This is a genomic window from Caballeronia sp. INML2, assembly GCF_023631365.1.
Classification (GTDB): domain Bacteria; phylum Pseudomonadota; class Gammaproteobacteria; order Burkholderiales; family Burkholderiaceae; genus Caballeronia; species Caballeronia turbans.
Map to the genome: position 1 here is coordinate 56,878 of NZ_JALQDH010000060.1, position 43,061 is coordinate 99,938.

Annotated in this window: 31 protein-coding genes and 3 pseudogenes (1 of these 34 running past the window's edge); 17 read left to right on the plus strand and 17 right to left on the minus strand. The window is 63.1% G+C overall.

Annotated features, from left to right (window positions below; all coding sequences use genetic code 11):
• Together NCT32_RS21630 and NCT32_RS21635 are read left to right on the plus strand one after the other, a co-directional pair.
• Positions 1–729 carry the 3' portion of a LysR substrate-binding domain-containing protein gene (locus NCT32_RS21630; RefSeq protein ID WP_061117060.1) on the plus strand. It extends 198 nt beyond the left edge of the window, so only the last 729 of its 927 coding nucleotides appear in the window; its start codon lies off the left edge, out of view; its stop codon occupies positions 727–729.
• A 116-nt stretch (positions 730–845) separates the two neighbouring features.
• Positions 846–2,102, plus strand: coding sequence for an SRPBCC family protein (locus NCT32_RS21635; RefSeq protein WP_061117059.1), 1,257 nt, complete (start codon positions 846–848; stop codon positions 2,100–2,102).
• A 13-nt stretch (positions 2,103–2,115) separates the two neighbouring features.
• Here the strand turns inward: NCT32_RS21635 and NCT32_RS21640 are convergent, their stop codons facing one another.
• The gene (locus NCT32_RS21640) at positions 2,116–2,817 is read right to left on the minus strand and encodes a GntR family transcriptional regulator (RefSeq protein ID WP_061117058.1); all 702 of its coding nucleotides are present in this window, start codon (positions 2,815–2,817) and stop codon (positions 2,116–2,118) included.
• 166 nt (positions 2,818–2,983) lie between these two features.
• Between NCT32_RS21640 and NCT32_RS21645 the strand changes: the two genes are divergently transcribed.
• The 3 genes and pseudogenes from NCT32_RS21645 to NCT32_RS21655 all read left to right on the plus strand — a co-directional run.
• On the plus strand, positions 2,984–4,258 hold the full coding sequence (locus tag NCT32_RS21645; RefSeq protein WP_250477673.1) for a glucarate dehydratase family protein: 1,275 nt from the start codon (positions 2,984–2,986) through the stop codon (positions 4,256–4,258).
• 40 nt (positions 4,259–4,298) lie between these two features.
• Positions 4,299–5,615, plus strand: coding sequence for an MFS transporter (locus tag NCT32_RS21650; protein ID WP_250490518.1), 1,317 nt, complete (start codon positions 4,299–4,301; stop codon positions 5,613–5,615).
• Between the two features lie 28 nt (positions 5,616–5,643).
• Positions 5,644–6,120 (plus strand): annotated as a pseudogene (locus tag NCT32_RS21655) (phosphatidylserine decarboxylase); the annotation flags it as partial.
• Positions 6,121–6,161: 41 nt separating this feature from the next.
• On the opposite strand, the gene NCT32_RS21660 reads toward NCT32_RS21655, so the two are convergent.
• Genes NCT32_RS21660 through NCT32_RS21685 form a run of 6 tightly spaced genes read right to left on the minus strand, consistent with a single transcriptional unit; the run spans position 6,162 to position 12,186 of the window.
• The gene (locus NCT32_RS21660) at positions 6,162–7,454 is read right to left on the minus strand and encodes a cytochrome c (protein WP_086960849.1); all 1,293 of its coding nucleotides are present in this window, start codon (positions 7,452–7,454) and stop codon (positions 6,162–6,164) included.
• The gene (locus NCT32_RS21665; RefSeq protein ID WP_061117056.1) at positions 7,451–8,365 is read right to left on the minus strand and encodes a cytochrome c oxidase assembly protein; all 915 of its coding nucleotides are present in this window, start codon (positions 8,363–8,365) and stop codon (positions 7,451–7,453) included. Before NCT32_RS21665 ends, NCT32_RS21660 begins: the two co-directional genes overlap by 4 nt.
• Positions 8,344–8,679, minus strand: a complete 336-nt coding sequence (locus tag NCT32_RS21670) for a hypothetical protein (RefSeq protein ID WP_061117055.1) — start codon at positions 8,677–8,679, stop codon at positions 8,344–8,346. Before NCT32_RS21670 ends, NCT32_RS21665 begins: the two co-directional genes overlap by 22 nt.
• On the minus strand, positions 8,676–9,302 hold the full coding sequence (locus NCT32_RS21675; RefSeq protein ID WP_061117054.1) for a cytochrome c oxidase subunit 3: 627 nt from the start codon (positions 9,300–9,302) through the stop codon (positions 8,676–8,678). Before NCT32_RS21675 ends, NCT32_RS21670 begins: the two co-directional genes overlap by 4 nt.
• Positions 9,299–11,233, minus strand: coding sequence for a cytochrome c oxidase subunit I (gene ctaD, locus NCT32_RS21680; protein ID WP_250490519.1), 1,935 nt, complete (start codon positions 11,231–11,233; stop codon positions 9,299–9,301). The genes NCT32_RS21675 and ctaD overlap by 4 nt, the downstream gene beginning before the upstream one ends.
• Positions 11,230–12,186: a cytochrome c oxidase subunit II gene (locus NCT32_RS21685; protein WP_061117052.1), complete on the minus strand. Its 957-nt coding sequence runs from the start codon at positions 12,184–12,186 to the stop codon at positions 11,230–11,232. The genes ctaD and NCT32_RS21685 overlap by 4 nt, the downstream gene beginning before the upstream one ends.
• Before the next feature lie 137 nt (positions 12,187–12,323).
• On the opposite strand from NCT32_RS21685, the gene NCT32_RS21690 reads away from it, so the two are divergent.
• A complete protein-coding gene (locus tag NCT32_RS21690) occupies positions 12,324–14,645 on the plus strand; it encodes an FdhF/YdeP family oxidoreductase (RefSeq protein WP_250490520.1) in 2,322 nt (773 codons plus the stop codon).
• A gap of 1 nt (position 14,646) precedes the next feature.
• On the opposite strand, the gene NCT32_RS21695 is transcribed toward NCT32_RS21690, so the two are convergent.
• Positions 14,647–15,231, minus strand: a complete 585-nt coding sequence (locus NCT32_RS21695) for a hemerythrin domain-containing protein (RefSeq protein ID WP_250490521.1) — start codon at positions 15,229–15,231, stop codon at positions 14,647–14,649.
• 196 nt (positions 15,232–15,427) lie between these two features.
• On the opposite strand from NCT32_RS21695, the gene NCT32_RS21700 reads away from it, so the two are divergent.
• Positions 15,428–15,862 (plus strand): DUF3597 domain-containing protein, encoded by a 435-nt coding sequence (locus tag NCT32_RS21700; RefSeq protein ID WP_061117049.1) that lies wholly within the window; start codon positions 15,428–15,430, stop codon positions 15,860–15,862.
• 70 nt (positions 15,863–15,932) lie between these two features.
• Here the strand turns inward: NCT32_RS21700 and NCT32_RS21705 are convergent, their stop codons facing one another.
• Complete coding sequence (locus NCT32_RS21705; RefSeq protein WP_061117048.1) at positions 15,933–16,802, minus strand: manganese catalase family protein; 870 nt, start codon at positions 16,800–16,802, stop codon at positions 15,933–15,935.
• Between the two features lie 397 nt (positions 16,803–17,199).
• Here NCT32_RS21705 and NCT32_RS21710 point away from each other — a divergent pair, with 397 nt between their 5' ends.
• Positions 17,200–17,574, plus strand: coding sequence for a phage holin family protein (locus NCT32_RS21710; protein WP_061117047.1), 375 nt, complete (start codon positions 17,200–17,202; stop codon positions 17,572–17,574).
• Positions 17,571–17,870: a hypothetical protein gene (locus tag NCT32_RS21715; protein WP_250477672.1), complete on the plus strand. Its 300-nt coding sequence runs from the start codon at positions 17,571–17,573 to the stop codon at positions 17,868–17,870. Before NCT32_RS21710 ends, NCT32_RS21715 begins: the two co-directional genes overlap by 4 nt.
• A 58-nt stretch (positions 17,871–17,928) precedes the next feature.
• On the opposite strand, the gene NCT32_RS21720 is transcribed toward NCT32_RS21715, so the two are convergent.
• The 3 genes and pseudogenes from NCT32_RS21720 to NCT32_RS21730 all read right to left on the minus strand — a co-directional run bounded on the left by NCT32_RS21720 (position 17,929) and on the right by NCT32_RS21730 (position 19,344).
• Positions 17,929–18,471 carry a hemerythrin domain-containing protein gene (locus NCT32_RS21720; protein ID WP_061117264.1) on the minus strand — a complete coding sequence of 181 codons (543 nt, stop codon included), beginning with the start codon at positions 18,469–18,471 and terminating at the stop codon, positions 17,929–17,931.
• 181 nt (positions 18,472–18,652) lie between these two features.
• Positions 18,653–18,751, minus strand: a pseudogene (locus tag NCT32_RS21725) (manganese catalase family protein); the annotation flags it as partial.
• Complete coding sequence (locus NCT32_RS21730) at positions 18,751–19,344, minus strand: TetR/AcrR family transcriptional regulator (protein ID WP_061117045.1); 594 nt, start codon at positions 19,342–19,344, stop codon at positions 18,751–18,753. The gene NCT32_RS21730 and the pseudogene NCT32_RS21725, both read right to left, overlap by 1 nt.
• Before the next feature lie 344 nt (positions 19,345–19,688).
• On the opposite strand from NCT32_RS21730, the gene NCT32_RS21735 reads away from it, so the two are divergent.
• From NCT32_RS21735 to NCT32_RS21765, 7 genes are all read left to right on the plus strand, one after another.
• Positions 19,689–20,444 (plus strand): enoyl-CoA hydratase/isomerase family protein, encoded by a 756-nt coding sequence (locus tag NCT32_RS21735; RefSeq protein ID WP_061117044.1) that lies wholly within the window; start codon positions 19,689–19,691, stop codon positions 20,442–20,444.
• Positions 20,445–20,559: 115 nt separating this feature from the next.
• Positions 20,560–21,900 (plus strand): MFS transporter, encoded by a 1,341-nt coding sequence (locus NCT32_RS21740; RefSeq protein WP_061117043.1) that lies wholly within the window; start codon positions 20,560–20,562, stop codon positions 21,898–21,900.
• A gap of 45 nt (positions 21,901–21,945) precedes the next feature.
• Positions 21,946–23,550 (plus strand): acyl CoA:acetate/3-ketoacid CoA transferase, encoded by a 1,605-nt coding sequence (locus tag NCT32_RS21745; protein WP_061117042.1) that lies wholly within the window; start codon positions 21,946–21,948, stop codon positions 23,548–23,550.
• Positions 23,547–24,407 carry a shikimate dehydrogenase gene (locus NCT32_RS21750; RefSeq protein ID WP_061117041.1) on the plus strand — a complete coding sequence of 287 codons (861 nt, stop codon included), beginning with the start codon at positions 23,547–23,549 and terminating at the stop codon, positions 24,405–24,407. The genes NCT32_RS21745 and NCT32_RS21750 overlap by 4 nt, the downstream gene beginning before the upstream one ends.
• A 16-nt stretch (positions 24,408–24,423) precedes the next feature.
• Entirely contained in the window at positions 24,424–25,581 is a 1,158-nt protein-coding gene (locus NCT32_RS21755) for a dihydrodipicolinate synthase family protein (RefSeq protein ID WP_061117040.1), read from the plus strand.
• Between the two features lie 20 nt (positions 25,582–25,601).
• Positions 25,602–26,441, plus strand: coding sequence for a sugar phosphate isomerase/epimerase (locus NCT32_RS21760; protein WP_061117039.1), 840 nt, complete (start codon positions 25,602–25,604; stop codon positions 26,439–26,441).
• A 33-nt stretch (positions 26,442–26,474) separates the two neighbouring features.
• The gene (locus NCT32_RS21765; RefSeq protein ID WP_061117038.1) at positions 26,475–26,963 is read left to right on the plus strand and encodes a MaoC/PaaZ C-terminal domain-containing protein; all 489 of its coding nucleotides are present in this window, start codon (positions 26,475–26,477) and stop codon (positions 26,961–26,963) included.
• A 12-nt stretch (positions 26,964–26,975) separates the two neighbouring features.
• On the opposite strand, the gene NCT32_RS21770 is transcribed toward NCT32_RS21765, so the two are convergent.
• The 4 genes from NCT32_RS21770 to NCT32_RS21785 all read right to left on the minus strand — a co-directional run bounded on the left by NCT32_RS21770 (position 26,976) and on the right by NCT32_RS21785 (position 31,133).
• The gene (locus tag NCT32_RS21770; protein ID WP_061117037.1) at positions 26,976–28,208 is read right to left on the minus strand and encodes an FAD-binding oxidoreductase; all 1,233 of its coding nucleotides are present in this window, start codon (positions 28,206–28,208) and stop codon (positions 26,976–26,978) included.
• Positions 28,209–28,268: 60 nt separating this feature from the next.
• Positions 28,269–28,463 carry a hypothetical protein gene (locus NCT32_RS21775; protein WP_143756296.1) on the minus strand — a complete coding sequence of 65 codons (195 nt, stop codon included), beginning with the start codon at positions 28,461–28,463 and terminating at the stop codon, positions 28,269–28,271.
• 103 nt (positions 28,464–28,566) lie between these two features.
• Positions 28,567–30,258 carry a cyclic peptide export ABC transporter gene (locus tag NCT32_RS21780; protein ID WP_250490522.1) on the minus strand — a complete coding sequence of 564 codons (1,692 nt, stop codon included), beginning with the start codon at positions 30,256–30,258 and terminating at the stop codon, positions 28,567–28,569.
• The gene (locus tag NCT32_RS21785; RefSeq protein ID WP_250477714.1) at positions 30,258–31,133 is read right to left on the minus strand and encodes an alpha/beta fold hydrolase; all 876 of its coding nucleotides are present in this window, start codon (positions 31,131–31,133) and stop codon (positions 30,258–30,260) included. The genes NCT32_RS21780 and NCT32_RS21785 overlap by 1 nt, the downstream gene beginning before the upstream one ends.
• A gap of 154 nt (positions 31,134–31,287) precedes the next feature.
• Between NCT32_RS21785 and NCT32_RS21790 the strand changes: the two genes are divergently transcribed.
• Positions 31,288–31,947 carry a hypothetical protein gene (locus tag NCT32_RS21790; protein ID WP_061117035.1) on the plus strand — a complete coding sequence of 220 codons (660 nt, stop codon included), beginning with the start codon at positions 31,288–31,290 and terminating at the stop codon, positions 31,945–31,947.
• A gap of 102 nt (positions 31,948–32,049) precedes the next feature.
• Here the strand turns inward: NCT32_RS21790 and NCT32_RS21795 are convergent.
• Positions 32,050–43,053, minus strand: a pseudogene (locus NCT32_RS21795) (amino acid adenylation domain-containing protein); the annotation flags it as partial.
• Positions 43,054–43,061: the final 8 nt, after the last annotated feature.

Sequence of the window (43,061 nt, forward strand, 5' to 3'; positions counted from 1 at the left end):
CATCGCGCGATCGAACTGACCGGCGAAGGCGAGGCGCTGTATCGCGTCGTCGCCGAATCCATGCAGAAGATCGCGAGCGTGTTCGACCGCATCGCGCGCGGCCCCGTGCAGCAGGAGCTCGTGCTGGCCGCTACTTCCGCGTTCTCGCACTTCCGTCTCTTGCCGCGGCTCGCGTCGCTCAAGGCCGCGCAGCCCGATCTGCAACTGCGCCTGTCCACGCAAATGTTCACGGCGGATCTGCGGCACAAGGAGATCGATGTCGCGGTGCGCTTCGGCAACGGCGTCTGGCCGGACGGCACGGCGACGCTGCTCTTCGACGAGGAGGTATTTCCGGTCTGTTCGCCATCATGGCTCGAGGCGCAGGCAGAGCCGATGTCGCTGGAAGCGCTCGCGGGCACCGTGCTCGTCGAATCGGATTCGACTTCGGAAGGCTGGATGGGCTGGGAAGAATGGTTTCACGCGGTCGGCTTCAGGCCGATGCGCCTGAATTTCGCGCTGCGTTGCAGCCTCTACACGGACGCGATCCAGGCCGCGCGTTACGGCCAGGGCGTCGCGCTCGGATGGGGCCGGCTCGTTCACGATTTCCTCGAAAGCGGCGAACTGGTCAGGCTGCAAGTGGCGTCGTTCAAGCCGGACGATTGCTACTTCGCCGTGGTGCCGCACGGCCGCGCCATCACGCCCGCTATCGACGCTCTGATCAAGTGGCTGCGCGGCGATGCGCACGCATAACCCAAAGTCATCTGTCACGGAAAATAAAGCGTATTGACGCTATTTTTCAGCGATCCAATACTCGGGTTATCGCGGGACCACTCGAAGTCCCGATCCCTGAACGATGGAGAGCGACGATGTCCGAAGTGCAATGCAAGACTCTTGGCGAACTGATCCGCAGCCGCGAGCCCGGCCACGGATTGCCCGGCGAGCTGTTCGGGCGGCAGGACGTGTTCGAGAAGGATGTCGAGGTCTTTTTCCATAAGCACTGGATTCTGGTCGGCGTGACGGCGGACGTGCCGGAACCGGGTGATGTCTCCACGGTGGATATCGGCCGGGCTTCGATCATCATCGTTCGCGACGACGAGGAGAACATCCGCACTTATCGCAACGTCTGCCGTCATCGCGGCGCGCGCCTGAAGGAGGCCGGGAAATCGACGGTCGGCATGCTGGTGTGCCCGTATCACCAGTGGACCTACGATCTCGACGGCAGCCTGCGCCACGCCGCGCACATGGGCCGAGATTTCGATCCGAAGTGCCGCAGCCTGCTGCCGGTGCATACGCGCATCGTCGGCACGCATATCTTCGTGTGCCTTGCCGACGAACCGCCGACGGACATCGCGAAGCTCGAAGACACGATGGCGCCGCGGTTCGCGCCGTTCGACCTGCGCAACACGAAGATCGCGTTCGAATCTGAGATCATCGAGAACGGCAACTGGAAGCTCGTGATCGAGAACAACCGCGAGTGCTATCACTGCGCGGCGACGCATCCGGAACTGACCGCTTCGTTTCTGCCCGAGGATTTCGGCTTCAGCACGGAAAATCTCACGGAGGAAGCGCTCGGGGAAATCGAGGCCTACAAGGCCCGGAACGCGGCATGTCAGGCAAGCTGGGAGCGCGACGGCTTCACGAGCGCGACCGTCGAATGGCTGGACGAGGATGCCGTCACGCAGTTCAGAACGCAGCAACTCGTCATCGCGGGACACGGCGAATCGCAGACCATCAGCACGAAGGTCGCGAGTCAAAAGCTGCTCGGCAATCTGCAGCGGCGCGATCTGGGCGACACGCATCTCTGGACGCACAACGCATGGACGCACGTGATGAGCGACCACGCGGTCATCTCGTACATCATCCCGCTCGCGCCGGATAAAACGCTCGTGCGCTCGAAATGGCTCGTGCACGCGGATGCGGTCGAGGGCGTCGATTATCAGATTCAGGATCTGACGGAAGTGTGGGTCGCGACCAACGCGCAGGACAAGCATCTGGTCGAGATCACGCATGAAGGCACGCAGGATCCCGCCTATCGGCCCGCTGTGTTCTCGCCGTTCACGGAGAGCTATGTGGAGCAGTTTTCGCGCTGGTACTCGGCTCGCCTGCGCGCCCACGGCGTCTGAATGACGCCCCCGCTCAGTGATCGGTCACGAAAGTCGGGTGGCGTGTGCGAATCTCGTCCACCTGACTGAGCGTGCCGGATAAATGCCTGCGCAGCGCGGCATCGGCTGCGTCGGCATCGCCTTTTTCAATGGCATCGACGATTTCCGTGTGATCTCGCACCACGGCCATCGTCTTGCCCTCGACCGGCAAATGCAGACGGCGCAGGCGGTCGATATGGCCGCTCAGTCTGCGCACGAGGTCCCAGAGTTGCGGTACGCCCGCGGCCTCATACATTTGCCGATGGAAAGCCTGGTCGAGCGCTGAAAACTGCTCGACGTCCTTCGGATCGAGCCACTCCGTCTGTTCCGCGATCGTCGCGCGCAGCCGCGCGACCAGCGACGCCCTGTGGTCCCGCGCCAGCGTGCGCACGACTTCGAGTTCGATCGAGCGGCGCAGAAAATGCGCCTGCATCGCCGACGCCACGCTGATCTGGCTTACGACCGTCGCGTGTTGCGGAAAGATGTCGACGAGTCCTTCTTCGCCGAGCTTCATCAGCGCATCGCGCACAGGCGTCTGGCTGAGGCCGTAGCGCGTTGCGAGTTCTGTGCGCGACAGCACCGTACCGGGCTCCAGTTCGAGCGAAAGGATCATTTCGCGCAGCCGCTCGAAAACCTGCGGCGCGGCATGGCGGGAGCGGTCGAGGCGATGGACCGTGGCGGAAGCGGCGTTTTTCATGTCAGAGGGAAAGCGGTTCGCGACTGAAACATTAGTACTATAGCCGCGCTCGGCGGCATGTGGCGGGGCAACTTCGAAAAGGACGATGAGCGTATACCCGACTGACACACTAATGTATTAGTGCTTTACGATGCCGGAACTCCTGCAACTTTCGAAGATGCCCGACATGACCCGCGATATCGCCATCACCCAGGTTCGAATCACGCCGATCGCCTTTCGCGACGGCCCGTTGCTTAACGCCGCGGGCATCCATGAGCCTTGGGCGTTGCGCGCTATCGTCGAGCTGGAGACGAGCGACGGGCGTGTCGGCATCTCCGAAACGTATGGCGACGAGCCGATGCTGCGCGTGCTCGATCAGGCCAGAGAGCTTGTGATCGGCCTGTCGCCGTTCGACCTGAACCGGATGGAAGAGCGTGTGCGCGCGACGATCAAGGCGACGCCCGGCGCCGTCGAGTTCGAACTCGCCCCCGGCTCGCATGCCGCGAAAAATGCGCCGAAGGTCATCAGCACGTTCGAAGTGGCGATGCTCGATCTGCAAGGGCAGATCGTCGGTGCGCCGGTCGTCGATCTCCTCGGCGGCAAGGTCCGCGACGCCGTGCCGTACAGCGCATATCTGTTTTTCAAGTACGCGGAACATATCGGCGAGCCCTATGCACCCGACGCGTGGGGCGAGGGCATCAGCCCGGAGCAGATCGTCGCGCAGGCGCAGCGCATGATCGACCTGTACGGTTTCCAGAGCATCAAGCTAAAGGGCGGCGTGTTCGAGCCCGCGCATGAAATCGCCTGCATGCAGGCGCTCGCGAAGGCGTTTCCCGGCGTGCCGCTGCGCCTCGATCCGAACGCGAACTGGACACTCGAGACGAGCATCGCGGCCGCGCCCGAGCTCGACGAGATTCTCGAATACTACGAGGACCCATGCCCCGGCCTCGAAGGCATGGCCGAACTGCAAAAGCACACGAAGCTGCCGCTCGCGACCAACATGGTCATCACCACGATGGACGACTTCCGTCGCGGCTGCAACATGGGCTCGATCAAGGTGCTGCTCTCCGATCACCACTACTGGGGCGGGCTGCGCGCAACGCAGACCCTCGCGCGCATGGCCCGGCTGTGGGGCTTCGGCATGTCGATGCATTCGAACTCGCACCTCGGCATCAGCCTGATGGCGATGACGCATGTCGCGGCGAGCGTGCCGAACCTCACGTATGCGTGCGACACACATTACCCGTGGCAGGAGGAAGAAGTGATCAAGGGCGGCCGCGTCAAATTCGATAACGGCGCGGTGCGCGTGCCGACGACGCCGGGTCTCGGTGTCGAGCTCGATCGCGAGCAGCTCGCCGCATTGCACGAGCAATACCTGACGTGCGGCGTGCGCAATCGCGACGACCTCTCGCAGATGCGCAAGTATCAGCCGGACTTCACCGGCAAGAACCCGCGCTTCTGAGTCATAGAACAAGTACACGCGCATTCCAGGAGACAACTTCATGAGCAGTTCCAGCGCGCTGTCGAGCGCCGTCCGCAAGATCAAGTGGCATGTGCTGCCGCTTTTCGTCGTGATGTTCATCGTCAATTACATCGACCGCGTGAACATTGGTTTCGTGCGCCAGCATCTGAGCGCGGATCTCGGCATCGGCGCGGCGGCCTATGGACTCGGCGCGGGCTTGTTCTTCGTGAGCTACGCGGTGTTCGAGGTGCCGTCGAACATGCTGATGCAGCGCTTCGGCGCGAAGGCGTGGCTCACACGCATCATGATCACGTGGGGGCTCGCGGCCGTGGGCATGGCCTTCGTGAAGGGCGAGACCTCCTTCTATGCGATGCGGCTTCTGCTCGGCGCGGCCGAAGCGGGCTTCTTCCCGGGCGTCGTGCTCTATTTCACGCAATGGCTGCCGCGCGATGAACGCGGCAAGGCGATGGCCGTCTTTCTGAGCGGCTCGGCGCTGGCTTCGGTATTCTCCGGCCCGATCTCGGGCGGGCTGATGCTGATCGAGGGCGTGGGGCTGCGCGGCTGGCAGTGGATGTTCATCATCGAAGGCATGGCGTCGGTCGTGCTCGCCGGCTTCGTATGGTTCTGGCTCGATTCGAAGCCGCGCGACGCGAAATGGCTCACGCCCGCCGAGCAGGATGCGGTCGTCGCCGAAATCGAGGACGAGCAGCGCCGTCGCGATGCCGCGCACACGAAGAAGCCATCGTCGTGGAGTCTGCTGCGCGATCCGCAGATCCTGATCTTCTGCCTGATCTATTTCTCGGTCTCGCTGACGATCTACGGCGCGACGTTCTGGCTGCCGAGCATCATCCGCAAGATGGGGCATCTCAACGATTTCCAGGTCGGCCTCTTCAACTCGATTCCGTGGCTTATCTCCATCGTCGCGATGTATCTGTTCGCGGCGCTCGCGGCACGCTTCGAGTTTCAGCAGGCGTGGGTCGCGTGCGTACTGCTGATCGCGGCGGCCGGCATGTATGCCGCGGGTCTCGGCAGTCCGGTCTTCTCGTTTGTCGCGATCTGCTTCGCGGCGATCGGTTTCAAGGCTGCATCGTCATGCTTCTGGCCGATTCCACAAGGTTATCTCGATGCGCGCATCGCGGCGCCCGTGCTCGCGCTGATCAACTCGATCGGCAATCTCGGCGGCTTCGTCGCGCCGGCCACGTTCGGCTTCCTCGAACAGAAGACGGGTTCGATTCAGGGCGGCTTGACGGGGCTCGCGGTGATGTCGGTCGTGGCTGCGGGTGTCGTGTTTTTCGCGCGCATGACGCCGCGCGCGGGGCGCGATGCAGCGGCGCTGCAACCGGGCGTGCAGAAGTAATCGCGCGGCAGCGGCAAGGCATGTAGCGGATCTCGCGCGTCGCTTCGTCGGCGGAACGGTGTATCAGGCCTTTCTCAGTGCCTTTTTCTATCATCGCTGGCATGCGCCGGTGAGCGGAACGATCGTGAAGGCGTATCTCGTCGATGGCACGTATTACTCCGACGCCGATGCCGAAGGTTACGACCCGAGCAGCCTCAACGATTCGCAAGGCTATATCACGGCGGTTGCCGCGCGTGCGGTGATCGTCATCGATTGCGACGATCCGGCCATCGGCGAAGTGGCGTGCGTCTTCGGCGGCATGGCGGAAGTCTCGTCATGCATGATCGATGCGCTGCCCGGACAGCGTGTGCGCAAGGGCGAAGAGCTCGGCTACTTTCAATATGGCGGCTCTACTTACTGCCTGATTTTCAGGCCCGGCGTGATCGAAAGCTTCGTGCGTCAGCCGCCATTCGATGACAAGGCGCCGCCCATTCAGGTCAATGCGCCTCTGTGCACGGCGCGTTGAAGCTCGATCTCCCGCGGCACGCCGCCCGATGATTGCCTGCGTTATTTGTGCAACTTGCTGCGCATCGAGGCGACGTCATTCGTCGTAACGGGGCGCGCGTCGTTGCCCCACGATGCACGCACGTAGGTCAGCACTTGCGCGATCTGCACGTCGGTCAGGCGGCCGGCGAAGGCGGGCATCGGCTGGCGCGGCGGACCGTGGATCGTCGCCGGGCTGTTACCGCCTTCGACGACGAGCCGTATCAGCGAAGTCGTGTCCTCACTGAGGACCGAGGGATTGCCCGCGAGCGAAGGGAACGCTTTCGGGACGCCTTTGCCGTCATCGCGATGGCATTGCGCGCAGAAACCCGCGTATACTGCGGCGCCTTGCTCGGGCGGGACATCGGGTGCGCGCGTCTTGAGACGGCCCCTCGCTGCGAGCGCGGGATCATATGCGCCATCTGCGGCGCCCGTCGCGGGCAGGCTCTTGAGATAGACGGCGATCGCGCGCAAGTCGTCATCGCTGAGATATTGCAGGCTGTCTTCCACCGTCTGGACCATGCTTCCATACGCGACGATGCCCGCGCCGTGGCCGGTCCCGAGAAACGCGGCGATATCCTCCGCGGACAGGCGCCCGAGCCCCGAGCCCATGTCCGCGCGCAGGTTCGGCGCAAACCAGTTGTCATTGATGCCGCCCGACAGATACGTCTTCGATGACTCGTCATAGCCCCGTTCCTGATAGGCGATACCGCGCGGCGTATGACACGACCCGCAGTGTCCGAGCGACTGCACCAGATACGCCCCGCGATTCCATGACGCATCCCGCGCGGCGTTCGGCTCGAACGTGTCCTTCGGCGCGAACGCCATCCGCCACACGCGCAGCGCCCAGCGCTGATTGAACGGAAACGGCACCTTGCTTTCCGGCGGCCGATACCTAATGGGCGGCACGCCGTGCATCATGTAGGCGTAGAGCGCACGCATGTCGGCGTCGGTGATCTTGACGAAGGCGGGATAGGGCATCGCGGGATACAGTCCCTTGCCGCCGCGCGCGACGCCTTCCCGCAGCGCCTTCGCGAAATCCTCATAGCTATAAGCACCGATGCCCGTCTCGCGATCCGGGGTGATGTTGCTGCTTACGATAGTGCCGAACGGCGAGGTCATTTCGAGCCCGCCCGCATAGGGCGCGCCGTCCGGCGTCGCAGTATGGCAGCCCGCGCAGTCGGCCGCTTTCGCGAGATACGCGCCGCGCGCGATTAAGTCGGGCGATGGCGCCGCATCGTTTGCCATGACCGCAACAGGCGATAGCAGCGCGAGCATGGCGAAGTGCGCAAGCGCACGCATGGATTTCATCGTCATCGCGCGCCGCTCCCGATGCGTGGCGGCCGCCGCGCGAGCCAGCGGGCGCCGACGAGCAGTGCGCCCACCAGATACGCGAGCCCGCCCGGCACCCACATCACGAGGCCGCCGAGTTGCTGATCCTGAAGCGGATCGAAGCCGAGCGCGAGCGTCGTCTCGATGCACGACGGATACCAGACGCCCGGCGCGAGCGTGAGCAGTGCGCCGAGCGCGCCGGTATGGACCATCGTCGTGAAGAGCGAAAGCATCGCGTGTGCATTGGGCGCGCCATGCGCCTCCGATGCGCGGCCGAACACCGACCACCAGAAAAGCAGCGCGCTCGCGAGAAAGCTCGCATGCTGAAGCGTGTGGATGCCGGGGCGCGCGAGCGCCGCTTCGAAAAAGCGCGGCGCATGCCAGCACCAGAGCGCTGCGGCGTGCAGGGTCCAGGCGACGGCGGGCAGCGTGAGCAAGCGCCATGGATGTCTGATCCAGCGCGAGCGCGTCGCCACGCCGATGCGCGTTCGCGCATTCGCAGGAAAAGCCCAAAGCCACACCGCGAGCGGCCGGCCGATCACGAGAAGCGGCGCGGCCACGAGCATCAGAAGCTCGTGCTGAAGCATATGCGCCGAGAAAAGCCAGTCGCTCAGCGCATGCAGCGGCGATACGAGCGCACCGACGAGCGTGAGCCAGCCCGCTAAAAACGCAAGGAGTCTGCCGGTGCGTTGCGAGCGACCTTGCGCGCCTCGCGTGCGCAGCCTCAGGTATCCGGCGATGTAGAGCGCCGCGCTTAGCACCAGCACGCCGACGACCCACGGCTCGAACGTCCACGCGAGCGGCGAAGCGTCCGTCGTCACGCCATGGGCATGGACATCGGCGCATGCGGCGAGGGCGCAAGGCAGCGCGCGTTTCAACAGGCGGACAGTAGCCATTGCGGTATCGAAATCGCGATCACGGACAAGACCGACAGCGCGCCCACGCCCGCCGCCACCGCCGCGATGAATCCTGCGCGCGCGGGACGATCGCCGGCATCGGGCGTCGGCAGGCCGAGCGTGCGCCGCGCGTCGCGCCAGCGCTGCCACGCGAGGAGCGTCGCGGCGACGCAGACGAGCAGGCTCGCGCCGCTCACGCCGTCGAGCAAGGCATGGCCGCCCAGGCGGCACGCGGGCGTCACCAGCGCGTAGTTCACGCTGAGGCATCCGAGCACGATCGAAGGCGCGCCGAGCAGCGCAAGCCAGGTTTTCATAAGCGAGCGGCCCAATAGATCACGGCGTAGATCGGCAGCCAGGTCAACACGACGAAGTACCAATAGAGCGCGTTCTCGCTGACATCGACGAGACGTTTGCCTTCGAATGGCCCCGTGAAAAGCAGCACGGTGAGCACGGCGGTATCGATGGTGTCGGTGATCAGGTGCGTCGTATGCAGCCCGAGCAGCAGCCAGACGACGGAGCCATACGCATTGGCGTACCAGCTCACGTTCAGCGAGGCGAACTCGAACCCGCGTATCACGAGAAACGCGAGCGATGCCACAAGGCAAACGACGAGCCATATCGCAGCCTTGCGGCGCTCGCCACGTTCCGCAGCGTTTTTTGCAAGCTGATTCGGCCACAGGCTCGCGATCAGCACAGCCGTATTGAGTGAGCCCCAGAGCAGGCCGGGCGCATCGGCGGCCATTGGCCAGGCCGGGGCGCGCGTGCGCAGATAGAAGTACATGATGACTGCGATCGCGAAGACCGTGCCTTCGATCAGCATCAGGCCCGTCGTGCTCCACCACATCAGGCTGCGATGGCTGAACGCGAAGGTCGGCAGCGTACGCACGTCGAGCACGAGATCGCTCGTGTCGATATCGTCGGGGCGAGTGTGATTCATGGACTTTGCTCCCGCTCGAGCGCCACGCGGTTCTCGCTGCGGCTCGGCCAGAACCAGAGGATCATGGCGACCGCGACCGGCAGCGACGCCCACACGATCGCCCGCGGCGTATAGATCGAGCCGATGAAGAGCACGGTCGTCGCGACGGCGCTGACGAATGGCCAGATCGACGGCCTCGGAAACAGCGGCCGATGATCGGGCTGCGCATCGAGCACGCTCGTCACGAGCACTTCGCGCGCATCGGCGGCGAGGCCCGCGACGAACCTCGGTTGCGCGGAAGGCTCCCACAGCGGATCGCGGCCATGCACGACGGGAATCGCATCGAAGTTATGGGGCGGCGGCGGAGACGGCACGCTCCATTCGAGCGTGCCCGCGCCCCAAGGATCGGCCCTCGCCGGCACTTGACTGCGCGCGCTCTGCACGACATTGACGATGAAAAGCAGCACGCTCAACGCGATCACATATGCGCCGATGGTCGCCGTCATGTTCATGGCGTCCCAGCCGAGCCCGTGCGGATAAGTCCACACGCGCCGCGGCATGCCTTCGAGGCCGAGCAGATGCATCGGAAAGAACGTTACGTTGAAGCCGATGAAGAACAGCCAGAACTGCCATTTGCCGAGCCGCTCGCCGAGCATGCGGCCCGCGAACTTCGGGAACCAGTAATAGAACGCGCCGAACAACGGAAACACGGCGCCGCCCAGCAACACATAATGCAGATGCGCGACGACGAAGTACGTGTCATGCACCTGCAGGTCGAGCGGCACGGATGCCACCATAATGCCGGTCATCCCGCCCATCACGAGGATGAAGAAGAATGCGAGCACGAAGAGCAACGGCACGCGCAGATTGAGCTTTCCTGTCCACAGTGTGCCGATCCAGCAAAAGATCTGAATGGCCGATGGAATCGCGATCATCAGGCTCGCGGCGGTGAAGAAGCTCTTGCCCAGCTCCGGGATGTTGGTCGCGAACATGTGGTGCACCCACAGTCCGAACGCAAGAAACGCAGTGGCTATGAGTGACAGCACCATCGCGGGATAGCCGAACATCGGGCGGCGCGCGAAAGTCGGAATGATCGACGAGATGAAGCCGAGCGGCGGAATGAAGATCAGATAGACCTCGGGATGACCGAAGAACCAGAAAAGGTGTTGCCACAAGAGCACGTCGCCGCCCTTGGCCGGGTTATAGAAATGCGTGCCGACGAGGCGGTCGAGAATCAGCGCGGTGCTGCACAACATGACAGCAGGCATCGCGAAGATGACCATGAACTGCGTGACGAGCGTGGCCCACACGAACAGCGGCATGCGGTTAAGCGACATGCCGGGCGCGCGCAGCTTGAAGATCGTCGTGATGAGCACGACCGCTTCGAGCAGGCCCGACAACTCGGTGAACGTGATCATCTGCGCCCAGATATCGGCGCCCTTGTTCGGCGAGTAATCGGGACCGGCAAGCGGCACATAGCTGAACCAGCCCGCGTTCGGCGCGGTGTTCACGGCGAGCGACGCGAAGAGCAGCAGCCCGCCGAACAGAAAAACCCAGTAGGCATAGGCGTTCACGCGCGGAAAGGCGATGCTGCGCGCGCCGATCATCAGCGGCACGAGGAATGTGGCGACCGCCTGCATCACGGGCACGGCGAAGAGGAACATCATCGTCGTGCCGTGCATCGTGAAGAGTTCGTTATAGAGATTCGGCCCGATCAGGCGCTGATCGGCACGCGCGAGCTGCGCGCGCATGACGAGCGCGAGCAGTCCCGCAAGCAGGAAGAACACAAATGTCGTGACGATGAAGCGCCTTGCGATCGTCTTGTGATTGACCGCGCACAACATGCCGATGAACCCGGGCGGGTCGCTCCACGTCGCCGCGAGCGCCGCGCGCACTTCGGGCGATGCGTGCGGGCCGTCGACGAGACTGGGGGCGTTCGGCTCGTTGCTCATTTGAGCGTCTCCATCCACGTGAGCAGCGCATTCAGGTCGGCGGGCGGCAGGCGCGTGGGCGGCATGACCGTGCCGGGCTTGAGCGCGCGCGGATCGACTATCCATCCAGTCAGGTTGTCGCGATTGTTCGCCAGCGTGCCGGCGGCGAGCGTCCGGCGGCTCGCGATGTGCGTAAGATCCGGGCCGAGCGTGCCTTGCGCTCCGCTGCCGCGGACGGTGTGACAGCGCGCGCAATCCTGGCTCATGAACACGTCGCGGCCACGCACGGCGATTTCGTCCGAAGGCGTTTGCGCAGCCTTGCGCTGTTGCGCGGCCCATGCTTCGTACTGCGCGGGTGGATCGGCTGTGATCGAGAAGGCCATCAGCGCGTGTTCGTAGCCGCAGAACTCGGCGCATTGCCCGCGATAAACGCCTGCTTTATCGGCGCGGAATTCGATGGTCGCATCGCGCCCGGGAATCATGTCCCTCTTGCCGTGCAGGTTCGGCACCCAGAACGTGTGGATGACATCGGCGGCCTTTAACGATACGACGACTGGCCGCCCGACCGGGACGTGCAGCTCGTTTGCGAGCACGAAACCGGGCGCCTCGCCATCGGGAAGATAGCGCGCCTGCCACCACCATTGATAACCCGTCATCTCTATACGCAGCGCGTTGTCGACCGGAAGGCGCGAGAGCGCTCGATCCGTAAGTACGTCCGCGAGCACCAGCCCGAAGAGGAGAAATGTGGAAACGGCTGTCGAAGCGACGACCCAGAAGCGCACCTGCGGCTCGCGGCGGCCGATGGCGGACAGGTCCGCAGGCGTCGCGTGATCGGCACGTGGCGCGCGGATCATTGCGATCAGGCAGGCGAGCAGGATCGCTGCGAAAACGATGCAGCAGACGGCCAGTGTCAGATGCCAAAGATCTAGGATACGGCTGGCCTGAATGCCTGCCGGGCTCAGTGCGCTCTGCATGATCGCTCGCTGGACAGAAGGCGGACGTTCAGACCAGGGAGCAATCGCTGTGCCACGAAAGCGAAGGCTATCGGAAAGGGAATGCGGTTTGCTTGAGCCTCGCATAGAAGCATTAAGACGACGCTCGAGGCAAAGACATGGCCGAATCAGACAATGCCGCTCGCAAGAACGGCGCATACCCGTATTCGTCGGGCGGATGGGGATCGCTCAGGGCGGTCACGGGTGCGCTCATTCACGAGAAGGTGCCGCTCAAACTCAGCACTGTGCTGCTCAAGCAGAACAAGCCCGAAGGCTTCGCGTGCGTGAGCTGCTCATGGGCGAAGCCGGCCGATCCGCACACGTTCGAGTTCTGCGAAAGCGGCGCGAAGGCGACTGCGTGGGATCTCACGGCGAAGCGCATGACGCCGCAGTTCTTCGAGCTTCACACCGTCGCGGAGCTGTGCGCGTGGCATGACTACGATCTCGAAGACGCAGGACGTCTGACCGCGCCATTGCGCTATTACGCCACTACGGACAAGTACGTGAGCGTCACCTGGGAAGAAGCGTTCGAGGATATCGGCCGCGAGTTGCGCGCGTTCGATCCGAAGGGCGTCGCGTTCTATGCGTCGGGGCGCGCATCGCTGGAAACGTCGTACATGTACCAGCTTTTCGCACGCATGTACGGCACCAACAATCTGCCGGACAGCTCGAACATGTGTCACGAAAGCACGAGCGTCGGACTGAAGGAAGCCATTGGCGTGGGCGTCGGCACGGTTACGCTCGACGACTTCGAGAAGACCGATCTCATGTTCTTTTTCGGGCAGAACGTCGGGACCAATAGCCCGCGCATGCTGCATCAGCTTCAAGACGCCAGAAAACGCGGCGTGCCGATCATCACGTTCAACCCGTTGCGCGAGCCGGGCCTTTTGAAGTTCGCCAATCCGCAATCGCCGCTCGAGATGATGACGCCTGCGCATACGCAGATCAGCACGCAATACCATCAGGTGAAGACGGGCGGCGACACGGCGGCGTTGCTGGGCATCTGCAAGACCGTCATCGATGCCGACGATCGCGCGAAGGAACGCGGCGAGCCGCGCGTGCTCGATGTCGATTTCATCGATACGCACACCGTGGGGTTCGAAGCCTTCGCGGACTATGTGCGCGCCGCGTCGTGGAGCGAGATCGAGCGCGTGGCGGGACTGCCGCGTGCGGACCTCGAAGCCGCGGCCGCGGAATACATGCGTGCGAACGCGGTGATGGCGCACTACGGCATGGGGATCACGCAACACAGAGAGGGCGTGCAGAACGTGCGCATGCTGTGCAATCTCCTGTTTTTGCGCGGCAACATCGGCAAGCCGGGCGCGGGGCCGTCGCCGGTGCGCGGACATTCGAACGTGCAGGGGCAACGCACAGTGGGCATTACCGAGAAGCCAGAACTCGCGCCGCTCGACAAGCTCGCAAGCCAGTTCGGATTCGAGCCGCCGCGCGAGAAGGGCATGAACATCGTTGAAACTTTCGAGGCGATGCTCGACGGCAAAGTCAGCGCGATCATCAATCTCGGCGGCAATCTCGTGCGTTCGGTTCCGGACCGCATGCGGATCGAACCGGCCTGGCGCAACCTGAAGCTCACGGTCAATGTTGCGACGAAACTGAATCGAAGTCATCTCGTGCACGGCGAGAAGTCGTACATCTTGCCTTGCCTGAGCCGCATCGAAATCGACACGCAGGCAAGCGGGGCGCAGGCCGTGTCGATGGAAGACAGCACTGGCTGCATTCATGGCTCGCGCGGTGTGGCAGAACCTGCATCGCACGATGCGCGCTCGGAGCCGTATATCGTCGCGGAACTGGCAAAGCACACGCTCGGCGCACGCTCGACCGTGGACTGGGACCGGTGGCGCAACGACTATGCGCTGGTGCGCGACGAGATCGCGAAGACCTATCCCGAGACCTTTCACGACTTCAACGAAAGAATGTGGACGCCGGGTGGCTTCCCGCGCGATCTGCCGGCGCGCGAACGCAAGTGGAAGACGAAGAGCGGCAAGGCGGAGTTCTTCGTGCCCGAGACTCTTATCGAAGATCCCGACATGCCCGAGCGCGAGCCGCAATCGTTGCGTCTCATGACGCTGCGCAGCGACAGCCAGTTCAACACGACGATCTATAGTCTCGACGACCGATTTCGCGGCATCCGCGGCGAGCGCATGGTGATCTTCATGTGCGAGGCCGACATGACGCGCCACGGGCTCAAGAAAGACGACCGCGTGACGTTGCGCACGATTTCCGACGATGGTTTCGAGCGACGCGTCGCAGGCTTGCGCATACAGCCCTACGACATACCGCAGGGATGCATCGCGGGTTATTACCCGGAGTGCAACCCGCTGCTGCCGCTATGGCATCACGCGAAGGAAAGCAAAGTGCCGGCGGCCAAGTCGATTCCGGTGTTGATCGTCGAGGTCAACGGCACGCCGCGAAGCGTGACGTGAATCACGCATCACGTGCGATGCGGCGCGCGCCTGCGGGCCGCAGACAACGCGCGATAGCGAGCGCGCCCAGCGAGATGACGGCAAGCGACGCGAGCGGAAACGTGCCGGCCGTATTCGCCGCGATCGCAGACGGATGATGTTGAGCGACGAGTTGCATGCGGCGCTTCGTCATGCGCATGCCGAGTTCGGATAGCTGTGACGCGAGCGCGCGCTCGGCGGTCGGCAGCAAGACAGTTTCTTCGTCCGCGACGTGATGCATCACTTCGCGCATGAGCTGCCTGAAGCGCGCATCGTACGCGGCGTCTTGCGGACCCATTGCACGCAGCTTGGCGATCTCTTCCCTCATCGCGTCGTGCTCGGGCTTGCTCTTCGTGAGACGCTCGTCGCCGGCCATGACCTCGCTGAGCGCGGGATAGAAGATTTCTTCTTCCAGTTGTGCATGAATTTCCAGTGCCGTGCAGGCAAGCTCGACGATGGCGCGTTTTCTCCACCAAGGCGTTTGCGCGTGATAGCGATGAAAGGCCGCCATCACGTGCGTGTGATCCATGCGGATCATGGTCGTGATGGAAGGGGAACAGGATGACATGTCCACGATGACTCCTCGCCGCATTGCGGGGCTACTTTATTGTGGGGAATTCGCGCTACCGTGCTTTTACGGCACGACACTCATACAGCAAGCGTTATTCCGCGTCGGATTATCGCTGCGTCGAATGACGGATGTGTCGGCAGCGCTGCGGCATGACACTTGCACGTACCGAGGGCTCACTTCCAAAGGAGACGTCATGAGTATCTTTTCCAATATCCTGAACAAGATCTTTCACCACGACAGCGCGCCCGCCAACGCGAGCCCAGCCGCCGGACAGCCGGCCGCGCCGGCCGCGCCGGCTTCATCAACGCCCGCTGCCGCGCCTGGTTCCGCGCCTGCGCAGTCCGCGCCGACGCAGGCCGCCGCGCCTATGCAGGAAGTCGATGTCGAAGCGGTGCTGACCAAGATGCAGGCAAGTCACGGCGAACGACTCAACTGGCGAACGTCGATCGTCGATCTGATGAAGCTGCTCGGCCTCGACAGCAGCCTGTCTGCGCGCAAGGAACTCGCGGCGGAATTGCATTACACGGGAAATACGGAGGACTCGGCCGCGATGAATATATGGCTTCACAAGCAGGTCATGCAGAAGCTCGCGGAAAACGGCGGCAAAGTACCTGATGATTTGAAGTAACAGTCCCGCATCGCGGCGATGGCAAACCGAACGATGGTTCGCCATCGCCGCGCAAGGCGCGGGTCGCGCGTCAGCTCGCCTTGCCTGCGCCGAGATCCGCGCCCGTTGTCGGATCGCTCGACGGATCGGATGCGGTGCGCGAGACCATCGCCTGGAGCGTCTCTACGTCCTGCTCCGATACGCTCACCGTCGCGGTGCCGTCGCCGCCATCCACGGCCGGCTGCGGATCTTCGACGAACTTCCAGTCGCCGCCTTCATTCCACGGACCGCGTGCATCGCCGTCCTTCGACATGTTGAAGTAGACGCTCGTGAACTCCGGATTGCCCGGCAACTTGCCTTGCGGGAAGTTTGGCTGAATGGCGTGCAAGGCCTTCTCGAACGACTTCTGATGTGCGATCTCGCGCGTCATCAGAAAGCCGAGCGCGTCCCTGATGCCGGGATCGTCGGTCACATTGATGAGACGCTCATAGACGATCTTCGCGCGGGCCTCGGCCGCGATGTTCGAGCGCAGATCGGCGGTCGGTTCACCGATGGTGTCGATGTAGGCTGCGGTCCACGGCACGCCCGCGGAGTTGGTGAGCGCGGGGCCGCCGCCGTAAAGCAGCGCGGTGGTGTGCGAGTCGTTGCCGCCGCCCGTGAGTGACCGGTACAACTCCGCTTCCGATTCCACCGCTTCCGCGAGCTGACCCTTCGCGCCCTTGTTCAGCATCGCGACGATGGAGCCGATCACTTCGAGATGGCTCAACTCCTCGGTGGCGATATCGAAAAGCAGGTCCTTGCGGCCCGGATCGTCTTCCGCAACTGCCTGAGTGAAATAACGACAGGCCGCGGCGAGTTCGCCTTGCGGGCCGCCGAACTGTTCCAGCATGAGATTGGCGAGGCCGGGATTCGGACCGGCGACGCGCACGGTGTATTGCAGGCGCTTGTTATGAACAAACATGATGACGTTTCCTTGTGTAAGGCGAGCGGGGTCCCTGCCTTGAACCAGCGCTCGTCTGGGTTGCACATGTCGTTGGGCTCGCAGCGACTGAGAGGAGCGGGATTACGTCACTTGCAGTCTGGTACCGCGAGTCTCAGCGCGAGGTCTTGCGCTGGCGAAGACGCGGCCTGAATCGACCACGTCGTGGATAAAGTGCTAAAGGGCCAAAAAAATCGTCGACGAAAAGCGAGGTCGGCGCATCACATTTCAGCAACGGCTGTGCCACCGATTCTCATTTCGGCCGCAGCTCTCGGGCCAATGCGTTCACGTTGCGCGGGTGGGTATCGCAGGCATGCGCGGTGCTCCAGGTGGTGACAGGACACTCCGTCTCGACTGAAACCTCGCTGGAGCAGCAACGATGACAATCCAGAGAAAGATCGCCAACTGGCGCAGGATCGGCCACTTCTGCACGAGACGCCTCGTCGACTATGGCGAGCTGATTCCGATCGAACTCGCTGAAACCAAGAAGCGCGTATTGCACGAAGTGGTCGCGCTCGTGGCGCTCACGATCGGTGCGCTGTTCACGTTGTCTTTCGTGTCGATCGCCGTAATCGTGACCGCGGCGAGCACGCCGTATCTCGTGCTGACGGCGTGGTGCGTCGCGGGCGCCTGGTTCGCGGTTGCGGTGATCGCCGTCATTGTGATGATGTCGCGCAAGCCGGCGCAGCCGTTTCAAATGCTGCGCGAACAATTGCAACGCGACGCGGATGCCATCAGGGAGGCAGCGCAATGAAGCATGCCGAAGCTCAGGGAGCCGTGCTCGCGCGCATGGCGGAATCGCGCGCGGAGCTGATTGCCGCGCACACTGCGGACGGACCCTTGCGTGTCACGCGCGTTCCGCGTGCGCTGCCGACGACGCGCCCCGTGCCGTGGTTTCTGCGCTCTCCCAACGCCGAGTTGATTGCACTCGCGCTCGTCGGCATCGCCATTCTCGGTGTGCGCCGAACGGTGCAGACGGCGGTCGGCGCGGGATTGAGCGCATCGACACATCGTGCGTTCTCCGATGTGCTCGACGCGCTGCGCGGATGACCAGCGGATGCGCGCGCCCAACGTCGGGCGCGCCGCTTCTTCTTTATATTGGCCAGAATCAATGCAGGCGCATCGTGTTATCGCCAGCATCTTTCGGGATCTTCGCCTCCAGCTTTTCCTTGCGCTGAATCAGCTTCTTGCCGAGCGCACCGAGATCGGCGCCGGACTTTCGCAGCTTGGGAAACAAGTCTGACTCTTCTTCTTCGATGTGATGACGCACCATCTCGCTCATCACCTTGAAGGTGGCATCGAAACCGGGTTCGCCTGCTTTGAGCTTCGTGAATTTGTCGATCAGCACCTTCACGAGAAAGTGTTCGACATAGGCTTCCTCGACATCGGGGCGGTCGTCTTCTTCTAGCGCTTCCTGCGCTGCGGGATAAAGCAGTTCTTCCTCGATCATCGCGTGAACCGTGAGCTCTTCACAGGCGCGTCGCACGAGTGTGGACTTGGCATCCAGATCGTCCTTCTGGGTTTTCTCGAACGCATCGAACAGCTTTTCGACGGCGCGATGATCATCCGTCAGCAATTGAATGGCATCCTGACTTTGCGTGACGGCGGAAGTCGCGGCAGTCGTGTCCTGGGTGGGGGTCGGGCGGGGCATCGTGTTCTCCATTTCGGATTGTCAGGTGTCACGATGTAGAGCAAAGCGCGGACCCGATCAGCGGAACGCGTTCAATCAGGTTCATCCTTGTTCGATACTGTGAGTGAACTCGATTAATCCGATGACAAGAAAGTCGAGAGTCGTGTCAACCTTCCGATCATACGCGGTTGTTATGCAACTCCTGCGGACCGCCGAATTGCTCGAGCCGCAGATTCGCCAGACCCGGATTGGGAGCGGCGACGCGGACTGTGTACTGCAGATGCTTGCTATGCCCGAACATTACTTCGTGTATTTCGCGAGGACGACGCGCGAGAACGAGTTCATGAACTGCTCGACACGCTCGAAGCCGCCCGCGTCCTGTGCGAACACCGACAGGCTGTCGATCAGATGCGTGAGCAGGAAGATCAGGTCTTCCTTGGGCGTGTCGCGCTTAAGCTCGCCGCTGCGGCTCGCATGCGCTACCGCGAACTCCACCGCGCCGTGGATTTCGGTAGTGAAGCCCGCGAGCGCGGCGCGCGCTTCGTCGGTGAGGACGTCGCTTTCGAGGCGCAGCCGGCCGATCAGGCTCCACGGCTTGCGCGTCTTGCCGTTGGGGTTGTACTTGCGAAAGAGATTGCGGTTGAAGGCGATTTCCGCCTGCACCTTTTCCTGCAAGGACATGGTTTCGTCGAGCCAGATATTCTTCTGACCTTCCGTTGCGCCTGCCACGTAATCCTTCACCACCTCCTCGACGAGACTGTTCTTGTTGCCGAAGTGATAGTGGATGTTGGTCGTCGTGATGCCGAGCTCCTTCGCGATCACGCCGAACGTCGTCTTGTGATAACCGTGCGCGATCAGAAGCCGTTTGGCCACGTCCTTGATGCTGTCGTACATGGACGACCGCTGCCGGGTAGCTGGAGCCGTCTTGTCGGTTCTTGCGGTCTTCTCGGTCTGACTCAAGGTTTTCCCTCGGTGAGGATCGGTGTGGTGACTAAGCCTCATACGGGGCGAAGCAACGGCTGATTTTACACGACCCCTATCGGCCGGCCGCGTTCCTCCGTGTGCTTCGAGCGTCTTCGCATCCACTGTGTAGCCTCCATTTCTCCGTCCTCGAAATTCCCGTTGCGCGACGTTCGGGATAGATGTTAATGTCCGCTCAAGCTACTTACTAGTAAGTAAGTATAAGGGAAAACGCAAAGGGACATGACTGCTCCGGCAGTCGGCAAAAAGGAGGCGCGATGCAGGAACAGATACTGATGCGCAAGCACGGCGCGGTGGCGGAGATCGTCATCAACCGGCCGGAAAAGATGAACGCGATCACACCCGAGATGACGCAGGCGCTCGTCGGCATCCGGCAGGACATCGAGCGCGACGAGACGGTTCACGTGGTGCTGCTGCGCGGCGAAGGCGAGCGCGCGTTCAGCGCGGGCAGCGACTTGCATTCGCTCAAGACGTACCGGACCGCGTGGGAGTTCCGCGCGCGCACCGATTACGCGATGGTCGTGCGCGATTTCAGCAAGCCCGTCGTCGCCGCATTGAAGGGCTGGGTGCTCGGAGGCGGACTGGAAATGATGCTCGGCGCCGATATCCGCGTGGCCGGCCGGAGCGCGAAGTTCGGCGCGCCCGAAGTGCTGCGCGGATGGGTGGGCGGCGGCGGCGCCTCGCAGATGCTGCCGCGTCTGGTCGGCTACGGACAGGCGATGCGCCTTCTGTTGACCGGCGACACCATCGATGCGGACGAGGCGCGCAGCATCGGCCTGGTCGAGATGGTGGTGGACGACGAGGCCGTCGTCGATCACGCCATGGCGCTGTGCCGCAAGATGGCCGGTTTCAGCCCGATCGCCACGCAGTCGGTGAAGGCGGCGGTGCGCGCGGCGCTCTCGATGAGCGTGGACGAAGGCATCCGCTACGAGAACGAGCTGACCTCGCTCTGCTTCGCCTCGGGCAATTACGAGGAGGGCGCCAACGCGTTCGGCAATCGCGGCCGGACCTGATTCACGAGATCGACACGATCGACACGATCAGCAGCGAAACCGTCAACGGATGCCGCGACCTTCAGGCGCGCGGCATCGCACACGAGATCAGACAAGAGAAGCAGGAGACAGCGCCATGCAACCAGCACTCGCGCGGGCAGACCGCAGGAACATCCGGCGCGCCGTATTCGCGTCCACGCTCGGAACCATCATCGAATGGTACGACTATGGGCTTTACGCGGCGGCATCGGGCCTCATCATCAACAAGCTGTTTTTTCCGCATTTGTCGTCGCTGGCGGGCACGCTCGCCGCGTTCGCGACGTTTGCCGTGGGCTTCATCATCCGGCCGCTGGGCGGCATCGTCATTTCCCACATCGGCGATAAATACGGCCGCAAGCCCGCGCTCGTCTTCTGCGTGACGATCATGGGCGCGGCGACCGTCGGCCTCGGTTTGTTGCCGACCTGGCAGCAGGCGGGCATCCTCGCGCCGATTCTGCTCGTGCTCCTGCGCATGATGCAGGGCTTCGGCGCGGGCGCGGAACTCGCGGGCGCGATCACGCTGATCGCCGAATACACGCCGCCGAGCCGCCGCGCATTCTTCACGTCGATTCCGAACGCCGCAACCAACTTCGGCGTGATGATCGCCATCGCCACCTTCCTGATGATTTCGTACGTGCCCGAGGACATCCTCTTCTCGTGGGTGTGGCGCGTGCCGTTCCTGCTGTCGCTCGCGCTGTTCGGCGTCGCCATCTACATCCGTTCGAAACTCGACGAGACGCCCGAATACGTAGCGGCGATGGAGAAGGCGAGCGAAAAGGCCAAGGGCGCGAAAGTGCCCGTGGCCGAACTGTTTCGCAAGAGCCGGCGCGAACTGCTGTGCGGCTTCTTCGCGATGGGCGGCCATCAGGCGCTGTCGTACGTGCTCAACACCTTCGCGCTGAGCTACATGACGAACACCGTCGGCATGGCGAAGGCGGACAGTCTGGTCGTGCTCATCATCGCGCTCGGCTTTTCGCTCTTCTGCGCGCCAGTCGGCGGCATGCTCGCGGACAAGTACGGCAGCGGCAACGTGTTCGCCGCCGGCGCGATGATCGCGCTCGCGCTCGTGTGGCCGCTCTTTCATGCGATCGATTCGAAGGACGTCGTGCTCGCCACGATCGCGATGAGCGCGGTCTACGGCATCAGCTGGGGCTGCACGTGCGGCGCGCAGGGCGCGTTCCTCTCCAACCTCTTTCCGACGCAGTACCGCTTCTCCGGCATCGCCATGTGCCGCGAGTTTTCGGGCGCGTTCATCGGCGGGCCGACGCCGTTCATCGCCACGGCGCTGGTCGCCTATGCCGACGGCAAGCCGACCTACGTGATGCTGTACCTCGCCGCGTTTTGCCTGTTCACGCTGATCGCCGCGCTGCTCGGCAAGCATCTTTCGCGTCACCGCGATGACGAGCAGGTATTTGCGGAATCGCGCTCGGCGGCGTAGCAGAGGCACGCATCGACAGACACAGAAAACACCGGAGCACAGAACATGCAAATTTTGACCGCCGACCAGGCTGCATCCCTACTGAAGGACGGCGACACGTTGATGATCGGAGGATCGGGAAGCGGACATGCCGTGCCCGAATCGCTCATCGAGGCGCTCGAGCGCCGCTTTCTCGCGCAGGGCGCGCCGCGCCGGATTACGTCCGTGCATCCGGTCGGTCTCGGCGATCGCGGCGAGCGCGGCGCATCGCGGCTCGCGCATCCTGGGCTGCTCAAGCGCGTCGTGTGCGGCACGCTGGTCGATTCGCCCCCGCTCGCGCAGATGGCGCTGAACAAGGAACTCGAAGCGTGGACGTTGCCGCAGGGCGCGCTGTCGCAACTCACGCGCGAAATGGCGGCGGGTAGGCCGGGACTCGTCAGCCACGTCGGCCTGCATACCTTCGTCGATCCGCGTAACGGCGGCGGCCTGCAAGGTGCGCCGAGCGACGACAAGCTCGTGAGCCTGATCGAAATCGAAGGGCGCGAGTGGCTGTTCTACAAGCCTTTCGAAGTCGATGTCGCGTTCCTGCGCGGCACGACGGCCGACGAAGATGGCAATGTATCGATGGAAGGCGAAGCCGTGTTCGGCGACATGCTTTCGATGGCGCAGGCGACCCGGCGCAACGGCGGCCTCGTGATCGTGCAGGTCAAGCGGCTCGCGCGGCGCGGTACGCTGCCCGCCAAGACGGTGAAGATTCCCGGCATGTTGGTGGATGCGGTGGTCGTCGAGCCGGATCAGCCGGTGACCTACCAGACCGCCTACGATCCCGCGTTCAGCGGCGAACTGCGCATTCCGCTCGGCGGTTTTCCGCGGCTGCCGCTCGACGAACGCAAGATCATCGCGCGGCGTCTCGCGATGGAACTGCGCGTCGGCGTGGTGTGCAACGTGGGTTCGGGCGTATGCACGGGCATCGGGCTCGTCGCGGCGGAAGAGGACGTGCTGCATCACATCGTTCTGACCAACGAGCAAGGGCTGATCGGCGGCGCGCCTGCCGCGGGTCTCGACGCGGGCGCGGCGCGCAACTACAGCGCCATCGTGGACATGCCGTCACAGTTCGATTTCTACGATGGCGGCGGCATCGACATCGCGTTTCTTTCGGCCGTGGAAATCGATTCGCAGGGCAGCGTGAACATCAGCCGCTTCGCGAACAAGCTGATCGGCGTGGGCGGGTTCATCAACATCAGCCAGAACGCGCGCAAGATGGTATTCGGCGGCACGTTCACGGCGGGCAGCCTGCAAGTGTCGTGCGAAGGCGGGCAGTTGCAGATTCTCAAGGAAGGCGCGCACCGCAAGTTCGTGTCGAAGCTCCAGCAGGTGTCGTACAGCGGGCCGTACGCGCAGGAACGCAATCAGACGACGCTCTTCGTCACCGAGCGCGCGGTGTTTCGCGCCATCGAGGGTGCGCTGGAACTGATCGAGATCGCGCCGGGCATCGATCTCGAACGCGACGTGCTCGCGCACATGGCGTTCAGGCCAGTCATCTCGCCCGATCTCAAGCTGATGGACGAACGCCTGTTCCGCCCCGAGCCGATAGGCCTCGATGCCGCGATGGACACGCAACCGTGGCCGCGTCATGCGCGCCTCGCTGGTTTGGCGGAGGGACAGCGGTGACGCAGCCAGCCACGCGCAGATATCGCATCGGCGGGGCGACGCGCTTGTTCGGCATTGTCGGCAATCCGGTGACGCAGGTGAAAACGCCGCAACTGATGAACGCGCTGTTCGAAGCGGGCGGCATCGATGCGGTCTGCCTGCCGTTCGATGTCCCCGTCAACGTGTTCCAGCCGGTCATGGCCGGGCTTCAGGCGCTCGGCAACGTCGACGGGCTCGTCGTCACGGTGCCGCACAAGGTGCGCGCCATGTCGATGGTCGATGAAGTCTCCGACACCGCCCGCCGTGTCGGCGCGATCAACGTCATGCGTGAGCGTCCCGACGGAAGCTGGTTCGGCGACATGTTCGACGGCACCGGCCTCGTGCTGGGCTTAAAGCGCATCGGTTTCGAGGTGCGCGGCAAGCATGTGAAGCAGCTCGGCGCGGGCGGCGCGGGCGCGGCGGTGGCGCATGCGCTGGCGGAAGCGGGCGCGGCGAGCATCGCGCTTGCCGATCCGCAGCGCGAGTTGCCCGAGCAACTGGCGGCGCGGCTGAACCGGTTCTATCCGGACTGCCCGGCGAGCGTCGATATCGATCCGGCGAATCTCGCGGGCATCGATCTGCTCGTCAACTGCTCGCCGGTCGGCATGCGGCCGGGTGACGGCATGCCCGCGGCGTTCGGCGCGTTTGCGCCGGCGCTTCAGGTGGTCGACATCATCATGACGCCCGCCGAAACCCCGCTGCTCGAACATGCGCGGCAGTGCGGCTGCCGCGCGACCAACGGCCGGCCGATGATCGAAGGGCAACTCGCGGCGTTCGCGACGTTCTTCGGCATCGAAATGCCCGCCTCGTTTTCATGTTTCTCCGACGAGCACGCCTGAGCGCGCAACCACCATCATGCAAATCGTTCTTCCGGCCGCTTCCGGCCAGTTCGACACCTACACGCTCACAGGCGATCCGATCAGCGGTGCGCCGGCGGGCGCAACGTTCAACCGCATCGCGTATTCGGCGGCGCACGTCGTCGCCGATCCGCATCGCAGCGGCGAACTGAATCAGCCCGCCGCGCTCGACTGGCCGCGCACCATCGAGTACCGGCGTTATCTGATCGGGCAGGGCCTCGGCATTGCCGAAGCGATGGACACCGCGCAGCGCGGCATGGGTCTGTCGTGGGAAATCGCGCTCGAACTCGTGCAACGCACGATGGCCGAAACGCGCGACATGCCTCAGGCGCTCATCGCGTCGGGCTGCGGCACCGACCATCTGAGCGCGCACGCGGTGACATCGTGCGATGACGTGATTCGCGCCTATGCGATGCAGCTCGACGCCATCCAGCGCACCGGCAGCCGCGTGATCCTGATGGCGAGCCGCGCGCTCGCACGCGTCGCGCGGCATCGCGACGACTATCGGCGCGTTTACCGCGAAGTGCTCGCGATGTGCGAACGGCCCGTGATCCTGCACTGGCTCGGTGACATGTTCGATCCCGAGCTGAAAGGCTACTGGGGCAGCGACAATCTCGACGAAGCCGCCGATGCCTGCCTCGCGGTGATCGCGGAGAACGCGCACAAAATCGACGGCATCAAGATTTCGCTGCTCGACGACGCGCGCGAGATCGCGTTCCGCCGCCGTCTGCCCGAAGGCGTGAAGATGTACACGGGCGACGACTTCAACTATCCGTCGCTCATCAAGGGCGACGAAGCGGGCTTCTCGCACGCGCTGCTCGGCATCTTCGATGCGATCGCGCCCGCCGCGTCGAAGGCGCTCGCCGCGCTCGCCAGCGGCGATATCGGGCGATACGAGCGCGTGCTCGAACCCACGGTCGCGCTCTCGCGGCACATCTTCCGCGCGCCGACGCAGTACTACAAGACGGGCGTCGTCTTTCTCGCGTACCTGAACGGATTCCAGCCGCACTTCTTCATGCCGGGCGGCCATCACGGCGCGCGTCCGCCGCTCTATCTCGCGGACGTGTTCCGTCTCGCCGATGCCGCCAACCTTCTGCGCGATCCGGAACTCGCGGTGCACCGGATGCGGCTCGTCATGCAGACCTTCGGCTTGTGAACGATGCAAGGGAGCGCGAGATGGATTCACTGAAACGATGCGCCATCAATACCGCGACGCTCGGGCATCGCGAATCGCTCGATGTGACGCTGGAGCGGATCGCGCGCGCGGGCTTCGGCGGCGTCGCGCCGTGGCGGCACGAGGTCGAGGCGATCGGCGCGCAAGCGGTCGCGCGCCGGCTTCGCGCGCTGCAACTCACGGTCACCGGCTATTGCCGTTCGGCGTATCTGACCGGCGCGACGCCAGCGGACCGGCGCGCGAGCATCGACGGCAATATCGCGGCGCTGCACGATGCCGCCGAGCTCGACGCGCGCTGTTTCGTGCTCGTCGTGGGCGGCGTGAATGCGAACGGCCGCGATCTGGCGGGCGCGCGCGCTCGGGTCGACGAGAGCATCGCGCGTCTGCTCGAAGAGGCGCGCAAGCTGAAGGTGCCGCTTGCCATCGAGCCTTTGCATCCGATGTACGCGGCGGACCGTTCCGTCGTCAACACGATCGGGCAGGCGCTCGCGATGTGCGAACGCATCGCGCCGGACGATCCGTCGATGCTGGGCATCGCCATCGACGTGTATCACTGCTGGTGGGACCCGCTGCTGTCGGCATCCATCGCGGCGGCGGGCCGCGCGCGGCGGATTCTCGCGTATCACGTGTGCGACTGGCACGCCGACACGAAGGACATGCTGATGGATCGCGGCATGATGGGCGATGGCGTCATCGATCTGGCGGGCTTTCGGCGCGAGATGGAAGACGCGGGCTACGCCGGCATGATGGAAGTGGAAATCTTTTCGCGCGACCGGTGGTGGAAGGTCGCGCCGGACGAAGTGCTGGCCGTATGCGCGCAGCGCCTGCAATCGGTTTGCTGACGCAACAGAGACAACAGAGACAAGAGACAGGACATGAGCCAGGCAATCAACGAAGACGCGCGCACGGGACGTCTGCTTCCGGCGGGCAAATACGACCTCAACGACATCGAACCCGGCGATCACTACGTCACCTCGGGGATGACGGTCACGGAGTCGCACGTCGTCAACTACGCGGGCGTCTCGGGCGATCTGTACGACCTGCATATGGACGATGTCGCCGCGCAGGAGGCGGGCTTTCCCGGGCGCATCGCGCATGGACTTCTGGGACTCGCGCTGGCCGACGGCCTCAAGACGCGCAGCGACGTCCGCTTCAGCGCACTCGCGACGTTGAGCTGGAACTGGGCGTTTCGCGCGCCGCTGATGATCGGCGATCGAATCCAGGTGCGTATCGAAGTCGTGGAGAAGCGCGTCACCAAACGAACCGACCGCGGCATCGCGACGTTGAGGCTGACCGTGCTGAACCAGCACGGAGCTGTGCTGCAGGACGGGCAAACGCTGTTGCTGATGGCGAATCGCGCTTAGCGCATCGCTCGATCAGAACCGGTCCGCACGAAACGGGCGAGGGTCCACGAGCGGAGTCTCGCCGGTCATCATCTCGGCGATGATGCGTCCGGTGACCGGGCCGAGCGTGAGCCCATGATGCGCATGACCGAAGGCGAACCACAGATTTGCATGGCGCGGCGCCGGGCCGATCACGGGCATCATGTCGGGCGTGCACGGTCGGCGCCCGAGCCAGGGTTGCGCATCGAGGCGCTCGCCGAGCGGAAACGTTTCGCGAGCGAAAGGCTCCACCGCCGCCAGTTGCACGGGCGTCTTCGGCGAATCCCTGAGGCCGAGCTCGACGCCTGTCGTCAAGCGGATGCCGCGTGTCATGGGCGTGATGACATAGCCGACTTCCGCATCGAGCACAGGTTGATTAAGCGTTGCACCGGGCTTCGCCGCGTAGTGCATGTGATAGCCGCGTTTGACCTCGAGCGGAAAGCGATAGCCCAGCTTCGCAATCGCATCAGTCGACCACGGTCCCAGCGCGACGACGGCCTGTTTCGCCGATACGACGCCTGATGCGGTAGTCAACCGCCATCCGGTTTCGAGCGTCGATGCATCGCCGATCAATACGGTGCCGCCAAGCGTCTCGAACAGCTTCGCATACGCCCGCACGAGGCCCGACGGATCGCTCACCGAATCTGCGGATGTGTATCGGAGAGCCGCTTTGAGTGCGCGGCCGAGCGAAGGCTCCGCGTCATGCAGGGCCTCGTAGGAAAGGGCATCGAACGGAATGCCATATTCGTCTTTCCAGCGCGAAGCCTCGTTCACGGCAATGTCGAACGCTTTGGTTGTCCGGAAAGCGTTGATCCATCCTCCGGTTCTCAGCAGCGCGTCAGCACCGGCTGCGTCGATCAGTTCCCGATGTTCGGAAACGCTATGTCCGATCAGCGCCGAATAAGCACGCGCGATCTTCGCGTGACGGTCGGGTCGGGAATGATGCCAGTAGCGAAGCAGGAACGGCAGCAGCTTCGGCATGGCGGCCGCATGGTATCTGACGTCGGTTGCGCGGTTCGACGCGTATCGCGAGATCGTGGCAAGGTCGCGCGGAAAGGCATACGGGTAGACGCCTTCTCGCTGGATGATGCCGGCATTGCCCAGCGATGTCTCGTTACCGGGCGCCTTTCGGTCGATCAGCGCGACCTTCGCTCCACGGCGCTGCAAGTGAACGGCTATCGAGGTTCCGACGATACCCGCGCCGAGCACCATTACATCAAAGTCCATATTCGCTTCCTGTAGCCATGTGGTTCCGAGCACAGCATTCCATAACGGACGATCGCAACGCTATGCACCCGCCGGCCGCGACAGTTTCACGCTCTGCAGCAGCGCCTGCAAGTCGCCGATATTGAACGGCTTGGAAAGAATCGTCACGCCGACATGTTTCGCGCGTTCGAGTTTGTCGGCATAGCCCGTCATCGATCCCGCTATTCCAGACTTCGCTGGCGTGACCGACGCCGTCGAGCAGTACCGTGAACTCATCACCGCCTGGGCGGCTCACGGTGTCGTTAGTAGCCACCGCATTCAGCAGGCGTCGCGACACAACGCCGTGGGCGGAGACGCGGTGTTCGAGTGAACGGCAAGCTCATTCCGCCACTGCCGAGCCACCGCGTCCGGCGAACAGGCCTTCTTTCAGTGCTTCCGAGGATACGTCGGTAAGGCGCCCGTTCGCAACCTGAACGAGACGATCGGCGCATTCGAAATAGGCATCGTCGTGAGAGATGACGATGACTGTCTTCCCCTTGCGCTTGAGCTCGGGAATCAACTGCGTGTAGAACACGCGCCTGAATACGGGATCCTGATCGGCGGCCCATTCGTCGAACAGATAGATTGGGCGATCTTCCAGATACGACGCTATGAGCGCCATGCGCTTGCGTTGTCCGGAAGAGAGATTGACCGTGCTGAACCGGTTGCCCTTCATGCTGACCTTGTGATCGAGTTCGAGCTTGTGAAGATACTGCGCCGCCTGCTTCGCAATCTGCGACTGGTCTTCACACAGCACCTCATCGAACAGATGAAAGTCGGCGAACACGGCCGAGAAGCGCTCGCGATAATGCGCAAGGTTCTCCCGCTCGACTCTTACGCCGTTCAATTCCACATGCCCTTGCTCGGGTTCGTACAGTCCGAGCAGCAGCATCGCGAGCGTAGTCTTGCCGCTGCCGTTGCCGCCGATCAAGTAGACCACTTCGCCCTGACGAATCGATAGATCAATCGGCCCCAATGTGAACGGATGATCTTCCGTCAGCCCCGGATATCGATGCGATACGGCGGAGAACCGGATCAGCGGCACGCCTTCGGCTGCGTCCCCGAAGGGATCGTCTGGCGTGACATGAGCATCATCATCCGGTTGCTGCGTGAGCTCGGCATCGAGAATGCGGATGCGCCCCAGCGCAATCGACGCCTGACGAAGAATCGGCAAAGTCGTCATGACTTCGCTGACCGGCTGGATCAGGAAGAGAAGCAAGAGGGTGAGCGTCACGAGCACGCCGTGCGATTGTGGAAACCAATGCGGCACGACGAGCAGAATCAGGCCGATCGCCACATAGAAGAGCATGCCACCCGCGTTGGCGACGAGCGAATAGACGAGCATCGCGCGGGTGAACGATCGGCGGAATGCGTGTGCGGTCGAATGAACGACGTGCTCGGTGAAGTATCGGGCTCGCGCGTCGTTGAGTTGCAATTCCCGCGTGCCTTCCAGCAAGGAACGAAAGTGCCTGAAGATGACATCGAGCTGATCTCTCACCGCTTGCATTTCGCGCAAGGGCCAGCGCTCGATAACATGATAAATCGCCCCTCCGACGACGAGAAAGACGAAAAAGCACGCGAACGCCTGCCACGAAAGCCACGCCATATACACGAGGCATACGGCGATGAGCACCACGTTGCCGAACGCGAGCGGCAGCATTTGCGCAGCTTGCGCGAACGTGTTGATGTCTGTGGTAAGAATGGCGAGCAGGCGCGGCTTGCCAAGCGTTTGCAGCTTCTTGTAGGGCGTGCGCAGAATCTTGCGGCATAGCTCGATTCGAAGACTGCATATCACCTGCTGACCGAAATCCAGCACGATGATCTGCGAACTCGTTCTGAACAGCAGTTGCGCCGCGCACACCGCGAAGAAAACGATCACCAGTCCGCGCGTTTCGATCTGACCGGCGGCGACTTTGCTGATTAGACGCGCGATCTCCGCACTGCACAGCGCCCCGGCGAACCCGGCGATGACTGCGATGACCAGTCGCGGCATGGACTGTCGGCGAAGCTGCGCGGGAATGATGGAGAACATCACTGACCTCCGCTTGCGGCATGCGGCAGGGAAGCAAGGAATGCCTCGATCGTGCGATTGAATTCATCGGGGTTATCGGTCATCACCGCATGGCCGGCGCGGGATATCGTGGCGAGCTGTCCTTCGCGCAGCGCGTGATGCGCCATGCGCTGTGCATCCTGCGGTTTGAGCACCGCTGACCCGACGCCTCTCACGACGAGCGTCGGGCAGCGCACGGACGCCATCATCTGCCACAGCTGTTCCGCGCGCGGCTCCATGTTTTGCGGCGACTCATCAGCGACGCGCCGGTCTAGCTTCGGCTCGAACATGCCGGCCGGCGTTCGGCGCAACGCATGCAGGGCGAGATTGCGAAGTGCACGGCCGTTCGCCAGCGGACGCCGGTCGAGCAACCACGATACGTATCCGTCGATCGTGTCGAACGTAGCCGGCGTCTCGCGTATGTCGGCACGAACGCGTTGTGAACCCGATGCGTCGGATTCCGGTCCAAAGTCCACCATGACCAGTCCGGAAACATGGTGCCCGAGCAGGGCATCCAATTGCAACGCGACACTGCCGCCGAGCGAATGACCGATAAGAACGGGCTTTCTTATGTTCATTGCAAGCAGAACCTGTAACACGTCGCCAGCAAGGGTTGGTGAATCGTAAGCGCGCTCCGGGTCCCAGCTCGAATCGCCGTGGCCCCTTAAATCGATCGACACGAAGCGATGTTCGGCCGACGCTACGTCGGTCAACGTTCGCCATACGCCGCTGCACTCGCCGCGGCCGTGCAGCAAGACGCAGGGCGTGCCGATACTTCCGGACTCTTCAACGGAGATATCAAAACGGCCGTCGCGAACCTTGATACTGCGCCGCTGCATGAATAAGGGACGTTTCATCTTGAGCACCTATCTGGAACCAGGCTTAGTGTGTCTTTCGAAAGTTAGCGGGCGATGAGGGCGCGGGTCGTTTCGAATCGTGGTCATGGGCTAAGGGCGAACTAACTTTCGACGCATAACCTGACGCACATCGCAACCTACCGGTGGAGTCCTCATGAAAAGCGCCGAACATGCCTATGAAGAGCAGGATTCTCAGCTCGTCGAGTTTGCAGACACCGAGAGGGTCGACGTCTCGCCGGAAGCCCTCGCAGCGATGGTCGCCGAGGCAATGCACGTGAAGCGATGCGTCGTTTCGATACCCGTCGATGATCGCGTCGCCGAGTTGTGCTCCGCGCACACCGAGGCATTCGGCGAAGTCCATATTGGCGAGAAGACGGCCATCGTCGAATACTCGGACGCGCACGACAAGATGTTCGCCGTCCTCGCGCTGAATGGAAAGACGATAGGCGTCGTGCAAGTATCGGGACCGCGGCTCGGACGGCAATTCGATGAACATGATCTGAAGCTGCTCCAGATTCTCGGTACGTTCGTCACGCGATCCGTCGAGGCGGACCGGCTGGAGAAGCTCGTCGCCTCGCCGTTCGCCCAGGCAACGATCAGGCGATCGTCGGATCAGACGATCGGCGACATCGTCGCGCAATCCGTCCAGAACCCGAGCCAGCTCTCCAAGATGCTTGCACGATCGTTCTATCGAGAGATGACGCGCGCGGGATTCGACTTCAATCAGATCATCGGCGCGGCCACCGAAATCATTTCTGAACTCGCCAGCAACGTGCGCAAGCACAGCGATCGCAAGCAGCGGCGCGAAGGTTGAGCGATCGTCATATTGGCGGGCTCGGCGCACTCGTTTGACTCCTTCCATGCCTTCGTTCGATAGCATCGCCACGGCCTCTTGAGCGGTGGCGATGCTGGTTCTCTACTTCGCCGACGCGCCGATCACATTCATCGATGCAAGGTTCTGTCCGATCATCGCGAGCGACGATGGCAGGCACATCTCGGTATGCATGCAATCGATGTCGTAATTCGCTATCGAACCATTCACGCAGTCTCGCCATTGCGCGATACGTCGGGGTTGTCCGGGCGCTTCGGAGCGCGTCGCCGTGAAATAGACGATATCGCCATGGAACGACTTGGGCGTGAACATCGATTGCAACTGCATGTTCCGCTGCGTTGTACCTATCAGCGTCGTAATGTGGTCGTCCGTGATATACGCGGGTATCAGCCGATGCTCACGCAGCGCGACCACGCGCTCGTTGGTCGATCGCATCGCCTGAAGCGTGAGCATCAGATCGGGCGACATGCTCGGGAACGTGGCTGCGAACAGCGCGCATTCATCGACTTCGGGTGCAGCGAGTCCGTCAGGCAGACGCGAATCCAGCAATACGAGTTCGCCGACCTTCTCGCCGAGGCTTTGCAGTTGCGTCGCCATTTCGTACGCAAGCAGTCCGCCAAATGACCAGCCGAGGAGGTGATACGGACCGTGAGGCTGGATCGTGCGGATGCGCGCGATGTAGTCGGCCGCCATCTCGGCGATGCTAGCGGGACCGTAACCGGGGTGCTTTAACGCCGGCGTCTGGACCGCATAGATCGGCCGGTCGCCATCGATGATCTTCGCGAGACCCGCATAACTCCACGCCAATCCGCCGACCGGATGAATGCAGAAGAGCGGTGCGCCATCGCCCGGTGTGCGGATCGGCAGAATCGGATCGAATTCGTTGTTTGAAGGTGCGGCGTTCAGTTGATTTGCCAGTTCCGCCACCGATGGCGCATTGAAGAGAACGCGAATCGAAATGTCCTGGCCGAGCTTCGCGTGAATCGATGCCATCAACTGAACGGCCAGCAATGAATGCCCCCCAAGCGCGAAGAAGTTGTCGAAGACACTCACGCGCTCGAGGCCGAGCACGCTGGCGAAGCACTGCGCGAGCGTGTGTTCGAGCGAGGTGCGCGGCGCGACATAAGCGCCAAGATCCTGCCACTGCGGATCGGGCAATGCGCGGCGATCGAGCTTGCCGTTGGGCGTGAGCGGCAGCGCATCGAGCGTCACGAACGCAGATGGCACCATGTAATCGGGCAAGCGCGCACTCACATGCTCGCGAAGCGCGTTCGTATCGACATCGGCAAGTCCCGTGACATAGGCGATGAGTTGCTGGTCTTGTGTCGCTTCACGCCGTGCCCGTGCGATTACGACGGCTTCGCGCACGGCCGGATGACTGGCGAGCTGCGCTTCGATCTCGCCGAGTTCGATGCGGAAGCCGCGAATCTTGACCTGATGATCGTTGCGTCCGAGGAACTCGAGATTGCCATCGGCGCGATAACGCGCGAGATCGCCCGTGCGATAGATGCGGGCATCGGCAATGAATGGATCGTCGAGGAAGCGTTCGGCGGTGAGATCGGGACGATTGAGATAACCGCGCGCCACACCCGCGCCACCGATATACAACTCGCCCACGGCACCGGGCGGCACGAGCCGGTAGTGCGCATCGAGCACGTACAGACGCGTGTTGGCGATCGGCCGACCGACCGATATCGTCGATGACCTATGCGCTTCGGGGCCCGTGCGATAGCACGACGACCAGACCGTTGTTTCAGTCGGACCGTAGAGATTCCACAGCGCCTTGACCTTCTCGTTCAGACGCGCCGCGAGGTTCGCGGACAACGCTTCGCCGCCGCACAGCGCGGTAAGCTTCGCGCTGCCGCTCCACTGCGTATCGAGCAGCATGCGCCAGGTGGCCGGCGTCGCCTGCATGAAGCTGATGGCGTGCGCATCGATGAGCGCTTGCAACGCGAGCGGATCGGCCGCGTCGCTGCGGGACGCGAGCACGATGCACGCGCCGGTGCTCAAGGGCAAATACAACTCCAGCCCCGCGATATCGAAGGATATCGTCGTGACGGCGAGCAGTTTGTCGGCGGCGCTCATCGAGGTGATATCGCGCATCGAGCACAGGAAGTTCAGCATCTCGCGATGCTCGACCATCACGCCTTTGGGCTTGCCTGTGGAGCCCGAAGTGAAGAGCACGTAAGCGAGATGATGCGGCGCGAGCCTTGTTTGCGGATTGCCTGCCGATTCATCGAGCGATGCGTTCGGATCGAGCACGCTCAACGTACCCGTATCACCGAGCGCTTCGCGGCCGGTGGCATCGGCGATTAGCAGCCGAGGTGTCGAGTCGGTGAGGATGTGAGTCAGGCGCTCGCCGGGATAGGCCGGATCGAGCGGCACATAGGCGCCGCCCGCTTTGAGTATCGCGAGCAATGACACCACCATGCCGATGCCACGCTCCACGCACAGCGCCACGCGATCTTCCGGCTCGACCCCGAGCGCGAGCAGACGACGCGCGAGCCGATTGGCACGCGCATTGAGTTGCGCGTACGTGAGCGTTTGATCGTCGAAGACGAGCGCGATCGCATCGGGTGTGCGCTCGACCTGCTGCTCGAACAACTGATGAATGCACAGCTCGACAGGGTAAGGCGCGGCGGTATCGTTCCACGTCTGGACCAGTAACTGACGCGTGTCGGGCGGCAGCACATCGAGTTGATCGACGGGCGTCTGCGGTGCCTGCTCGAGCGCCTGCACGAGACTCGATAACGCTTGCTCCATGTACCCGCACAACTGATCGGGCGACAGCGGCGCGAGCGTTTGCGCGGTCAAACCAAGGCTCTCGCCGTTGTCTTCGACAGCGAGCATGAGCGGATAGTTGGTGCGCTCTTCGGCGCCGAGCAGTTCGATGCCCTCGAAGGCGTACTGTTCATCGGCGACGGCCTGATTGTGCCGATAGTTCAGCAGCGCGCTAAAGAGCGGCGCGGGCGCGGCCACGCCACTGCATCGCTGAGCGAGCGCGAGCGGGGCATGCTGATGCTGCAGCAAGGCCGCCAGACGTCGGTGCGTGTCACGCACGCTATCGACAACAGAGGCATCGTTCACATCGAGACGAATCGGCAAGGTGTTGATGAGCAGCCCGAGCGCCTGATCGACACCTGCCTGCATGCGTCCGAGCAGCACGGTGCCGAAGACGATGCGGCCATCGCTGGCGCTTGCCGCGTCGAGCACACGCGCCCATGCGAGATGACAGAGACTGGCGAGACTGACGCCGAGTTCTCGCGCCTGCGTGCGCAGACGCGTGTTCAACGCCGCGGGCAACGTCACGCGAGCTTCGGCAACAGCGGAGCCGTCGTGATGTACATCGGTGAAGCCAAAGGGCAGCGTGGGCTCGCTGACATCGGCGAGCATGTCGCGGAAGAACGCTTCATGCTCCTGCTGAGTGGCGCCGAGCCGAGCCTGCGCAACCAGATCGCGAAACGGTTGCGCCACATTGAGAGCATCCGCACGACCCTCGAGCAGTGCGCTGATCTCCTTCTGAATTACTTCGAGCGTAACGTGGTCGCCGATCAGGTGATGCCACACGAGCAGCGCGAGCCAGCGCGGCGAATCGTGCTCCTTCGCGATGGTGAGCCGAAGCAGGGGCGCCTGATGCAAAGGCAGGCGTTGAGAGCGCGCATCGAACAGACGCGCGAGTTGATCGGCTGCCGGACCGTGCGCGGGATCGAGCTCGATCTCGTCGATGGTGACAGGCGCTTCGCGACAGACGACTTGCGCGGGCGTGCTGATGCCATCGTGAATGAAGGCGGTGCGCAGGATGTCGTGCCGTGCGATGATCCGTTGCAGCGCATCGAGCCAGGCATCGAGACGCGCGCGGCTATCGAAGGCGATACGCGCGGTTTGCAGATACGGGTCGCCCTCGGTGGTCAGCATGTGATGGAACAGAATGCCTTCCTGAAGCGGTGCAAGCGCGTAAATGTCTTGCACGTTGGCGAGACCACCAGGCACTTGCCCGACGATGTGATCGATATCCGCTTGCGTCAAGGCGATGAGCGGCAGCATGGCAGGCGTGAGCGCAGTCGTGTCGCGCGTGATGACATTGGGCGGCACGACGATATCGTCCGGAATCGCACCGCGCTCGATCGATGCCGCGAGCGTACTGAGGACGGGCGTCGCGAAGAGATCGCGCACGTTGGCGTGCAGGCCGATGCGGCGCATGCGTTCGATGAGCGTCACGGCCAGCAGCGAATGGCCGCCGAGCGCGAAGAAGTTATCCTGCCGGCCCACGCGATCGAGGCCCAGCAACTCGGCCCACAGATCGGCGAGCGATGATTCGGTCTCACCCAAAGGCGCTTCGAAGGGACGCAGCGCAAAGGCATCGGCGTGCGGATCGGGCAGCGCGTGACGGTCGAGCTTGCCGTTAGGCGTGAGCGGCAGTGCATCGAGCATGACGATCGCCGATGGCACCATGTAATCGGGCAGGCGCTCCGCGAGATGCTCGCGCAAGACACTGGCATCGACATCGGCAAGCAGCGTGACATAAGCGATGAGTTGCTGATCCTGCGAGGCTTCGCTTCGGGCCCGCGCGATGACCACCGCTTCACGCACGGCGGCATGATCCACGAGTTGCGCTTCGATCTCGCCGAGTTCGATACGGAAGCCGCGCACCTTCACCTGGTGATCGTTGCGGCCGAGGAACTCGATGTTGCCATCGGCACGATAACGCGCGAGATCGCCCGTGCGGTACATGCGCTCGCCGGGCATGAACGGATCGTCGAGGAAGCGTTCGGCGGTGAGTTCAGGCCGGTTGAGATAACCACGCGCCACGCCCGCGCCGCCGATATACACTTCGCCCACCGTGCCGAGCGGCACCGGCTTGCATCGAGCATCGAGCAGATAGACGCGCGTGTTGCCGATCGGCTTGCCGATGGTCTCCGTCACGCGATCGCCCTTATGCATCTCGATCCACGTCGAGTAAGTGGTCGTCTCGGACGGCCCATACAGATTGCACAATCGTTCGATATCGGTCTCGGCGAAGATGCGTTTCATCAGTGCGAGCTTGAGCGGCTCGCCGGCAAGGTTGATCGTCTTGACAGACGCCAGCGATGCGCCCGCATCGAGTAGCGAAGTGATCGCCGATGGCACCGTGTTGACGAGGCTCACATCGTGCGGCTTTCTAGAAAGTGCCAGGACGTTGTCGACGAGATGCACTGTGGCCCCGCAGGTCAACGGTGCGAAGCATTCATAGACCGAAAGATCGAAGTTGACCGATGTGGCAAACAGCGTGTGTGAAAGCTCTTTCGATGTGAAGGCGTTCAGCGCCCAGCTGAGGAAGTTGACGGCATTTCGATGTTCGATGGCGACGCCCTTCGGCTTGCCCGTCGATCCCGACGTATAGATCACATACGCGAGGTTATGCGGCGCGACAGGTGCCTGCGGATCGGCCGGCGAGAGCGCTTCCTCGTCGGATGCATGAAGATCGAGTACCGTTAGCGGGCCTGTGTCGCCCAACGCATCACGGCCGACTGCATCGGCGATCAGCAGTCGCGGCTCGGCATCGGCAAGAATGTGATTCAGCCGTTCACCGGGATAGGCAGGATCGAGCGGCACGTATGCGCCGCCCGCCTTGAGCGTTGCTATCAACGAGACGATCATGCCGATGCGCCGCTCCATGCATAACGCGACGCGATCTTCCGGCTGCACGCGCAGCGCGATCAGTCGATGCGCAAGCCGATTCGCACGCGCATTCAGCTCCGCATACGTAAGGGATTCGTCTTCGAAGACGAGCGCCGTCGCATCGGGCGTGCGTCGAACCTGTTGCTCGAAGAGCTGATGCATGCAGAGGTGGTCGGGGTAGGCGCACGCCGTATCGTTCCATTGATTGAACAGCGCATGCTCTTCAGGCAACACGAGCTCGAGCGCATGCAGCGGTGCATCCGGCCGCGCGAGCGCCTGATCGAGCAATCGCGTGAAGCGTTCACCGAAACGAACGATAGTGTGCTTATCGAAAAGATCGGTCGCGTAGCTGATGCTGCCTGTGAAGCGGTCGTGCGTATGCGTCAGGTTCAGCGTGAGGTCGAACTTGGCGCCGGCTTCGGCCGGAGGCAGGAGTTCCAGCGTGAGGCCCGGCAAAGCAAGTGCCTCGAGCGGCGCGTTCTGCAAGACGAGCATCACTTGAAACAGCGGCGTGCGGCTCATGTCACGCACCGGCGCGAGCGCTTCGACGAGTTTTTCGAAGGGCAGGTCCTGATGCGCGTAAGCGGCGAGCGTCGTATCGCGCACTTGCGCGAGCAATTCACGCAAGCAGGGCTCGCCCGAGAGATCCGCACGCAATACGAGCGTATTAACGAACAGCCCGATGAGCGGTTCGATCTGCGCATGCGTGCGATTGGCGATCGGCGAGCCGACTGCCACTTGCGATTGCCCGGACAGGCGAGCAAGAAGCGTCTGGAACGCGGCGAGCACCACCATGTACGGCGTTACGCCTTCGCGATGCGCGAGCGTGTTCACGCGCTCCGACAAGTCAGGACTCAGCGAAAAGGGCAACGTCGCGCCACGTCCGCTGATTCGTGCAGGGCGAGGACGATCGGTCGGCAGATCGAGCGGTGCGAGTTCGGCGAGCTGAGTGCACCAGTATTGCGTCTGTCGATCGAGTTCCGCACCGGCGAGCCAATCCCGCTGCCACAATGTGAAGTCGGCATACTGCACGACCAGGCGCGGCAAAGCGAGCGGTTCGTCATGCAACATGGCCTTATAGCAGGCGCCGAGTTCCCGCACGAGCACGCCGATGGACCAGCCATCGGAGATGATGTGATGCATCGTGAAGAGCAGCATATGCTCGTCTTGCGCGAGGCGAAGCAGTTGCGCGCGAAGAAGCGGCCCGTGCTGAAGATCGAACGCTCGCGTGGCTTCGGCTTGCGTGATCCGGCGGACTTCGGCGGCTTGCGCATCGGTGGCGAGCGTGTCGAGTTCGACGAGGGGCAGTGCGATTTGCAATTGCGCCGCGATGCATTGAACGGCCTGACCACCTTGTTGCACGAAAGAAGTACGCAGGCTTTCGTGACGCTCCAGGAGGGCATTCAAAGCAGTTTCGAGCGACCGAACATCGAGCGACCCGCTCAGGCGCACGGCTACCGGAATGTTATAGGTGGATTGTCCGGGGTTGAGCTGTTCGAGGAACCACAATCGTTCCTGCGCGAAAGACAGCGGTAAATGCCGCGGCCGCGTGCGCGCTTGCAGTGTCGGGATTGCGCTGACGTGACCCGTTTCCTGCTGCAACGTTTCGGCGAGCGAAGCCACGGTCGGCGCATCGAACAACGTTCGCAAGGGCAATTCGATGGAAAGCGCCTGACGCAAGCGCGATACGAGTTGCGTGGCCAGCAGCGAATGCCCCCCAAGCGCGAAGAAGTTGTCGAAGACACTCACGCGCTCGAGGCCGAGCACGCTGGCGAAGCACTGCGCGAGCGTGTGTTCGAGCGAGGTGCGCGGCGCGACATAAGCGCCAAGATCCTGCCACTGCGGATCGGGCAATGCGCGGCGATCGAGCTTGCCGTTGGGCGTGAGCGGCAGCGCATCGAGCGTCACGAACGCAGATGGCACCATGTAATCGGGCAAGCGCGCACTCACATGCTCGCGAAGCGCGTTCGTATCGACATCGGCAAGTCCCGTGACATAGGCGATGAGTTGCTGGTCTTGTGTCGCTTCACGCCGTGCCCGTGCGATTACGACGGCTTCGCGCACGGCCGGATGACTGGCGAGCTGCGCTTCGATCTCGCCGAGTTCGATGCGGAAGCCGCGAATCTTGACCTGATGATCGTTGCGTCCGAGGAACTCGAGATTGCCATCGGCGCGATAACGCGCGAGATCGCCCGTGCGATAGATGCGGGCATCGGCAATGAATGGATCGTCGAGGAAGCGTTCGGCGGTGAGATCGGGACGATTGAGATAACCGCGCGCCACACCCGCGCCACCGATATACAACTCGCCCACGGCACCGGGCGGCACGAGCCGGTAGTGCGCATCGAGCACGTACAGACGCGTGTTGGCGATCGGCCGACCGACCGATATCGTCGATGACCTATGCGCTTCGGGGCCCGTGCGATAGCACGACGACCAGACCGTTGTTTCAGTCGGACCGTAGAGATTCCACAGCGCCTTGACCTTCTCGTTCAGACGCGCCGCGAGGTTCGCGGACAACGCTTCGCCGCCGCACAGCGCGGTAAGCTTCGCGCTGCCGCTCCACTGCGTATCGAGCAGCATGCGCCAGGTGGCCGGCGTCGCCTGCATGAAGCTGATGGCGTGCGCATCGATGAGCGCTTGCAACGCGAGCGGATCGGCCGCGTCGCTGCGGGACGCGAGCACGATGCACGCGCCGGTGCTCAAGGGCAAATACAACTCCAGCCCCGCGATATCGAAGGATATCGTCGTGACGGCGAGCAGTTTGTCGGCGGCGCTCATCGAGGTGATATCGCGCATCGAGCACAGGAAGTTCAGCATCTCGCGATGCTCGACCATCACGCCTTTGGGCTTGCCTGTGGAGCCCGAAGTGAAGAGCACGTAAGCGAGATGATGCGGCGCGAGCCTTGTTTGCGGATTGCCTGCCGATTCATCGAGCGATGCGTTCGGATCGAGCACGCTCAACGTACCCGTATCACCGAGCGCTTCGCGGCCGGTGGCATCGGCGATTAGCAGCCGAGGTGTCGAGTCGGTGAGGATGTGAGTCAGGCGCTCGCCGGGATAGGCCGGATCGAGCGGCACATAGGCGCCGCCCGCTTTGAGTATCGCGAGCAATGACACCACCATGCCGATGCCACGCTCCACGCACAGCGCCACGCGATCTTCCGGCTCGACCCCGAGCGCGAGCAGACGACGCGCGAGCCGATTGGCACGCGCATTGAGTTGCGCGTACGTGAGCGTTTGATCGTCGAAGACGAGCGCGATCGCATCGGGTGTGCGCTCGACCTGCTGCTCGAACAACTGATGAATGCACAGCTCGACAGGGTAAGGCGCGGCGGTATCGTTCCACGTCTGGACCAGTAACTGACGCGTGTCGGGCGGCAGCACATCGAGTTGATCGACGGGCGTCTGCGGTGCCTGCTCGAGCGCCTGCACGAGACTCGATAACGCTTGCTCCATGTACCCGCACAACTGATCGGGCGACAGCGGCGCGAGCGTTTGCGCGGTCAAACCAAGGCTCTCGCCGTTGTCTTCGACAGCGAGCATGAGCGGATAGTTGGTGCGCTCTTCGGCGCCGAGCAGTTCGATGCCCTCGAAGGCGTACTGTTCATCGGCGACGGCCTGATTGTGCCGATAGTTCAGCAGCGCGCTAAAGAGCGGCGCGGGCGCGGCCACGCCACTGCATCGCTGAGCGAGCGCGAGCGGGGCATGCTGATGCTGCAGCAAGGCCGCCAGACGTCGGTGCGTGTCACGCACGCTATCGACAACAGAGGCATCGTTCACATCGAGACGAATCGGCAAGGTGTTGATGAGCAGCCCGAGCGCCTGATCGACACCTGCCTGCATGCGTCCGAGCAGCACGGTGCCGAAGACGATGCGGCCATCGCTGGCGCTTGCCGCGTCGAGCACACGCGCCCATGCGAGATGACAGAGACTGGCGAGACTGACGCCGAGTTCTCGCGCCTGCGTGCGCAGACGCGTGTTCAACGCCGCGGGCAACGTCACGCGAGCTTCGGCAACAGCGGAGCCGTCGTGATGTACATCGGTGAAGCCAAAGGGCAGCGTGGGCTCGCTGACATCGGCGAGCATGTCGCGGAAGAACGCTTCATGCTCCTGCTGAGTGGCGCCGAGCCGAGCCTGCGCAACCAGATCGCGAAACGGTTGCGCCACATTGAGAGCATCCGCACGACCCTCGAGCAGTGCGCTGATCTCCTTCTGAATTACTTCGAGCGTAACGTGGTCGCCGATCAGGTGATGCCACACGAGCAGCGCGAGCCAGCGCGGCGAATCGTGCTCCTTCGCGATGGTGAGCCGAAGCAGGGGCGCCTGATGCAAAGGCAGGCGTTGAGAGCGCGCATCGAACAGACGCGCGAGTTGATCGGCTGCCGGACCGTGCGCGGGATCGAGCTCGATCTCGTCGATGGTGACAGGCGCTTCGCGACAGACGACTTGCGCGGGCGTGCTGATGCCATCGTGAATGAAGGCGGTGCGCAGGATGTCGTGCCGTGCGATGATCCGTTGCAGCGCATCGAGCCAGGCATCGAGACGCGCGCGGCTATCGAAGGCGATACGCGCGGTTTGCAGATACGGGTCGCCCTCGGTGGTCAGCATGTGATGGAACAGAATGCCTTCCTGAAGCGGTGCAAGCGCGTAAATGTCTTGCACGTTGGCGAGACCACCAGGCACTTGCCCGACGATGTGATCGATATCCGCTTGCGTCAAGGCGATGAGCGGCAGCATGGCAGGCGTGAGCGCAGTCGTGTCGCGCGTGATGACATTGGGCGGCACGACGATATCGTCCGGAATCGCACCGCGCTCGATCGATGCCGCGAGCGTACTGAGGACGGGCGTCGCGAAGAGATCGCGCACGTTGGCGTGCAGGCCGATGCGGCGCATGCGTTCGATGAGCGTCACGGCCAGCAGCGAATGGCCGCCGAGCGCGAAGAAGTTATCCTGCCGGCCCACGCGATCGAGGCCCAGCAACTCGGCCCACAGATCGGCGAGCGATGATTCGGTCTCACCCAAAGGCGCTTCGAAGGGACGCAGCGCAAAGGCATCGGCGTGCGGATCGGGCAGCGCGTGACGGTCGAGCTTGCCGTTAGGCGTGAGCGGCAGTGCATCGAGCATGACGATCGCCGATGGCACCATGTAATCGGGCAGGCGCTCCGCGAGATGCTCGCGCAAGACACTGGCATCGACATCGGCAAGCAGCGTGACATAAGCGATGAGTTGCTGATCCTGCGAGGCTTCGCTTCGGGCCCGCGCGATGACCACCGCTTCACGCACGGCGGCATGATCCACGAGTTGCGCTTCGATCTCGCCGAGTTCGATACGGAAGCCGCGCACCTTCACCTGGTGATCGTTGCGGCCGAGGAACTCGATGTTGCCATCGGCACGATAACGCGCGAGATCGCCCGTGCGGTACATGCGCTCGCCGG

What these genes read in the sequence shown, in the direction of transcription:
- NCT32_RS21635 (WP_061117059.1), top strand. Translation starts at nt 846, where the DNA reads ATGTCCGAAGTGCAATGCAAGACTCTTGGCGAACTGATCCGCAGCCGC.
- NCT32_RS21640 (WP_061117058.1), bottom strand. Translation starts at nt 2,817, where the DNA reads ATGAAAAACGCCGCTTCCGCCACGGTCCATCGCCTCGACCGCTCCCGC.
- NCT32_RS21645 (WP_250477673.1), top strand. Translation starts at nt 2,984, where the DNA reads ATGACCCGCGATATCGCCATCACCCAGGTTCGAATCACGCCGATCGCC.
- NCT32_RS21650 (WP_250490518.1), top strand. Translation starts at nt 4,299, where the DNA reads ATGAGCAGTTCCAGCGCGCTGTCGAGCGCCGTCCGCAAGATCAAGTGG.
- NCT32_RS21660 (WP_086960849.1), bottom strand. Translation starts at nt 7,454, where the DNA reads ATGACGATGAAATCCATGCGTGCGCTTGCGCACTTCGCCATGCTCGCG.
- NCT32_RS21665 (WP_061117056.1), bottom strand. Translation starts at nt 8,365, where the DNA reads ATGGCTACTGTCCGCCTGTTGAAACGCGCGCTGCCTTGCGCCCTCGCC.
- NCT32_RS21670 (WP_061117055.1), bottom strand. Translation starts at nt 8,679, where the DNA reads ATGAAAACCTGGCTTGCGCTGCTCGGCGCGCCTTCGATCGTGCTCGGA.
- NCT32_RS21675 (WP_061117054.1), bottom strand. Translation starts at nt 9,302, where the DNA reads ATGAATCACACTCGCCCCGACGATATCGACACGAGCGATCTCGTGCTC.
- ctaD (WP_250490519.1), bottom strand. Translation starts at nt 11,233, where the DNA reads ATGAGCAACGAGCCGAACGCCCCCAGTCTCGTCGACGGCCCGCACGCA.
- NCT32_RS21685 (WP_061117052.1), bottom strand. Translation starts at nt 12,186, where the DNA reads ATGCAGAGCGCACTGAGCCCGGCAGGCATTCAGGCCAGCCGTATCCTA.
- NCT32_RS21690 (WP_250490520.1), top strand. Translation starts at nt 12,324, where the DNA reads ATGGCCGAATCAGACAATGCCGCTCGCAAGAACGGCGCATACCCGTAT.
- NCT32_RS21695 (WP_250490521.1), bottom strand. Translation starts at nt 15,231, where the DNA reads ATGTCATCCTGTTCCCCTTCCATCACGACCATGATCCGCATGGATCAC.
- NCT32_RS21700 (WP_061117049.1), top strand. Translation starts at nt 15,428, where the DNA reads ATGAGTATCTTTTCCAATATCCTGAACAAGATCTTTCACCACGACAGC.
- NCT32_RS21705 (WP_061117048.1), bottom strand. Translation starts at nt 16,802, where the DNA reads ATGTTTGTTCATAACAAGCGCCTGCAATACACCGTGCGCGTCGCCGGT.
- NCT32_RS21710 (WP_061117047.1), top strand. Translation starts at nt 17,200, where the DNA reads ATGACAATCCAGAGAAAGATCGCCAACTGGCGCAGGATCGGCCACTTC.
- NCT32_RS21715 (WP_250477672.1), top strand. Translation starts at nt 17,571, where the DNA reads ATGAAGCATGCCGAAGCTCAGGGAGCCGTGCTCGCGCGCATGGCGGAA.
- NCT32_RS21720 (WP_061117264.1), bottom strand. Translation starts at nt 18,471, where the DNA reads ATGCCCCGCCCGACCCCCACCCAGGACACGACTGCCGCGACTTCCGCC.
- NCT32_RS21730 (WP_061117045.1), bottom strand. Translation starts at nt 19,344, where the DNA reads ATGTACGACAGCATCAAGGACGTGGCCAAACGGCTTCTGATCGCGCAC.
- NCT32_RS21735 (WP_061117044.1), top strand. Translation starts at nt 19,689, where the DNA reads ATGCAGGAACAGATACTGATGCGCAAGCACGGCGCGGTGGCGGAGATC.
- NCT32_RS21740 (WP_061117043.1), top strand. Translation starts at nt 20,560, where the DNA reads ATGCAACCAGCACTCGCGCGGGCAGACCGCAGGAACATCCGGCGCGCC.
- NCT32_RS21745 (WP_061117042.1), top strand. Translation starts at nt 21,946, where the DNA reads ATGCAAATTTTGACCGCCGACCAGGCTGCATCCCTACTGAAGGACGGC.
- NCT32_RS21755 (WP_061117040.1), top strand. Translation starts at nt 24,424, where the DNA reads ATGCAAATCGTTCTTCCGGCCGCTTCCGGCCAGTTCGACACCTACACG.
- NCT32_RS21760 (WP_061117039.1), top strand. Translation starts at nt 25,602, where the DNA reads ATGGATTCACTGAAACGATGCGCCATCAATACCGCGACGCTCGGGCAT.
- NCT32_RS21765 (WP_061117038.1), top strand. Translation starts at nt 26,475, where the DNA reads ATGAGCCAGGCAATCAACGAAGACGCGCGCACGGGACGTCTGCTTCCG.
- NCT32_RS21770 (WP_061117037.1), bottom strand. Translation starts at nt 28,208, where the DNA reads ATGGACTTTGATGTAATGGTGCTCGGCGCGGGTATCGTCGGAACCTCG.
- NCT32_RS21775 (WP_143756296.1), bottom strand. Translation starts at nt 28,463, where the DNA reads ATGAGTTCACGGTACTGCTCGACGGCGTCGGTCACGCCAGCGAAGTCT.
- NCT32_RS21780 (WP_250490522.1), bottom strand. Translation starts at nt 30,258, where the DNA reads ATGTTCTCCATCATTCCCGCGCAGCTTCGCCGACAGTCCATGCCGCGA.
- NCT32_RS21785 (WP_250477714.1), bottom strand. Translation starts at nt 31,133, where the DNA reads ATGAAACGTCCCTTATTCATGCAGCGGCGCAGTATCAAGGTTCGCGAC.
- NCT32_RS21790 (WP_061117035.1), top strand. Translation starts at nt 31,288, where the DNA reads ATGAAAAGCGCCGAACATGCCTATGAAGAGCAGGATTCTCAGCTCGTC.